The 57,671-nt window shown below is 46.3% G+C and carries 47 protein-coding genes; 19 read left to right on the plus strand and 28 right to left on the minus strand.

Going from position 1 to position 57,671, the window contains the following annotated elements; all coding sequences use genetic code 11:
- The first annotated feature begins 71 nt into the window (after positions 1-71).
- From hisB to K5Q99_RS06045, 9 genes are all read left to right on the plus strand, one after another.
- Entirely contained in the window at positions 72-1,163 is a 1,092-nt protein-coding gene (gene hisB / locus K5Q99_RS06005; RefSeq protein ID WP_220776337.1) for a bifunctional histidinol-phosphatase/imidazoleglycerol-phosphate dehydratase HisB, read from the plus strand.
- 31 nt (positions 1,164-1,194) lie between these two features.
- Positions 1,195-1,992, plus strand: coding sequence for an imidazole glycerol phosphate synthase subunit HisH (hisH, locus tag K5Q99_RS06010; RefSeq protein ID WP_220776338.1), 798 nt, complete (start codon positions 1,195-1,197; stop codon positions 1,990-1,992).
- A gap of 70 nt (positions 1,993-2,062) precedes the next feature.
- The gene (gene hisA, locus K5Q99_RS06015; RefSeq protein ID WP_220776339.1) at positions 2,063-2,800 is read left to right on the plus strand and encodes a 1-(5-phosphoribosyl)-5-[(5-phosphoribosylamino)methylideneamino]imidazole-4-carboxamide isomerase; all 738 of its coding nucleotides are present in this window, start codon (positions 2,063-2,065) and stop codon (positions 2,798-2,800) included.
- On the plus strand, positions 2,782-3,555 hold the full coding sequence (hisF, locus tag K5Q99_RS06020) for an imidazole glycerol phosphate synthase subunit HisF (protein WP_220776340.1): 774 nt from the start codon (positions 2,782-2,784) through the stop codon (positions 3,553-3,555). The genes hisA and hisF overlap by 19 nt, the downstream gene beginning before the upstream one ends.
- Before the next feature lie 103 nt (positions 3,556-3,658).
- On the plus strand, positions 3,659-4,315 hold the full coding sequence (gene hisIE / locus K5Q99_RS06025; protein ID WP_220776341.1) for a bifunctional phosphoribosyl-AMP cyclohydrolase/phosphoribosyl-ATP diphosphatase HisIE: 657 nt from the start codon (positions 3,659-3,661) through the stop codon (positions 4,313-4,315).
- Between the two features lie 801 nt (positions 4,316-5,116).
- Positions 5,117-6,304, plus strand: a complete 1,188-nt coding sequence (locus K5Q99_RS06030; protein WP_220776342.1) for an aromatic amino acid transport family protein — start codon at positions 5,117-5,119, stop codon at positions 6,302-6,304.
- A gap of 318 nt (positions 6,305-6,622) precedes the next feature.
- On the plus strand, positions 6,623-9,991 hold the full coding sequence (locus tag K5Q99_RS06035; RefSeq protein WP_220776343.1) for an intermembrane phospholipid transport YdbH family protein: 3,369 nt from the start codon (positions 6,623-6,625) through the stop codon (positions 9,989-9,991).
- Between the two features lie 13 nt (positions 9,992-10,004).
- Positions 10,005-10,223 (plus strand): YnbE family lipoprotein, encoded by a 219-nt coding sequence (locus tag K5Q99_RS06040; RefSeq protein WP_006081898.1) that lies wholly within the window; start codon positions 10,005-10,007, stop codon positions 10,221-10,223.
- A 24-nt stretch (positions 10,224-10,247) separates the two neighbouring features.
- On the plus strand, positions 10,248-10,583 hold the full coding sequence (locus K5Q99_RS06045) for a YdbL family probable chaperone protein (RefSeq protein WP_106650697.1): 336 nt from the start codon (positions 10,248-10,250) through the stop codon (positions 10,581-10,583).
- Between the two features lie 409 nt (positions 10,584-10,992).
- Here the strand turns inward: K5Q99_RS06045 and K5Q99_RS06050 are convergent, their stop codons facing one another.
- From K5Q99_RS06050 to K5Q99_RS06115, 14 genes are all read right to left on the minus strand, one after another.
- The gene (locus K5Q99_RS06050; RefSeq protein ID WP_220776344.1) at positions 10,993-11,439 is read right to left on the minus strand and encodes a GNAT family N-acetyltransferase; all 447 of its coding nucleotides are present in this window, start codon (positions 11,437-11,439) and stop codon (positions 10,993-10,995) included.
- An 862-nt stretch (positions 11,440-12,301) separates the two neighbouring features.
- On the minus strand, positions 12,302-12,835 hold the full coding sequence (locus K5Q99_RS06055) for a cell division protein ZapC (RefSeq protein ID WP_006081901.1): 534 nt from the start codon (positions 12,833-12,835) through the stop codon (positions 12,302-12,304).
- A gap of 200 nt (positions 12,836-13,035) precedes the next feature.
- Entirely contained in the window at positions 13,036-14,055 is a 1,020-nt protein-coding gene (pyrD, locus tag K5Q99_RS06060; RefSeq protein WP_220776345.1) for a quinone-dependent dihydroorotate dehydrogenase, read from the minus strand.
- 63 nt (positions 14,056-14,118) lie between these two features.
- Positions 14,119-18,963, minus strand: coding sequence for an NAD-glutamate dehydrogenase (locus tag K5Q99_RS06065; RefSeq protein WP_220776346.1), 4,845 nt, complete (start codon positions 18,961-18,963; stop codon positions 14,119-14,121).
- Between the two features lie 264 nt (positions 18,964-19,227).
- Positions 19,228-21,543 (minus strand): efflux RND transporter permease subunit, encoded by a 2,316-nt coding sequence (locus K5Q99_RS06070; protein ID WP_220776347.1) that lies wholly within the window; start codon positions 21,541-21,543, stop codon positions 19,228-19,230.
- 32 nt (positions 21,544-21,575) lie between these two features.
- Positions 21,576-22,592 carry a WD40/YVTN/BNR-like repeat-containing protein gene (locus K5Q99_RS06075; protein ID WP_106650705.1) on the minus strand — a complete coding sequence of 339 codons (1,017 nt, stop codon included), beginning with the start codon at positions 22,590-22,592 and terminating at the stop codon, positions 21,576-21,578.
- A gap of 54 nt (positions 22,593-22,646) precedes the next feature.
- Complete coding sequence (locus K5Q99_RS06080) at positions 22,647-24,011, minus strand: DUF1329 domain-containing protein (protein WP_220776348.1); 1,365 nt, start codon at positions 24,009-24,011, stop codon at positions 22,647-22,649.
- Positions 24,012-24,024: 13 nt separating this feature from the next.
- On the minus strand, positions 24,025-26,055 hold the full coding sequence (locus K5Q99_RS06085) for a DUF1302 domain-containing protein (RefSeq protein ID WP_220776349.1): 2,031 nt from the start codon (positions 26,053-26,055) through the stop codon (positions 24,025-24,027).
- Between the two features lie 338 nt (positions 26,056-26,393).
- Positions 26,394-26,609 (minus strand): DUF2835 domain-containing protein, encoded by a 216-nt coding sequence (locus K5Q99_RS06090; protein ID WP_106650707.1) that lies wholly within the window; start codon positions 26,607-26,609, stop codon positions 26,394-26,396.
- 43 nt (positions 26,610-26,652) lie between these two features.
- Positions 26,653-29,202 carry an aminopeptidase N gene (gene pepN, locus K5Q99_RS06095; protein WP_220776350.1) on the minus strand — a complete coding sequence of 850 codons (2,550 nt, stop codon included), beginning with the start codon at positions 29,200-29,202 and terminating at the stop codon, positions 26,653-26,655.
- Positions 29,203-29,286: 84 nt separating this feature from the next.
- Positions 29,287-31,332, minus strand: a complete 2,046-nt coding sequence (gene prc, locus K5Q99_RS06100; protein ID WP_198555472.1) for a carboxy terminal-processing peptidase — start codon at positions 31,330-31,332, stop codon at positions 29,287-29,289.
- Positions 31,333-31,360: 28 nt separating this feature from the next.
- On the minus strand, positions 31,361-31,990 hold the full coding sequence (proQ, locus tag K5Q99_RS06105; RefSeq protein WP_220776351.1) for an RNA chaperone ProQ: 630 nt from the start codon (positions 31,988-31,990) through the stop codon (positions 31,361-31,363).
- Between the two features lie 280 nt (positions 31,991-32,270).
- Entirely contained in the window at positions 32,271-32,729 is a 459-nt protein-coding gene (gene msrC, locus K5Q99_RS06110; protein WP_028759760.1) for a free L-methionine (R)-S-oxide reductase MsrC, read from the minus strand.
- Between the two features lie 17 nt (positions 32,730-32,746).
- Positions 32,747-33,046 (minus strand): YebG family protein, encoded by a 300-nt coding sequence (locus tag K5Q99_RS06115; RefSeq protein WP_106650710.1) that lies wholly within the window; start codon positions 33,044-33,046, stop codon positions 32,747-32,749.
- Positions 33,047-33,254: 208 nt separating this feature from the next.
- On the opposite strand from K5Q99_RS06115, the gene K5Q99_RS06120 reads away from it, so the two are divergent.
- The 3 genes from K5Q99_RS06120 to K5Q99_RS06130 are packed head-to-tail and all read left to right on the plus strand — an operon-like array spanning position 33,255 to position 37,132.
- Positions 33,255-33,887, plus strand: a complete 633-nt coding sequence (locus K5Q99_RS06120; RefSeq protein WP_220776352.1) for a paraquat-inducible protein A — start codon at positions 33,255-33,257, stop codon at positions 33,885-33,887.
- 1 nt (position 33,888) lies between these two features.
- Positions 33,889-34,506 carry a paraquat-inducible protein A gene (locus K5Q99_RS06125; RefSeq protein ID WP_220776353.1) on the plus strand — a complete coding sequence of 206 codons (618 nt, stop codon included), beginning with the start codon at positions 33,889-33,891 and terminating at the stop codon, positions 34,504-34,506.
- Positions 34,493-37,132 carry a PqiB family protein gene (locus K5Q99_RS06130; protein ID WP_220776354.1) on the plus strand — a complete coding sequence of 880 codons (2,640 nt, stop codon included), beginning with the start codon at positions 34,493-34,495 and terminating at the stop codon, positions 37,130-37,132. The genes K5Q99_RS06125 and K5Q99_RS06130 overlap by 14 nt, the downstream gene beginning before the upstream one ends.
- Positions 37,133-37,275: 143 nt before the next feature.
- Here the strand turns inward: K5Q99_RS06130 and K5Q99_RS06135 are convergent, their stop codons facing one another.
- Positions 37,276-38,502, minus strand: a complete 1,227-nt coding sequence (locus K5Q99_RS06135; RefSeq protein WP_220776355.1) for a spore maturation protein — start codon at positions 38,500-38,502, stop codon at positions 37,276-37,278.
- 224 nt (positions 38,503-38,726) lie between these two features.
- On the opposite strand from K5Q99_RS06135, the gene rsmF reads away from it, so the two are divergent.
- Complete coding sequence (gene rsmF, locus K5Q99_RS06140; protein ID WP_220776356.1) at positions 38,727-40,172, plus strand: 16S rRNA (cytosine(1407)-C(5))-methyltransferase RsmF; 1,446 nt, start codon at positions 38,727-38,729, stop codon at positions 40,170-40,172.
- Between the two features lie 283 nt (positions 40,173-40,455).
- Here the strand turns inward: rsmF and K5Q99_RS06145 are convergent, their stop codons facing one another.
- The 9 genes from K5Q99_RS06145 to apbC form a co-directional block, all read right to left on the minus strand.
- Positions 40,456-41,244, minus strand: coding sequence for a TatD family hydrolase (locus tag K5Q99_RS06145; RefSeq protein WP_006086270.1), 789 nt, complete (start codon positions 41,242-41,244; stop codon positions 40,456-40,458).
- A 196-nt stretch (positions 41,245-41,440) separates the two neighbouring features.
- The gene (locus K5Q99_RS06150; protein ID WP_006081920.1) at positions 41,441-41,767 is read right to left on the minus strand and encodes a PilZ domain-containing protein; all 327 of its coding nucleotides are present in this window, start codon (positions 41,765-41,767) and stop codon (positions 41,441-41,443) included.
- 6 nt (positions 41,768-41,773) lie between these two features.
- Positions 41,774-42,730, minus strand: coding sequence for a DNA polymerase III subunit delta' (holB, locus tag K5Q99_RS06155; RefSeq protein ID WP_220776357.1), 957 nt, complete (start codon positions 42,728-42,730; stop codon positions 41,774-41,776).
- Positions 42,724-43,350, minus strand: coding sequence for a dTMP kinase (tmk, locus tag K5Q99_RS06160; protein WP_106650716.1), 627 nt, complete (start codon positions 43,348-43,350; stop codon positions 42,724-42,726). The genes holB and tmk overlap by 7 nt, the downstream gene beginning before the upstream one ends.
- A 22-nt stretch (positions 43,351-43,372) precedes the next feature.
- Complete coding sequence (mltG, locus tag K5Q99_RS06165; protein WP_220776358.1) at positions 43,373-44,410, minus strand: endolytic transglycosylase MltG; 1,038 nt, start codon at positions 44,408-44,410, stop codon at positions 43,373-43,375.
- Positions 44,407-45,216 (minus strand): aminodeoxychorismate lyase, encoded by an 810-nt coding sequence (gene pabC / locus K5Q99_RS06170; protein WP_220776359.1) that lies wholly within the window; start codon positions 45,214-45,216, stop codon positions 44,407-44,409. Before pabC ends, mltG begins: the two co-directional genes overlap by 4 nt.
- A gap of 4 nt (positions 45,217-45,220) precedes the next feature.
- Positions 45,221-45,802: a dCTP deaminase gene (gene dcd / locus K5Q99_RS06175; RefSeq protein ID WP_006081925.1), complete on the minus strand. Its 582-nt coding sequence runs from the start codon at positions 45,800-45,802 to the stop codon at positions 45,221-45,223.
- Between the two features lie 31 nt (positions 45,803-45,833).
- Positions 45,834-46,472: a uridine kinase gene (gene udk / locus K5Q99_RS06180; protein ID WP_011846994.1), complete on the minus strand. Its 639-nt coding sequence runs from the start codon at positions 46,470-46,472 to the stop codon at positions 45,834-45,836.
- A gap of 11 nt (positions 46,473-46,483) precedes the next feature.
- A complete protein-coding gene (apbC, locus tag K5Q99_RS06185) occupies positions 46,484-47,599 on the minus strand; it encodes an iron-sulfur cluster carrier protein ApbC (protein WP_006081927.1) in 1,116 nt (371 codons plus the stop codon).
- Between the two features lie 160 nt (positions 47,600-47,759).
- Between apbC and metG the strand changes: the two genes are divergently transcribed.
- A complete protein-coding gene (gene metG, locus K5Q99_RS06190; protein WP_220776360.1) occupies positions 47,760-49,829 on the plus strand; it encodes a methionine--tRNA ligase in 2,070 nt (689 codons plus the stop codon).
- A 295-nt stretch (positions 49,830-50,124) separates the two neighbouring features.
- A complete protein-coding gene (locus K5Q99_RS06195; protein WP_220776361.1) occupies positions 50,125-51,081 on the plus strand; it encodes an AEC family transporter in 957 nt (318 codons plus the stop codon).
- A gap of 158 nt (positions 51,082-51,239) precedes the next feature.
- Here the strand turns inward: K5Q99_RS06195 and K5Q99_RS06200 are convergent, their stop codons facing one another.
- Together K5Q99_RS06200 and K5Q99_RS06205 are read right to left on the minus strand one after the other, a co-directional pair.
- Positions 51,240-51,992: a Nif3-like dinuclear metal center hexameric protein gene (locus tag K5Q99_RS06200; protein ID WP_220776362.1), complete on the minus strand. Its 753-nt coding sequence runs from the start codon at positions 51,990-51,992 to the stop codon at positions 51,240-51,242.
- A 70-nt stretch (positions 51,993-52,062) separates the two neighbouring features.
- Entirely contained in the window at positions 52,063-52,533 is a 471-nt protein-coding gene (locus tag K5Q99_RS06205) for an outer membrane lipoprotein (protein ID WP_220776363.1), read from the minus strand.
- Between the two features lie 54 nt (positions 52,534-52,587).
- On the opposite strand from K5Q99_RS06205, the gene aat reads away from it, so the two are divergent.
- The 3 genes from aat to infA all read left to right on the plus strand — a co-directional run bounded on the left by aat (position 52,588) and on the right by infA (position 54,299).
- Positions 52,588-53,301, plus strand: a complete 714-nt coding sequence (gene aat, locus K5Q99_RS06210; protein WP_220776364.1) for a leucyl/phenylalanyl-tRNA--protein transferase — start codon at positions 52,588-52,590, stop codon at positions 53,299-53,301.
- A complete protein-coding gene (locus K5Q99_RS06215; RefSeq protein WP_220776365.1) occupies positions 53,288-53,989 on the plus strand; it encodes an arginyltransferase in 702 nt (233 codons plus the stop codon). The genes aat and K5Q99_RS06215 overlap by 14 nt, the downstream gene beginning before the upstream one ends.
- Positions 53,990-54,080: 91 nt before the next feature.
- Positions 54,081-54,299, plus strand: a complete 219-nt coding sequence (infA, locus tag K5Q99_RS06220; protein ID WP_006081934.1) for a translation initiation factor IF-1 — start codon at positions 54,081-54,083, stop codon at positions 54,297-54,299.
- A 116-nt stretch (positions 54,300-54,415) separates the two neighbouring features.
- Here infA and clpA read toward each other — a convergent pair whose 3' ends face one another.
- Together clpA and clpS are read right to left on the minus strand one after the other, a co-directional pair.
- On the minus strand, positions 54,416-56,683 hold the full coding sequence (clpA, locus tag K5Q99_RS06225) for an ATP-dependent Clp protease ATP-binding subunit ClpA (protein ID WP_220776366.1): 2,268 nt from the start codon (positions 56,681-56,683) through the stop codon (positions 54,416-54,418).
- A gap of 43 nt (positions 56,684-56,726) precedes the next feature.
- Positions 56,727-57,035: an ATP-dependent Clp protease adapter ClpS gene (gene clpS / locus K5Q99_RS06230; RefSeq protein ID WP_006081936.1), complete on the minus strand. Its 309-nt coding sequence runs from the start codon at positions 57,033-57,035 to the stop codon at positions 56,727-56,729.
- 194 nt (positions 57,036-57,229) lie between these two features.
- Here clpS and cspD point away from each other — a divergent pair, with 194 nt between their 5' ends.
- Positions 57,230-57,436, plus strand: a complete 207-nt coding sequence (cspD, locus tag K5Q99_RS06235) for a cold shock domain-containing protein CspD (RefSeq protein ID WP_006081937.1) — start codon at positions 57,230-57,232, stop codon at positions 57,434-57,436.
- Positions 57,437-57,671: the final 235 nt, after the last annotated feature.

Genomic DNA, 57,671 nt, shown 5'->3' on the forward strand with positions numbered 1-57,671 from the left:
ATGCTAATGCTGCGCTGAAGGTAACATCAGCTTAAGCATTAGCTAAACGAATTGAATTTGAAGGTAGAGCCATGAACCCACAATTTATCCCGAACGTTGCACAAAAAATTCTGTTTATCGACCGCGATGGCACCTTGATTGAAGAACCCGTCACCGACAAACAGGTCGATAGTCTGGCGAAATTAGTGTTTGAGCCACAGGTGATCCCCGCTTTGCTACGTCTGCAAAAGGCGGGATTTCGTTTAGTCATGGTCAGCAATCAAGACGGCCTTGGCACACCGTCTTTCCCGCAGGAAGATTTCGACGCGCCCCACAATATGATGATGCAAATCCTCAAAAGCCAAGGGGTAAACTTCGAAGATGTGGTGATTTGCCCGCACTTTAATGATGAAAATTGCAGCTGCCGTAAACCTAAGCTTGGGCTAGTAAAAGACTATCTCACCCAAGGCTGCATCGATTTTACCCAATCGGCGGTGATTGGCGATCGCGAAACCGATGTGGAACTCGGCAATGCCATGGGCATTAAAAGCCTGAAATATCAACGCGACACCTTGGGCTGGAACGCCATCGCCGATGCACTGCTGAGTAAAGGCCGCACCGCTACTGTTGTGCGTACCACCAAAGAAACTGATATCCGCGTAACTGTTGATCTTGACAGTTCAGTCAAAGGCAAAATCGACACTGGCATTGGCTTTTTCGACCACATGCTCGATCAAATTGCCACCCACGGTAATTTTAGAATGGATGTGAAAGTCGATGGCGATTTAGAAATCGACGATCACCACAGCGTCGAAGACACGGCGCTAGCCATAGGTGATGCCCTGCGCCAAGCGCTCGGTGACAAACGCGGTATTGCCCGTTTCGGCTTTAGTCTGCCGATGGATGAAGCCAAGGGTGAATGTCTGCTGGATATCTCTGGTCGTCCTTTTATCAAGTTCTCGGCCGATTTTGAGCGCGAGCACGTCGGCGAAATGGCCACTGAAATGGTGCCGCACTTCTTCCGCTCCTTTGCCGATGGCCTGCGCTGTACGCTGCATGTGTCAACGCAGGGCGATAACGATCACCACAAAGTTGAAGCCCTGTTTAAAGTGCTCGGCCGTGCGCTACGCCAAGCGGTGAAAGTCGAAGGCGATATTCTGCCATCGAGCAAAGGCGTACTTTAAGGCAGCAGCATAAATCGTTTAAGAGGTTAAGATGCAACAAGACACTCTATTAATAGCTGGCCGGCAATTAACAACTAGCCCGCAATTAACAGCAAATGAATCACCAGATGCTGAAACCGTGATCATAGACACGGGCTGCGCCAATTTAAACTCAGTACGTTTCGCCTTCGAGCGTTTAGGCGCTAAGGTATTGGTCACAGACGATAAAGCCAAAATCAAAGCGGCAAAACGTGTGGTGCTGCCGGGTGTGGGCACAGCGGGTGCCGCCATGGCGTCCTTACATGAAAAAGGCTTGGTCGAACTCATTCAAGGCCTAACTCAACCTGTGCTGGGCGTGTGCCTTGGCATGCAAATGCTCGCGGCGATTTCTAAGGAGCGCGGCGGCAAAGGTCAAGATTGCGAATGCTTAGGCATAATCCCGACCGACATTTGCGAGCTGGATACGCAGTTACTCAAAGCTGAAGGCTTGCCTTTACCGCACATCGGCTGGAACCAACTTAAGCTCACGACCAAATCACAAGGCGCCAACAGCCCTAGCGTTCATCCGCTATTTGCGGGTATTGAAGATGGCAGTTATGTGTATTTCGTCCACAGTTACCGCGCGCCGCTGAGTGAATTTACCTTAGCCGAATGTTCCTATGGCGAAGGTTTTAGCGCCGCCATTGGCAAAGGCAACTTTATGGGCGTGCAGTTCCACCCCGAAAAAAGTGCCGCCGTGGGCGCGCAAATTCTGCGTAACTTTTTATTGATGGATGAAGCGCTGATGAACAACGCGCTGCAAAGCAACTCTGCTGATGGCCAATCTGGTGTAAAGAAGGCAGACCAATGAATAAATTACTCAATATAAAAGTTGTTATGAATAAATTGGTTATAGATAAATCAATCGAGGATGTGAGCTTATGATAATCCCTGCGATCGATTTAATTGATGGCAATGTCGTCCGCCTTTATCAAGGCGATTACGGCCAGCAGACCACCTTTGATTTAAGTCCTTTGGCGCAGCTGCAATCCTACGAAGCCCAAGGCGCGAAGTGGTTGCATATCGTTGATTTAACCGGCGCGAAAGATCCCGCTAAACGCCAAACTCGCCTTATCGGTGAACTCGTAGCGGGACTAAACGCTAATATTCAAGTGGGCGGCGGTATTCGTACAGAAGAGCAAGTCACTGAATTATTAGCTATCGGCGTAAAACGTGTGGTGATTGGCTCCCTCGCGGTAAAAGAACCTGAGTTAGTTAAAGAGTGGTTTATCAAATACGGTAGCGAAGCCATTTGCCTCGCGCTCGATGTCAATATCAACCAGAGCGGAGAGAAAATGGTCGCCGTATCCGGTTGGCAAAGTGGCGGCGGTAAGAGTTTAGAATCCCTTGTAGAAACCTTTAGCGCGGTCGGTTTAAAGCATGCGCTGGTCACTGACATTAGCCGGGACGGCACCTTAACGGGCGCGAATACAGCGCTTTATCAAGAAATTGCAGCCAGCTTCCCCGACATCGCTTGGCAAGCCTCCGGCGGTATTGCGACCCTTGAGGATGTTGCCGCCGTGCGTGACAGCGGCGCTGCGGGCATCATTATCGGTAAAGCCTTGCTTATCAATCAGTTTAACGTAGCGGAGGCAATCCAATGCTGGCCAAACGACTAATCCCCTGTTTAGATGTAAAAGACGGTAAAGTAGTGAAAGGCGTGCAGTTTCGTAACCACGAAATTGTCGGCGATATAGTGCCCTTAGCCGCGCGTTATGCCGAAGAAGGCGCCGATGAGCTAGTATTTTATGACATTACCGCCAGCGCCCACGAACGTGTGGTCGATAAATCTTGGGTGAGCCGCGTGGCGGAGCAGATTGATATTCCCTTCTGCGTGGCGGGAGGCATTAAAACCATTAGCCAAGCCCGTGAATTATTAGCCTTTGGGGCGGATAAGATTTCGATTAACTCGCCCGCCTTAACCGATCCGAGTTTGATCTCACGCCTGCAGGACGAGTTTGGCCGCCAGTGTATCGTGATTGGCATCGACTCCTTTTTCGATGCCACCAGCAACAGTTATAAGGTCAAGCAATTTACCGGCGATGAGGCGGCGACTAAAGATACGGCGTGGTTTACCCAAGACTGGGTTGAAGAAGTGCAAAAACGGGGTTGTGGTGAAATCGTGCTCAATGTGATGAACCAAGACGGCGTGCGCGGCGGCTATGATATCAAGCAGTTAAGTCTTGTTCGTGCTATCTGCGACGTGCCGTTAATTGCCTCGGGCGGTGCTGGCACTATGGCGCATTTTCGCGATGTATTTATGGAAGCCAAGGTCGATGCCGCGCTGGCAGCGAGCGTATTCCACAAGGCGATTATCAACATTGGTGAATTAAAAGCCTATTTAGCGGCCGAAGGGATCGCGATTAGACGCTAGAGCGGTTCTAGGTTCTAGGTTCTAGGTTCTAGGTTCTAGGTTCTAGGTTCTAGGTTCTAGGTTCTAGGTTCTAGGTTCTACAAACAGATTAAGAGTGAACACTATGTCAACGCAAACAAACACACAGTCGGATTTTAGCCCTGTTCAAGTTAATGAGCTGGATTGGGACAAACAGGATGGGCTTATTCCTGCCGTTATCCAAAATCACCTATCGGGCAAGGTATTAATGCTCGGTTACATGGATAAGGCCGCGTTGGAAAAAACCTTGAGCACAGGTGATGTGACCTTTTTTAGCCGCTCAAAACAGCGTTTATGGACTAAGGGTGAAACCTCGGGCAATACGCTAAGGTTGGTGGCTATCGATAAAGACTGCGATAACGACAGCCTGTTAGTTCAAGTGATCCCCAACGGCCCAACCTGCCACAAAGGCACCGAAAGTTGCTGGTTAGATGACAATGCACACCCTTTCTTGAACAATCTCGCCAGCTTAATCACCTCGCGTAAAGGGCAAAGTGCCGATTCAAGCTATACAGCGTCTTTATTTGCGCGCGGCACTAAACGTATCGCCCAAAAGGTCGGGGAAGAAGGTCTTGAAACCGCCCTTGCCGCGGCGACCCACGATAAGGAAGAGCTAGTTAATGAAGCCTCAGATCTTATCTATCACTTGCTGGTATTGCTTGAAGATCAAAACTTAAGCCTCAGTGACATTACAGCAAACTTGCTGGCAAGACATGAAAAGGCGCTGCAGAGCAAAGCATAAACAGCTTACTGTTTCTGATTTCAAGCTAGTCGCTTACATCAAGAAATGCCGCACACTTAAGCCAAGTCTGCGGCATTTTTTATCACGCGATAAACGTGGCGAACTCCTCTTTCTTCCCCCTCGTTAACCATAAACTCAGTGTGAGTTAGGTATGTCTTTCAGCTTAGTCACATGACAAAAAACAAACAAAATACTGTTGTAATGGTTGACAAGTACACCTCAACTCCCTATGGTAGCCTCCGTTGCCGTTAGGTTATTAAGGCAAGGCATAAAAACACTTATCCGTTTTTACTCAACACACGCTAAGGCAAGTTTTATGTGTTTCACAGCATTTTATACTCCCTATCTGTAGCCGCAATGGATATACCCAAGCTACCTGAAGATACGAGTTTCAGAGCGCCTAGGGGGCTTCAATTCAAGGCGCATCAATGACAGAATGTCGACCACCTTTTGAATTGATGCAACACGGGAGTGGAGTACCCTAGACGCTCCGTCCCGGCGGGTTTTAACGCACTTTATGCGGTGTTGGTTATTTTTAACTTAGCCCGCTAGGTCTGCAAATAACCGCCTTGCCTAAAGTGCGTTAAACTCCCGCTGAATCCTGCATCTTCAGGTTGTTTGGGTATAAAGGCACCTCGCCTGACCTTCCATTGTGGCCATATCCTTTCGGATCCGCTGAGCGCCACTGTCTCATTTGCTTAAATCATTTTGTGCTTGAAGCGCATCAAAATCCTTTAAGACAGTTGCTTTAGGATCAAATCTTTAGCTCATTTTCTTGCAACACGCTTTTGAGATCATGTTATGACACAGAATAAAATTTTCGGCAGTTTGCTGCTTATCGCAGGCACCACAATCGGCGCGGGTATGCTGGCTTTGCCTATCGCTTCGGCGGGACTTGGTTTTGGTACGTCCTCCGCCATCATGTTGATCCTATGGGCGCTAATGGCCTACACGGCACTGCTAATGGTGGAAATCCATCAATTCGCCCCCAGCGATGCCAGCCTTAATCACTTGGCGCAACGCTTATTGGGCCGTAAAGGCCAGTTGATCGCCAATAGCGCCTTGATGTTTTTACTGTACGCCCTTTGCGCCGCCTACATAGCCGGTGGCGGTGAGCAAGTGAACCAAAAGCTGAGCACTTGGCTAGGGCTAAGTTTGCCACCACAGGCGGGCGCGATCCTGTTTACCCTGCTGATTGGGGCGATTGTGGGCATGGGAACCCACTGTGTGGACCTTATCAACCGCGGTTTGTTTGCGCTTAAGCTATTGGCATTATTGCTTATGTTGGCCTTATTACTGCCGCAGGTAGAAAGCCCACATTTACTCGAACTCCCACTTAACCAAGGTTTAATTATCACGGCTATTCCGGTGATTTTTACCTCCTTTGGTTTCCACGGTTCGATTCCATCAGTGGTGCGCTACTTAGGCGTTGAGGTCAAATCCCTGCGCAGGATCATGCTACTCGGCTCCGCTTTACCACTGGTCATTTACCTTTTGTGGCAAATAGGTAGCCAAGGCGTACTGAGCCAAAGCCAATTGCTCGAAAACCAAAGTTTATCGAGCTTTATCAATCAACTGGCGAGCGTACTGCACAGCGAATACTTAAGCAGCGCGATCAGTTTGTTTGCCGATCTCGCCCTTGCGACTTCGTTTTTAGGGGTGAGTTTAGGCTTGTTTGATTTTATGGCCTCGACCTTAAGACGAGAGGATAACTTTTCTGGCCGTAGTCTGACCGCTGCCATCACCTTTTTGCCGCCCTTAGGTTTTGCGCTTTTCTACCCACAAGGTTTTATAACAGCCCTGGGCTACGCGGCGATTGCACTGGTGATCCTCGCCATCTTTTTACCCGTGGCCATGGTGTGGACACAGCGCAAGATGCGAGATGCTGCCAATCTGCCGACGGGATATCGGGTCGCGGGCGGTAAGTTTGCCCTACTGCTCGCCACACTTTGCGGAATCGTGGTGATTGCCGCGCAGATGTTTAGCTAACGCCAATTCACTCAACAAGAGTGAGTTAACTAAAAGTTAGCTAGCTCGAATAAAAGATTAGGTACAAGAGCCTGTAAAACTTCAACTATTGACAGCAGGCTCATGTCTATTCGATGATCCTTTCACATTAGTCAGCTAAGCCCTTGAGTGTTAAACTGCCTCTGATGCTCATGCGCACTGCGATAACTCGAAACGCGATAGCTCGAAACGATAGCTCCTAAGCTAAAGTGCCTATATAAATACTGCTTAGTGTATTTTTGCGCTGCTAAGGTACAAGTTTAATCAGGGCTCAGTGAATAAGGATAGAAGTCGAACCCAATGCCAATCCACAACAAGCCGAATCCCCGAAAATTTCCCCTAAAAAAGACCTTATTGGCGACCAGCTTAACGGGCATTTTGGCAGGCGTGGCGTTAACCGTGTGGATTGTGAATTCTCAGGCTGAAAAACTGATCATGCAGGCGGCAAATTTTGCTCTCGTAGGCATGGACAGCGAACTGATTGACATTGAGTTAGGGAAAAGTGAGTTAGAACATTGGCGCATTACCTCTGCCAATCTTAGGGTGCATGACAGCCATATTAGGCTGAATAACCTGAATATTCAGCTAAAACTTGATTGGCCGCAGAGCTTTGCCGAACTGAAACAGTTCAGCCAAATCGCTTACCTCACTCAAAAAATCACCCAAATCTCCACAGGTGATATTGAAGTCGAGTTAGGAGAATCGCTATTTTTACCCAATCGAAATGCCATCGATGAACAAGGCCCCGCCTTGGCCTTAGATATCAAATCATTACCCCTTATCGATATCGGCAAAACCAGCCTTATTCTCAACGCCCACCATTTCGACACCCAAAATGATTTACCCGCCTATCGTTTGGTGATGGATAAGTTGAGCCTTAACGGCGCGGGGGAAATCAACAGCGAGTTTAGCCACGAAGGTGAAAGCATCGCCAAACTCAAAGCCACACTCGCAGCCCAACAGTGGCAACTGGCAAGTCAAATTGCACTCGCGCCGCTGCTTGCGAGCTTGCATCAAATCAGCCTGAGGCAAGCGCAATACCGTGTACTGAGTCCGTTAACGGAACTTGATAAAGAGTGGCAGGCGTTAGCGATTGATCTACAAGGTCAATTAGTGTCCGACAGCCGTATCACATTGACCTCGGGCGAGCTTATCAGTCAGCACCAGCTAATTGATCCTAAGCTGACTTTTAATCGGTTGGCGGCGTTAGAACTTGCGCCAAAACCCGAGCTTGGGTCAAAACCTAAGTTAGCATTTAAGATTGCCGGACATTTAGCCGAACTTGACCTAAGCCTTGAGCCCTTTAGCTTAGCGCTGAGTCCAAATACAGAGCAGCAACAGCGATTGATGCAGCTACTTGATAAGACGCTGGCTAAACCTTTAACTCAGCCATTATCTCAATCTTTGTCCCAATCGGCAGCCAAGCCCGCTTCGGAGCAAGTGTCTAATCAAGTTGCAAGTCAAACAGCGAGTCAAATCGCTAAGCTGCTGTCAGGGCTCAAAAGCACAGATGCACCGGTAGGAATATCGCTGACATTGGCTGAAGCCCTGCATTATCCGCTGACTCAAATTCAGCAGGATACACAGAGCCAACCGCTTAAGAATGATCCACTTGAAAATAAGCCGCTTAGCTTCAAGCTTCCCAAAGTTCAGCTTAAAACCTTAGGCAGTAAACTCGATACCCAAGTCGAATTAGCCAATATTGAAGTGGAAAAATCCGCCGAAGCGCTCTCAATTAACACAGATTGGCACCTTAACGCTAAGCAAACCAGCTCACTACAGTTATCTGAATTGTGGGCGAATACTCCCCAAGATCTCAGCTGGAATAGTAGCCAGTTAACCACTGCGGGCAAATTGAGTTTTAATCAAACGCCTAGTTCAACCGACTGGCAATTCATTACCACGCCTATCGACGCTACAGCCCGAGCACAGCAAAATGCCGGCGACACACTGCAATTCACTGTGGGCGAGCTTAAACAACTCAGCGCTCAAGATAACAATGCGGCTAAACATACCGATATGAGCCTTGGCAGTATCACAATAAACGCCCTTGCGCCGCTTACCGTCAGATCGCAGCGCAACTCAAATACCAGCTCAGCACAAACTTCAGTACCCGCGTCCGATACTGCACACCAATTAACACTGGCCTTACCGCCTTTGAACTTGTCACTGGACCAGCTGCATTTTTCGCAAACCACACAGACGGTTGTTACTGAAACGGCTGCTGTTGATACAAAAAAGGCTGAAACAACTGCTGTTGAAACGAAAGTGACAGAAGCTAGCACTGACAAAAGTGCAGATAAAAATCCGAACACTAGCATCATAACTAAAACCGATATGAGCGCGGGCCGTTTCTCGATTGCATTACAAAAAGCCATGTCATTTGAGCTTAAACCCGATATCGAAGCGCTATTCGACTCGCTGCTCGCTACCACTTGGCGTAATCAACTCGCATGGCAAGCCAGCCAGCTAAATATCGAAAAACAGCTCAGCAGCAAAGGCCGCAGCCGTAAAGAAACCGTACTTAAGCTGGACAAGTTAACGCTGGCACAAAGCTTAAATTGGAAAAATAACACGCTCTTTGGTGATGAACACTGGCAAGTGGGCACTGTTGAGCTGCAAAGCCAACACAAGCTAAACCTTGCCACTGCGAACAAGCCTTTCGTGCTGACGGGTCAATGGGTTGTCGACACTAGCATGACCGAGGCGCTGTCCTTGCTCAATCAAACCCAGCCCTTGCCTGCTGAGCTTAATGTCACGGGCCATAACCAAATACAGGCGCAGTTTAACCTAACGCAAAGGCGCGATCAGATCCAATTTGCCATGCAAATAACCCAATCGATGACAGAACTCGAAGGTTTTTATAAGGACACCACCTTTGAGGGCGGAAAACTGCAGGCGCAATGTGAGTTTACTTGGGGCCAATCTTATAAAAGGCCGCAGGATAAAAGCTATTTTAGCAGTCTTAGTAAGCTCAATTGTCCGCAGACGCTGATGACCTTTAACCTGTTTGATCCTGGCTTTCCACTCACAGATATCGAAGTGGAAGCCGATATCGCCCTTGGTAAAGATGCCGAGAAACTACCCGACAATTGGATACAACAACTCACAGGCTTAAGTGACACCGATGTTTCCATGACCGCCAAAGGCAAAGTACTCAGCGGCCAGTTTCTGCTGCCAGAATTTAATCTGAAATTACAGGATAAATCGCATGCGTATTTGCTGCTGCAGGCCATGAGTCTGGAAGAGGTTCTGCGCATTCAACCGCAAATTGGCATCTATGCCGACGGCATATTCGATGGCGTATTACCCGTCGACTTAGTCAACGGCAAAGTCTCGATCACAGGCGGTCAACTCGCCGCCCGTGCGCCTGGTGGACTCATCGCTATCTCGGGTAATCCCGCGGTTGAGCAGATGCGCCAATCGCAGCCATACCTAGACTTTGTCTTTTCGACGCTAGAACACTTACAATACAGTCAATTATCGAGCAGCTTTGACATGGACCAAGCCGGTGATGCTAAGCTACTCGTCGAAGTGAAAGGCCGCAGCCAAGGGGTTGAACGCCCTATTCACTTGAATTACTCTCATGAAGAGAACATGCTGCAATTATTTAGAAGTCTGCAAATTGGTAATGACTTGCAGGACAGAATCGAAAAATCAGTGAAGTAACAAGGAAACCTCAGTGAAGATAATTCAATTACAGCAAGTTAGCCTAGGTGCCCGCAGCGCGCTTGTCGCATTGTTCGCACTCGCCGCATTACAGGGCTGTGCGCCCACAGTAAAAATAGAACCGCCGGATAAACCTATCGTTATCAATCTTAATGTGAAAATTGAACACGAGATACGGATCAAAGTGGATAAGGAATTAGATCAACTCCTGTCAGACGATAAGCTGTTCTAATTTATTAAGAATTGAGGAATCACCATGAAATCAATCCGACTAAAAACAAAGTTATTATTGCTATTAACCCTCAGCTTCTTAAGCCTAAGCGCCTTTGCCATGTCACTTCAAGAAGCTAAATCACAGGGCTATTTAGGCGAACAAGCCAACGGCTACTTAGGATTAGTGCAAGCCAATCCCGAAGCCAAAGCCGTGATGGACGACGTAAATAACAAACGTCGCGCCCACTACGAAACCATCGCCAAGAAGAACAAACTCTCCCCAGCCGACGTTGCTAAACTCGCAGGCGAAAAAGCCATAGCCGCCACAGATAAAGGCAACTATGTGCAAGATGCCAAAGGCAAATGGATTAAAAAATAATCCGCTTTTAAAGCGCTCTAGTGCATAAAAGCAAAACGAATAGACATAAACAAAACGCCTGCAATTGCAGGCGTTTTTGTTGGTGGTATGCACACTCATTCCAGTGATACGCCGTCCTGTTACCTAGTAGGCTCGACCATGACATCCCTGCCACGGACGGTCACTTCCATGACGGTGCTTAATCTCATCAACTCCTGCGTATACTGGTAACCAAATTTAACAATGGGTGTCTTATTAAATTATCCGTGACATCTACGTCAAAAACGATCACTTACGTGATTGTACTTAATCACATCGACAAATCCATCCTGCTCATCGGATCGGGTAACCTCATTCAAACACAACATCCAATTTGAACTGAAAACGCCACACGTTGACAGTCTCTCTCAAGCGTGTGTCATCTACGTAACTAAATCTGAATGTAAAGCCTTAACATGTCTTTATGCTGGATGCTATTTTCAAAAATAGGTTCAGGATAGTTGAGTAGAAAATAGTCCTTTACCACTGACTCAACGCGAAAGCCAAGACGTTGATAATATGTCAGTTGATAGCCAAATGTGCCTGTACCAAGCTCAACCCTTTTTATGCCTTTCATCGGTAAATTAGCTAGAGCGAATTTCAATAATTCAGAGCCTATACCACGGCCTTGATGCTCTGGATATACAGAAACATTGTAGATCTCAGCAAGAGTCGAATGTTGAGATTTAACGGCGCAAACACCAAGTATTTGGCCTTTATCTGACGCAGTAAAACACCAAGAGTCAGATAAATACGTTGTAATGCTAGCTTCTGAAGGATCAGCTTCGAGCAGTAAGTCTATCGGAATCTCGCTACTTTTGACTTCGTTATATTCCATCTTACCACCAAGCAGATAACAATTTATTACCCAGACTCCTCGTAAAAACCTAGCAAGAAATAGCTAGGTTTCGAACATTCCGAATAAATAATTTAAATAGGACAGCAACTTAGCATCTATTCCGATGATTTTTCAATCACTTTGTTATGTAGAAGAAACTGAGACTTTATATACGAGAAACTGATTAGCACGGTATGTAAATTAACGAATACCCAAAAATAGTATTATTAATACATTAACTTTGCCATAAACAACAAAGCGATATTCTTGCTCGATATTATCCATTGAAAAAACGAAAATTTAAAACCGTCGTCTAATACAAACTCTCGCCTTTTGAACCTCCAGACTACGCAAATGCCAAAAAGGTGCGCCATTGTGATTGGCGAGACGACCGTCCGCCCCATGGACGGGGCGGTCGAGCATCCAAGGATGGACTAGCTGCGAGTCGCCGAGTAAATGCCATGGCAAACCGATCTCTGTGGATCAAGTGAGCTTATAATCAGTAAGGAATCAGTTCACTTTATGATGCTGGCAACCCATGGCGGAATATTGTGCTCACCAAACTGCTCTGCGTACTTCTTGGCCTCGTCACTTTCCTTCTATTTGATAGAAAAATCTGAGCCGAGTTGAGAGTAGTAAGACCTCACGAATTATCATTGGGTAGCATTAAATAGAAAGGTGTCGAAGATTCACGTGACTAATTTTAGGAAAAGGCTTTCTTAGCAGAAAAGAGTACGGATAACGCACTAACGCCATGGGGATTTGAGCGAATTATCGGCAAGTGGTTAATATCAAAAGCAATCGTGATGAATGGCTAATGGTAGAGATTAAAAACCAATGATGACTATTGTCTACAACCACATTATGCCGCAACCACGTGGCGCTGCGCGCGCAGTGGGTGTAAGCGATTATGCATCACTTTGATGGTTTCAAACTGCACCATGGTTTTCGCACCCGACAAAACACATTCAGGTGACAATAACATCACTAGCGCGGACTGTAGGGTATTTTCAACCACGAGGGCGAGCACTCTTTGCTTTTGGCATTTAAGCTCAAAGACTTTACCTACATCGCTATACACACAGACATCACTGGTATCAAAAAACCATGATTTAGGCATTTGTGGTGTCAGCATAAAATGGGCTGCGGTGGCATTGAGCGCAATTTGAACAATAGCGGCATCGGACAAAGATAGGGTTTTAGGCAATCTATCGAGTAAGCTCATATAGAATTTGGCGTGCGCAATATTAAATTCCATGCTTGATAAGGCATCTGGAATGAGTAATTTTGCTTTATAAGACGTCAGAAATTCTATCTCGGAACCTAACGATACGCCTAATACACCATACGAATCGTTATATTTCCATTGCCAATCTTTTTGCGGCATTAATAACATAACGGTGACCCAATATTTGAACACTGGGACATAATAGTAGATATTTTATCCAATATCAAAATAAAAATAATAAAATACAAATTATTTAACAGTTACTTAGTCGATCTATTGTAAGATCTTAACAGCGATCTAAGGATCGTTTTAGATCGCTGTTAAAGAATAAGATCTTATTTTAGATCGTTATATTAATCCTAAGATCATTATTTCAAGCGGTATGCATTCACTATTTCTTTAATTAACTTCGGACCTTGATAAATAAAACCTGAATAAATCTGAACCATAGTCGCGCCCGCATCAAATTTGGCTAAGGCATCTTCAGCGCTATTAATACCGCCCACACCGATGATCGGGATCTGCCCTTTCAAGCACATAGCTAGCTGCTTGATCACTTTAGTAGACAGTTCTGTCAAAGGTTTACCGCTTAAGCCGCCACTTTCATTGGCATTAGCAAGACCGCTAACACCATCACGCGTTAAGGTAGTATTAGTCGCAATTGCGCCATCAAATTTGTTTTTAATCAGCGCCTCTGCGATATTTTCAATTTCTTCGATGGTTAAATCTGGGGCAATTTTAAGCGCGATGGGCACGTATTTTTTATGCTTTTCGGCCAGCTCAAGTTGCTTAGTTTTAATTGCGCTCAATAATTCATCTAATAGATCGCCATATTGTAGCGATCGCAATCCTGGGGTATTGGGTGATGAAATATTCACCGCAATATAAGCCGCATGGAGATAAACTTTATCCATACAGATCAAATAATCGTCTTTACCTTGTTCTACTGGGGTGTCTTTATTTTTACCAATATTGACACCAACCATAATGTCGGTCTTTTTAGCGATCAAATTTTTGACCAGATTATCGACACCTTTATTATTAAACCCCATGCGATTAATAATGCCTTTGGCAGGCTTTAATCTAAATAGACGGGGTAAATCGTTACCTGGTTGTGGTCTTGGGGTCACAGTGCCCACTTCAACATGACCAAATCCCATCGCATGAAAGGCATCAATCGATTCGCCGTCCTTGTCCATACCCGCAGCGAGTCCCACTGGGTTAGGAAAAGTCAGTCCCATAACGCTCACGGGAGCCGGTGCAATCGTTTGTCCGTATAGACACGTTAACGGGCTATTGGCGGTCATTTTTAGACTGCCTATAGCAAGATGGTGAGCTCGCTCAGGATCCATCTGAAACATGACTTTCTGTGCGATTTTATAAAACATGTACTTTCCTCGACCTAAAAAAAGCCCCGGCGATCGCCAGGGCTTCTGATTGTTATAATAAGTTTACTTTTGGCCTTCGCAATGAAGGATCAGAAGGTTAAGTTCACGTAGGGCGACAGAGAACTTAGCAAACTCATGGATTTGCGACGTTTTAAAGTCAGCTAGCATATGGAACCATCTTTCCAATAAGCCTTGATTGATCTCAATCCACTGAGAAATCACACTTTCGGCATCACAGGTTGCACTGCAGGTTCTTAGTACCACTGAACTTAATGCACGTTGTTGCCAATCCAACTCTTCCCTAAAGGCGGCGCGAGCTAGCGCTTGCCAATGGTTAGCCACAGGTTGAGCGCTGATCTGTTCTAAGAACCAGTGCAGCTCAACGCGGGCGCCGAGTTTGAAGTAAGTTTCAGCCACTAGCGCTACTGACTTATCTTCTGTTTGGGCAATTTGGGCAATGTCTAGGGCAGAGAACAAGGTGCTCATGTTAGCCACAACGGTTGCCACAGCTTGTGGTACGTTTTCTTTGACCAAAGCATTGATCTCAGATTGGATACCTTTAGCTTCTTCTTCGACCAGATATAAATGAACATTATCTTTAATTTGTTCAAATACTGGTTTGAAGAAAGCAACAGTTTGTTCAATGCTGCCATTACGGTTACGGTGACGCAGGAACCAGCGGCTAGCACGGCGCATATTACGGCGTAACTGATGCAGCATTTCACCTTGAACCACAGCCGGAACTATGCCGTTTAAGTCAGTGATCGATTTAGTTAATTCAGCTAAACCAAATACTTCGCGGGCCATAGTGTAACAAATTGCCGCGTCAGCAACTGAGGCACCAGTCTCATCTTGCATACGTTGAACAAAATTCAAGCCCATGTCGTTAACGAGTTCATTGGCGAGTGAGGTCGCAATGATTTCGCCGCGCAGTGGATGGGTTGCCATTTTGTCGCTGTATTTTTCCTGAAGTTTTTTCGGGAAATAGGCGATAAGCAATTGGCTTAACAGCGTATCTTCAGTGATTTCTGGCGTCACTAATTGCTCTTTCAGCACCATCTTCGCATAGGCAACCAGTACTGATAGCTCAGGACGCGTCAATGCACGACCACTGGCTAAACGCTCAGCTAGTTCATCGTCAGACGGTAAGAACTCTAAGGCTCTGTCTAACTTGCCTTCTTTTTCCAGATACTGGATAAAGCGGATCTGCTCTTTTAACTGCTCAGCACCACGTACTTGAGTTACAGAGATAGTACGGGTTTGATCTTTACAATCTTGCAGTACGATCTGGCCGACTTCTTCAGTCATTTCTTCCAGTAAACGGTTACGCTGCTTAAGCGTCAGTTCACCTTCAGTTACCATGGCGTTCAGCAAAATCTTGATGTTCACTTCGTTATCTGAACAGTCCACACCACCCACGTTATCCACGAAGTCAGTGTTGATACGGCCGCCGTTAGACGCATATTCAATACGACCTAACTGAGTACAACCTAAGTTACCGCCCTCGCCGACTATCTTAGCGCGCAGTTCGCCACCGTTGACACGCAATGCATCGTTGGCGCGATCGCCGACTTCAGCATGGGTTTCGCGTGCAGATTTCACATAGGTACCGATACCACCGTTCCAGATCAAATCCACTGGCATTTTCAACAGTTCTTTCATCAGCTCAGTTGGGGTCATAGAGGTTTTCTCTGTGGCCAACATTTGCTTAATTTCTGCCGATAATGGAATGGATTTAGATGAACGTAGGAAAATACCGCCACCTTTAGAAATCAACTTGCTGTTGTAATCTTCCCAGCTTGAACGTGGTAGAGCGAATAAACGCGCCCGTTCATCATAACTTAATGCCGTATCCGGATTTGGATCGATAAAGATATGCATGTGGTTAAAGGCTGCAACCAGTTTAGTGTGCTTAGACAACAACATACCGTTACCGAATACGTCGCCCGCCATGTCACCTATACCTAAACAGGTAAAGTCTGTGGTTTGGCAATCAATACCGACTTCGCGGAAATGACGCTTAACAGATTCCCAGCCGCCTTTAGCCGTGATACCCATTTTCTTATGGTCATAACCGTTACTGCCACCCGATGCGAATGCATCACCGAGCCAGAAGTTATATTCGAGAGAAATCGAGTTCGCGATATCAGAGAATGTCGCTGTACCTTTATCGGCTGCAACCACAAGATATGGGTCATCTTCATCGTGACGAACCACATCCACTGGGTGGACGATTTCACCGTTCAAAATGTTATCGGTAATATCGAGCAAGGCACGGATAAAGATGCGGTAGCATTCTTGACCTTCAGTGAAGAAAGCTTCACGGCCGCCTTCGGTTGGCAATTGTTTACAAACAAAGCCACCTTTAGCACCCACAGGCACGATCACAGTGTTTTTCACTTGCTGTGCTTTTACCAGACCTAATACTTCAGTACGGAAGTCTTCACGACGATCTGACCAACGCAGACCACCACGGGCCACTTTACCGTAACGTAAATGCACACCTTCAACCCGAGGCGAATAAACGAAGATTTCGAATTTCGGCAGTGGGCGTGGCATTTCAGGGATCAGTGAAGGCATGAATTTAAACGAGATATAACTCTTAGATTCGCCTTTAGCATCCTGTTGGTAGAAGTTGGTACGCAGAGTAGCGTTAATCAGGTCTAAATAACGACGAATAATACGGTCATCATCTAAGCTAGACACTTCGTCTAAACGTAAATTGATTTGTTCCATAAACTTGCCCAGCGTACGGGTCTTGAGTTTTGGATTGAACTTACGGATAAACATCTTCACCAACAAATCAGCAATTTGTGGGTAACGACCGAAGGTTTCTTCGATATAAGACTGACTGAACGTCGCATCGATTTGACGCATGTATTTAGCATACGCGCGCAATACCGAGACTTCACGGCCCGTTAAGCCAGACGCTAGAATAATGCGGTTGAAACCGTCATCTTCTAACTTCTTTTGCCACACTTGTGACAGTGCGGTTTGGAATCTGTCTTGGCTATCGGCGATGTTGTCTGTGTTAACCACTTTGACAGTCATCAAGAAGTCTAAGATCCAGAAAGTTGAACCGTCTGAGGTCGTGACCTCATAGGGGCGCTCGTTGATCACCCGCAGACCAAAGTTTTCCAGCATTGGCAGCACATCAGAAAGATGAATTGGCTCATCTTTATGGAATAGCTTTAAACGCACTTTATTGTCGTTCAGCGCCGCTTCCTGCGGTTGATAGAACAACATGCCGAGCTTGTGTTCGTCATCCAGCGCTTCGAGCTGTTGCATGTCAACGACGGCAGAGCTTGGCAATACGTCTTCTTTATAGCTTTGCTCAAACGCGTTGAAATAACGCTTAGTCAGATGAGTGCCGGCTTCTTCACCGAGTGCACTGTTAAGCGCAGTGCTTAACTTATCTTCCCACGAACGTGCCGCTTCTATTAAGTTGTTCTCTATGGCAGCCACATCTACATCCATATTATTGTTATCAACTTTGACTATGTAGTGAGTGCGGGCTAGCGTCGACTCGGAGAAATAAGTCGTAAACTCTACATCTTCTTTACTATTGAAATGCTGCGCCAGAATACGTTGAGTATCTTGGCGAAGTTTAGTGTTGTAACGATCCTTAGACACGTACACTAAACAGGATAAGAAACGGCCAAAGCCATCTTTGCGCACAAAGAGTTTTAGCTTGTCTCTGTCTTGCATTTCCAACACGCCATGTGCCGTGTGCGCTAAATCATCAACATTGGCTTGAATTAGCTCGTCACGAGGTAAATTCTCAAGAATGTTTAGCAGGGCTTTATAGTCGTGTGAACGTGGGGTTAAGCCTGAACGGTCTAACACACGCTGGACTTTTTCGTTCAGCAGTGGGATTTCACGTGGGCTGCGGTTATACACGTTTGACGCATACAAACCGATAAATCTATCTTCACCAACCACATTGCCTTTCTTATCGAAACGCTTGATACCGATATAATCGACATAAGCTGGGCGATGTACACGGCTCTTGGCACTGCTCTTAGTGAGGATCAACAAGCTGTGATCTAAGGCTTCTTTGCGGGCGCTATCGGAGAAGCTAGATAATAACAAACCTTGCTCAGGTTGCGCTTTAGTGTGCTTGTTCATCAAACCTAAACTAGAGGCGATATTAGGCACGAGTTCAACGTCACCTTCGACACGATTCAAATCGTATTGGCGGTAACCTAACAGCGTAAAGTGATGATTATTCAAGTAAGTTAGGAAGTTAATCGCTTCTTCTAACTCTTGCTTATCGCCCGGGAACGGACGTTTTGGCAATTCTTTAATCGTATCACTCAACTTGGCCGACATGGCTTCCCAGTCGTTAACTGATGATGCAACATCGGCAAGCACAGACTGAATTTCGCGCTCTAATGCTTTGATATCAACAGTGCTGCTTTGACGGTCAATTTCAATCAAGAATACGGCGACATGCTCAGTGCTTTCAGGGCTCTGATTCAGATAAGTCACATTGGTCACACCGCTATCTGAACGCTCAATGGCCAGCGGAGTGTGTAACATCATATGAGCAGTAATACCCATACGATTCAATGCCATACCAACTGAATCTACCAAGAATGGCATGTCAGGTTGGATAACTTCAATGATCGAGTGGGTAGATTGCCAGCCGTGTTTGGCCTGGCTAGGGTTGAACACTCGTAGGTGAGTGCTACCTTTTGGCGTCTTGTTCAGGGCGTTCCATAAACTGAGAACCGCACCGTATAAATCACTGTCATTACGCGCATTGAGATCGTCTTTCGACATGTGGGCATAAAGGCAGGTGGCGAACTGTTCAACTTGCTTGGCTTGTGAATTAGGGACTTTAGCGTGAATTAAACTGACTACATTTTCAAGTAGTACTGAAGGCATTGCATCTTTCAAGGCCATGTTGCTGTTTCCTTAAGCGTCTATGGCAGCGCTTTTTTCATTATTTGGATGCTTCGGCTTAACGATCTCAGGAAAATTAGTGTGATCTGGATCATCGCGCGAAGTTTATTACTAAAACCGCTGTATTTCGAGGAAAATTTTAGTGGTACATCCTCTTGAAATCCAGTATTGGCGTAAACAATGAATGACAAATGACCAAACAATCGATAAAGCAGACTAAGTATTCAAAAGCAAATGGGGAGCTAAGCTCCCCATTTGTAGACCCTACTTAGGTTGGCGCCAGAAAACGGCGGCCAATGCAGGAAGGATAATTATGGCGCCGAGCATATTTACCACAAACATGAATGTTAACAATATTCCCATGTCCATTTGGAATTTAAGTGCCGAGAAGAACCAAGTACTGACACCAATCGCCAAAGTCAGCCCTGTAAAAATCACCGCACTGCCCCGTTCGACCAACGCCTCATAGTAAGCCTGTTGCACTGGCATTCCGTTCGAGAGCTTAGACGACATAGTCGAAAGGATATAAATACCGTAATCCACACCGATACCGACCCCCAGCGCAATGACAGGTAAAGTACTAACCGCTAAACCAATATCCAGTTGCGTCATCAAGGCTTGTGCCAATGTTGACACCACATACAGCGGGATAATAACCGCCACTGTCGCTTTAAAGGATTTAAAACTGATTAAGCAGAGTACAAACACGGCACCATAGACATATAACATCATAGGTAATTGCGCTTCAGCCACCGCTTCGTTGGTCGCTGCCATTACACCCACAGGACCCGACGCCAGCTTAAATTGCAACTTATCGTTATCCATTTTCGCGGCGACGGCTTTCACCTTAGCGACCACAGTTTCTATGGTTTCTGCCTTGTGATCTTTCATAAACAGATACACAGGCATGACAGAACAATCGCCATTTAACAAACCCGAGGTAGTCGGAATTTGGCCAATGGCCTGCACTAAGCTCGCGGTCGTGCGCGGTAGTACTTCCCATCTTGGGTTGCCTTCGTTAAAGCCTGCGTTCACTTTTTTAGCCACCGACGCCAGACTCACAGTCGATTCAACCCCAGGCGTATTACGCACTAACCACTCGAACTCATCAATTTGAGTTAGCACATCGTGATAAGTACAAGCCTCGGGCGCCGCCTCAACAATCACAGTCATCACGTCGGTGGTGATGGAGAAATGATCTGTGATGAAGAAGGTATCGAGGTTATAACGCGAATCTTGGTGTAACGCGGGAGCCCCGCCCTGCAAGTCACCAATCTTCATCTGATTGGCTTGCTGCAGACCAGCAAAATACAGCACCACAGTTGCAATAATCACCACTACAGCGTATTTAGGCGTCGCGAAACGTGCCAAGAAGCGCCAAATCGCTTCGGTGCGGACTTCTTCAGCCGTTGGCTCTGCGTGTTTATCGACTTTGATTTCAGTAAAGGAAATCACCAAAGGCAACAGGATAAGGTTAGTGAAAATGATCACGCCCACACCGAGTGATGCCGAAATCGCTAGCTCACGAATAATCCCAATATCAATCGACAATAGAGTAATAAAGCCAACAGTATCAGACAGTAAAGCAACGCCACCTGGTACTAATAAACTGCGGAATGCCGAAGCCGCAGCCGCTTTAGTGGTCTGTCCGTCCATCACACGGCGTCTAACCGCGTTGATCATTTGCACCCCGTGACTCACACCGATGGCAAATACCAAAAAAGGCACCAGAATCGACATGGGATCGAGGCCAAAACCTATCACAGTCAATAAACCGAGCTGCCAGACCACAGCGGTTAAACTGCAGACGAGGGGTAAAACGGTCAGAATGATCGATTTTGAGAAAAGGTAAACCATGACGGCGGTGATAAAAATGGCGATCACAAAGAACAGTAATACGCCCTTAGCACCATCGGCCACATCTCCCGCCATCTTGGCAAAACCTATGATGTGAATTTTAACCTTATCGGTTTCAAACTTGCCCCTCAGCTCTTTTTCGAGCTGCGCCGCAAAGGCGATGGTATCTAAGGGTTTGCCAGTTTGTGGGTCAAAATCCATCAACTGCGCCGACACCATGGCCGCACTGTAATCATTGGCAATTAATCGACCGACAATGCCCGCTTTTTCAATATTATCGCGCACGGTTTCGAGCCCAGACACTGTGGTCGAAAAATCCGCCGGAATCACGGGCCCACCCGCAAAACCATCCTCAACGACTTCGGTAAACCGTGTGGAAGGCGAAAAAATCGATTTCACCTGTGCGCGGTCAACCCCTGGAATAAAAAACAGCTGATCGTGCACGTTTTTTAAGGTATCAAAATAGTTCGCATTAAATATATTGCCGCTGGTATCTTCCACCGCCACCATAATGCTATTAGCGCCACCAAAATCTTTTTGATGTTTCAGGTAGGTCTGCATATAGCTGTGATGCAGCGGAATGTTTTTGATGAAGGCCGCGTCCATTTTGAGTTGACTGGCTTGATAGCCTAAAAACAACGTCAAAAACACAAAAATGCCGACGACCCATACGCGATTGCGGAATAAAAATGACTCAAATCCGTTGACCAGTTTTTCTAACATCTTCTCGGCCCTGTTATTGTAGTTTTAAAATTTTATGGCTTAAGAATAAACAGCCCTTGGCTGCCGGATAACCACATATTCCCTTGATTATCCTTCGCAATAGAGACTAAGTTTTCCCCTTGGCGACGAGTAACAATACTGCTGGTGTCATCTTCATTCAGTTTAATCACAATCCCCGCATTACCCACGAGATAAACCGCATCGTCCGACACTGACATAGCCCCATTGATTGAAGATTGCACTGGCAGTTCGATTTCATTCCACTGACTTAAACTCACATCAGCTTTGAATATATGCCCGCGAAGGCCCATCACATACACGGCATCTTTCGTTTCAATGGCATTAAACATAGAGCCATCGTAATCAAAACTGGTACGCGCAAATGTGCTGCCTTTATCGCCTGAAACCGCCACTAGGCCTAACTCGCCGACCAGTAATAAACGTCCGTCAGTCAAGGTTAAAATACGATTAAAGTGCGGCAATAATGAAGCGCGCGCACTCACATAGGCTGATTGATCGCTGTCTTTTAACTCCGCTAAATAGGACACATCTTCTTCGGCTAACAGCTCCTCATGGAACTCATCACTCCAATGGGCGCCACCATCATTAGTGCGATAAAACAAACCGTAAGCACCAATGGCAATACCATTGTTTTCGTCTAAAAACACCACATCGAGGAATGGCTTTTCAATCTCGGGCGAATGCATCTGCTGCTGCCAAGTTTGGCCACCATCCTGAGTATGTAAAATGGTCGCATCATGGCCCACGGCCCAGCCTAGTTTGTCATTAAGGAAAAACACTTTTGTCAGCTGTGAACTTACGGGCGTCGCCACTTGATGCCAACTGCCGTCATACACCAGAGCATGACCGCGCTCACCCACAGCCACTAACCCTTTGCCCACGTTGGCAATATCTAAAATCAGAGATGAAGCAGCAAGCGGTTGAATTTGTGAAAAAATCGGATCAGAAGGAGTAGCAGATAAGGTAGAAGGGAAAAAAGCGCCACCGAAACTTAATGCAGCAACACACTGAAGGATGCGAAACGACATACAAACTTCCTTAAACTAATGAGGGGCGCAAAGCGCCCCTTTATTTACGGCGTATTAACGGATACCTTCACGACGCAACGCATCAGGGGTAAAGTTAGCTTCGGTCAGTTTGGCATCGAAGTTATACATGCCACTTTGGTTGTCTAAACCCATGGCGAGATAACGACGGGATTGCAAATCATGGAAGACTTCCAGCGTGTCCCATTGAGTTGGTACTTCGTAGTAGTTCAAGCCATGTGCAACGGCCACACGATACAGCTGATCACGGTTGTCGTAGAGATCAGCTATCGACACTTGCCATGAATCTTCGTCAAGGTACATATCGCGCACTTTGTAAATGTGGCGCATACCGTCTTTCAACGTCGCCTTCACTTGCCATACGCGGTGTTTTTCCCAACGAACATATTCTGGGTTCACATGACCAGGTTTCAATATTTGGTCATATTTCAGTTTGTCTGAGTGCAGCTTGTAATCGTTGTATGGGATATAAATTTCTTTTTTGCCAACCAGTTCCCAGTTGTAACGCACTGGAGAGCCGTTAAACATGTCGAAATCATCCGTCGTACGCAGACCATCAGACACTGTACCCGGTGTATCGAAAGCGACGTTTGGCGCTTTACGGACACGACGTTGTCCTGTGTTATAGGTCCAAGCTTGGCGTGGCAACGCCTCTTGATCCATGGTCTCTTTTACCAATAACGCAGTGCCTGCTAAACGGGCTGGCTGAGTTACCACTTGCTTAAAGTAGAACAGCGTATTGCTGGCTTTAAGCAGATCTAAAGTCATTTCAGGACGAGAATACTCGAAACGAATTTCCTCAGCCGTTTCTACCAAACTAAAGCTTCCATCGGCCGTTGGTGCTGCTTGGCTACGGGAAGTCTCGATGTCGATACCACGAAAACGCAAAATGTGGTTCCAAATCGCTTCTAAGCCATTTGCAGGGATCGGAAATGGAATACCAATAGAAGCGCCAGAAATACCATTGCCCTGTGCAATCAATTCTGCACGTGTCGCGTTAGCTTTAGTCGCATCGTAGACAAACTGCGGCACAGATGCGCTACGGCGAGTCTTATACACATTCATCTTGTAAGTATCAGGATAAAGTTCGAACAACTTCATCTGACCCGGTGTTAAAAAGTCTTTATATTGCGCTTTGTTAGCATTGGTAATGGTGAATTCAATCTTATCCTCAGGGAAAGGATCTGGGTGATGCATCCCTTTGGTATAACCCGCCACAGGCTTAGTGATACCACCATCCCACGCAGGAATAGAACCATCAGCGTTACCCGCCTTTTCAGCACCTAAAGGGGTGAGCTCATTGCCAAGTTTAGCCGCGTCAGCCTCTGATACCTTAGCCATAGCGACTGGCGCTACGAGTGCAAACATCACTGCACTCGCCAATATCGTCAGTTTCTTCATTGTTTGAGTCCTTTTAGATCGAATACTTGATATTGAATGAAACATAATCACGATCTGCCATCGCATTCGTCGTACCGACACCGCCAAAGAAATTGTTATAGGAGATATCTGCACCCCAACGGTTTTGATAATCGAAGTTAACGCCTAGCGCGACAGACTTACGTCCTTCCGTGAACAGGAACATAGGATCTGGAGTAATACCGTCAACGTCATGGGAGAAAATGACCCGTGGCGACATATTGACCCCAGCGAAAACGTTGTTGAAATCCGCTTTTGCCACTAAACGGTAGCCCCAAGCAAAGTCAGTAGGGAACGGGTTAGTTTCAGGACCATTGTGCAAGACTTGAATGATACCTGGCATTTCGGGATTGCCGCCAGAACGTGACGTACCTGGGCCATTGAGACGTAGCTCATCGAAACCTGGCATATCGTGGATCCACACACCACCCACTTCGGCCAACATAGTTAAGTTATCTAACCCTAAGGTTGGACCAAATAGATGGGTGAAAGTCACCTGCGCCTGTGTGGTATCAAGGCGGATAAAACCATCGACGGTTTCCCCCGGTTGAACGCCTTTAATCTGCGAAACACCATCGAGCTCGGGACTAATACCGGCATTGGCTAACTGTTGTGGCATACCGGCGAACAGCAATTCAACATCATCAATCTGCAGTGGTTCATCTTGACGATGGGCAATTTCACCCGCGACCGACGTATCACCAATTAAGGTATTAAAACTGACACCGTATAATTTAATATCTTCTGGATAGACGATTTGCGCCTTAGAGAAACTCTTCAGGCTGAGCAGTAGTTCACGGTTAATGTTGCCCGCGTTCTGGACTACGGTCGCCATATCTGACGAGATTGCACTTCTGCTAAAATCGGCGGCAGTACCACTGATCAGCGGACGACGGCTATGGTAATTCATGAAATAGAAACCAAATTCGGTTTCCCCCAATTCAGGCGCGTAATAACCCAGCTTGATACCGTATTGACCATCATTGCTTGGTTCTTCTTCATCCTGTACTAGGGTCACTTTCGTTTGGTAGGCAATTAATTGAGCAGATGTTAACGATTGTCCACTGGCGAGCATGCCCGCTAAACGCTCATATTCTTGAATCACAAAATCTAAGTTAATGTCAGGGTTAGCGTTAAACCCAAGCTGAGCGTTTTGCGCATAGCCACCAAAACCGGCAAAATCGTTAGTCGCAAAAATCGAGCCCGGAGTTGGGACCCAAATAGGTTGCCAATCATATTGATAGAATGCTTCAACCGTTAACGAATCTGTCAGGCCAAGGGATGCCCACACCATACCTTGCGGTCTGAACGCTTCTTTTAACTCAGCACCAGGTGCGTTAAGAATGTTCAAATCCACGGCGTTAATTTCACTGATCCCATGGGCAATCAGTGTACTTTCACCCCATGACACCACTTGATTACCAACACGAATGGATAATGGATTTGCACCCTCATTCAAATCGAAGTTGGCATAGACAAACGCATCTAATAAACGGATATCTTTACATTGCACTTCTGAAGCGCGGCTATCTTCGCAAGGGTCAAATTCTTTACCCGTGATCGGATCGTTATAGTCATAATTGCCATCGTTCAGTTTACGATCATAGAAATACATACCGCGGGCGAATAAACCGTAGTTTTTGTATTTCAACGATAATTCATGCAAACCTTTAACGATCTCAGACGTAGTATCGCCTTGAGAATAAAGTAAGTTACTTAAGTCATTGTTGCTGGAATACGACCCAGGCTGTGCCCAAATCTCAGCAGAAGTATATTTTTTATTGTCAAATGCGCTGTAATTAGACCAATCGAATTGGGGTTGATTCACCTTACCAATTTGACCTTCCCAATCGCGCGCACCAACACGCCAGCTCGCACCAGCAGTCCAAGTTGAGTCAAATGTACCCTCAACCTCTCCCCAATCAAAAGATATTGCATTAACGCTTGGGATCATTAACAAACTCAATGCCGACGCCACCCCCAAAGCAAGCGCCGATTTGTTAAAACTATTTTTAACAATTTTCATTTTAGCTCTCCGTACCCTGCTGGATTCTTTGTTTTAGGAATTACAACCAACATCTTGTTAGCTCACAGGTAACATCATTGTTACAGCAATTAATCCCCTTGGGCAAGGCGCAGTTAGAGAAAATTTTCTAAAGAATTAAGCATGTAGACACATTTGTGCCAGCTGTTGAAAAGGTGGGATTTAAATTAGAGAAAAGCGGGATAGAAATAAAGCGGGGAAAGACATCAAAAAATCATATAATTCATTAACATATTTAAAAACTAAATATCACAAACTGAGCCTGATAATCAGCCGACCGTTTAAAGTAATTACTCTAAGCGTTAATAAACAAATTTAGGCTAAACTCGATTTAATGAAACAAATTGTCCCTTATCATCTAAAACCAATTTGAAATAGCCGTGAATGCCATTTTCGGTTAAAAAACGTCTGAAATGACGACCATTAATCCACAAAATCCGCCCTTGAGTTTCACGAACCTCAACTTTATCAGCAAGCCCTTGATAATAAGGTAAGAAATCTCGATAGCTGATCGTTAGTTTGAAATACAATTCCATAATATCAGGGCGACATCTATTGCCGCCCTCCTCCTACAAATCGCTATTTTGCCAATGCCTTAGAGACTTTTTCGTACATATCCTTAGATAAGTCTGGTAAAGCCAAAAGTTGCCCTAAACAGGCTTTGATCATGGCTTGACGGCCTAAGTCGAATTTATGGAACTGGATCAATGGCGTCACCATGCGTGCCGCAACCTGCGGATTGAGCTTATTAAGGGTCATTAAGCATTCAGTTAAGAAGGCATAACCCTTACCGTCTTGACGGTGGAACTGGTAAATATTCCCCGCCGCAAAACTGCCCACTAAAGCACGCACTCGGTTTGGATTACTCATACTAAATCGCTTGTGCTGTTGTAATTGACGCAGACGTTCTATCACATCTTGTGCATTATGGGTTGCTTGCAACATGAACCATTTATCCATTACCAATGGCGTGTCCTGCCAACGCAGCTCAAATGTGGTCATCAGCTCATCGCGACAAGGCAAATCACCCACATTTGCCGCAGTCAGTGCGCCGAGGGAATCAGTCATATTGTTGGCTTTATCGAACTGAGAAATGACTAACGCTTCTGCCTCATCCGACACTCTTGCTAGCCAAGTTAAACACTGATTTTTAAGCGCTCTTGCCTGCGTGCTATCAACCGATACCAAAGAGCGATAAAGCGCAATTAATTCATCTTCAGAGTGTGAAGCTAGCTCTGTTAACACAAATTCACGGGCTAAGGCTAAGGCATCAAGATCAACGCTGTCTGTTTGCTCAATCAAAGCAGATGCCGTAGGTATGGCTAAGATTTCGGCAATCAATGCTGGGTCAAGTTCAGTGTCTAACAACACACCTTTAAAACTATCGCGCACGCGGGGATCGAGTGTCATGGCTTGTTGCTGCTGTAAACTCGCCACATTTTGCCAAATCGCTTGGCTCACTGAGGTCACTGAAGCTTCCCAGCGCGCTACTTCGCTGCTGGCAAAACGCATCAAGTGAACCAGTTGATCGACATTGAATCTGTATTGTAATTTGACTGGCGCGGAGAAGTTTTGCAACAGTGAAGCCACCGGTTTATGGCTTAATCCCTCAAAACTAAACACTTGTTCCACTTGAGTAAAGTCGAGAACTTCATTCACTAAAGAATGCCCCTTGGCATCTAACAGTTCGATGCAAAAAGGAATATGCAAAGGTGATGCACAGTTCGCTAAACTTTGCTTAAGGGTTAATTGGTAAACGCCAGTTAGCGCATCGAAACTGTCCATCGCAGTCACAATCGGCGTGCCTGCTTGGCTATACCATAAACGGAATTGGGTTAAATCTACGCCGCTGGCATCTTCCATTGCCGCCACAAAATCATCGCAAGTGACCGCTTGGCCATCATGGCGTTTAAAATACAGTTTCATCCCCGCTTGAAACTTTTCTTCGCCGAGCAAAGTGTGCATCATGCGGATCACTTCAGCGCCCTTGTTATACACAGTGACTGTGTAGAAATTATTCATCTCAATCACAGATTCTGGACGTATTGGATGGGACATAGGGCCTGAATCTTCGGCAAATTGTTGATTCTTGATCACTTTAATTGCGTGAATTCGATTCACAGCGCGTGAACCTAAATCAGAGCTAAATTCTTGATCACGAAAAACCGTTAAGCCTTCTTTTAAACTTAACTGGAACCAATCGCGGCACGTCACGCGGTTTCCGGTCCAGTTGTGGAAATACTCGTGGCCTACCACCGATTCAATACCGTGATAATCCTCGTCGGTAGCCGTTAAGGTATCTGCGAGCACATATTTAGTGTTGAAGATATTTAAGCCTTTGTTTTCCATCGCACCCATATTGAAAAAGTCGACGGCAACTATCATGTAAATATCTAAATCGTACTCGAGGTCAAAACGGCTCTCATCCCATGCCATGGATTTTTTAAGTGACGCCATCGCATGGTGCGCTTTATGTAAATTACCTTTATCGACGAACACTTGCAGGATCACTTTACGGCGACTGCGGGTAATGAACTCATCTTGCAACAGATCAAAATCGCCAGCGACTAAGGCAAACAAGTAAGCCGGTTTTGGAAACGGATCTTGCCAGCAAACATAATGGCGACCGCCCTCTAATTCGCCTTGATCAATCAAATTCCCGTTACTCAGTAAAAATGGGAATGCGGCGCTATCGGCTTCGATACGAACTGTGTATTTAGCTAATACATCGGGACGGTCGAGGAAATAAGTGATCCGTCTAAAGCCCTCAGCCTCGCATTGCGTGCAGTAGGCACCATCGGACGTGTACAGGCCTTCAAGGCTTGAATTGGCCTCGGGATCGAGCTTAGTGATAATATTCAGTTCAAACTCATCAAGCGCCGTTTCTAAGACTAATTGACCCGCGCTAACATGGTAAGGCACTGCCTCGCCGTCAACCGTCAACGAGACAACAGTTAAGTTTTCACCATCTAACACTAAGGCATGGGTATGTTTTGAAGTGCGTTTTATACGACTGATCGCCTGCACTTGAGTTTTATTGCCCGCCAGATTAAAGGCTAAGTCGATCGTGTCTATCGTGAAGAGTGGCGCTTGATAATCTTTTAAGTATTTTGCTTGAGCTTGTGTCATTTCGATCCCTTTAACGCTGATCTAAATAAGAAAAAACGCGCCATAAGCGCGTTTTGATATTGGATAAATCGACTCGACTAGCGCCTACTTAGCACTAGTTTTAGCCAGTTTTTGCGCATCAGCCATATCTAAAGTGATATAAGCGGTTTCGTCTAAAAATGCGTCTGGCAATTCGGCGTCGTCTTTAATGTCTTCCATTGATTTAACTGGTGCTAAACCATTAGCGACTCGACGCTCGTTTGTTCTGTCGAGGACTTTCTTCTCATCGGCTTCACGGGAGGCAATACGCTCACTTTCAACCAGAGAAACTGTCTTCTCTTTGTGATGTTTTTTAAAGTCGGCAATATCTTGATTGATATAGGCAAACTCTACACTGCTTTTGATGCGGTTAAGATGTTTAGCTTCAAGGCTAGTCACTAACTCAGGTGTCACATCGTTGAGCGTGCCATATTGCGCCATTGGCACTTTATCCCAAGGCAAGGCATTTTTCTCTTCAGCTTCGCCGTACTCACCTGGCTCTAACGCACTTGGGTAAGCAATATTGGGTGTCACACCTTTAAGCTGAGTGCTGCCGCCATTGATCCGATAGAACTTTTGAATCGTGTATTGCACATGACCAATTGGCTTTTCATACATGTCGTAGATACGGCCTAAGCTCTTATGCTGCTGCACTGTACCTTTACCAAAGCTAGATTCACCAACAATCAGCGCGCGGTCATAATCTTGCAATGCGGCAGCAAAAATTTCAGAGGCAGACGCACTGTAACGGTCAACCATCACAGTTAAAGGACCGGCATAACTGGTTTTGCCATCGTTATCACGGTGCGCAGACACACGGCCATCGGCATCACGAATTTGCACCACAGGGCCCATATCGATAAAGAGTCCCGTCAGCAACACGGCTTCCGTTAATGCACCACCACCGTTACCTCTAAGGTCGATAACTATGCCTTCAACTTTGGCTTCGTTTAACTTAACTAACTCTTTTTCAACGTCCTGTGACAAATTCATGTAGAAGCCAGGAATTTGGATCACACCGACTTTGCGATTTGCGTACTCGCCGTCTTTAGGTTCAATCACCTTAGAGGTTGCCGCTCTGTCTTCAAGACGAATTTTATCGCGTACTAAGGTAACGTCGAATGGCTTAGCATTCGAACCGCCTTTCTTCGGTAAAATCTGTAGGACAACTTTACTGCCCTTAGGCCCTTTGATCAGATCGACCACGTCGTCTAAACGCCAGCCGATCACATCAACAATTTCACCGCCTTCTTGACCTACGCCGACAATCTTGTCTTCTGGCGACAGTTTTTCGCTGCCAGCCGCAGGGCCACCAGCAATTAAGCTTTTAATAACAGTGTAGTCGTCTTCAAGTTGCAGTTGAGCACCAATCCCTTCAAGGCTTAAATTCATTTCCATTTGGAAACGTTCAGCATTGCGTGGTGACAGGTAACTCGTATGCGGCTCAATGCTGCGTGAGAAGGCATTCATCACGCCTTGGAACACGTCTTCACTGTTGGTTTGAGTCAAACGTTTGATGGCGTTGTTGTAACGCTTTTGCAGGATCTCAACAATCTCAGGCCATTTTTTACCTGTGAGCTTCAGATTTAACGCATCGTATTTAACACGTTGACGCCATAACTCATTGATCTCGGCTTGATCTTTTGGCCATGCTGCATCGTCACGGTCATACTCATAGGCATCGCCGGGGGCGGAGAAGTCCATCTCTTTATCCAATAGGGATAAAGCATAGACAAAACCTTCATAACGACGCTTTTGGACGATATCAAACATTTTATAGGCAGGCTCAAGTTCACCAGAACTGAGCATGTCATCGAATTGGGTAGCATAAGGTTTAAAACTATCGACATCCGCTTGGGTTAACACATTGCGGCGATAGTCCAACTGCTGCAGATAACGGTCAAATATTTGCGCAGAAAAGGCATCATCGAGATTAAATCTATGATAGTGCGAACGAGTGTATAAGTCCGTTATCCTTTTACTCGCAACCTTATGTTGCGCTTCCTGCTTGAGAGTGGGTAACTCGCTGATTTGAATCGTGGGTGGTACGGCCCAAGCCGAGAATCCGACAAAAACAGTGGCGATCGAGGTAGCCAAAGTGAGTTTTCGCATCAACAAGTTACTCCGTTTTAAAAAATGATTACAGCAGGATATGTTCTGCTCTAACTTTAATCGTTAGGCCACTATCAAGCTGAACATGAATATCTTCCTTGTTAATATCAGTAATTACACCGGCTACGGGTGTCATACCTAACTTAACATTGACGCGTTGTTTTTTCGTTAAATCAGTCAATTGTGCTTGGACATAATTTACGACTGGCGCTGCAACTTTAGGTGCAGGCTTAGCTGGACGCTCAGTTTTAGGACGTTGAGGAACAGCCACTTTTTTAGGGGCTTTCTTCGCCGCAGGCTTAGGTGCGAGTGCTGCACGTTTCGCTTTCGCTTTATCCTGACTTTCTTTCAACATGGCTTGAGCATGGTCAATGTGCTCTTGCTCTAACTCGCCGCAAGGTTCGCCATCCAGATTAACGCGTTGTGCGCCCGCTTTAACGCACTTTAAATAGCGCCAGCTGCTGGTGTAACGTCTTAAGGCAACTCTGAGCTGAGTTTTACTGACTTTAGAATCATCAGCCAACCTTTCAGCCAAATCTTGAAACAATCCGATTTTTAATGGCTTAGTTTCACCTTCAGCAATAAAGCACAAAGGAAATGTTTCATACAAATACGCCAAAATTGCATTGGTGTCGGTCAACTTTTCTGTTGATTCCATCATTACTTCCACAGTCAAAAAGGGACATCGATTCGAGGTGATATATATCAGCTTCTTACGTGTCGTTTATCTTCGTTAAACTCAATATTGAGTCAACGTACAAATTAGCATCCTAGCCGCGTTTACTAAAGTTAAAAAATATACCTTAACAAATTTTTACAGCTCAAAACACTAAGCTTATTCATTGCATGCCAATCAAACCAGCTTAATGCGTGCAGGCGCATATTATAAGGCGCACGCCACCGATTGCGACTATGAATTATGCGTTATTGTACGCAAATTAATCAAATAGGCAGTTTTCAAAACTTTTAACCAGTAATTCCAGCCCCTTTTGGTCTTCTTCATCGAAACGATCGAAGATTGGGCTGTCAATATCGAGCACGGCAACCACGTTACCTTGGGCACGAACTGGCACAACGATTTCAGAATTACTGGCAGAATCACAGGCAATATGGCCATCAAATTGATGAACATCGGCCACTCGCTGGGTTTGATTGGTGAATGCCGCCGTACCACACACGCCTTTTCCTAGCGGAATGCGTGTACAAGCCACTTTACCTTGAAACGGGCCTAGTACCAGTTGTTCGCCACGCATAACGTAGAATCCCACCCAGTTCAGCTCAGTCAAATTATCATTGAGTAAGGCTGAAAAATTCGCCATTGCCGCAACAAGGTCGTCTTCCCCTTCCAACAAGGCCAAGGCTTGACGGTTAAGTGACTCATAAAATTTCGATTTCATTACATTTCCTAACAATTTTATTCTGCTACTTCGGTCTTTTTAGCCGCTTTTTTCGCAGCAGGTGAATTCGTTGGCGTACTATTAACCTGAACGACACCTTTAAGCAAGTTCGTCAGCTCATCTTTATTGTTAGCAAAATAGAATGCGAGCTTTTCGGCCACGCTTTCATCTATACCTAAATCAGCTTTTTGAATGAAGGGGATAAGGTTATCGGCGATATCGAGCATCTTATCGTAGGCATCAGCCTCCTTCTTAGATGTGAATGTCATCTTTTCAACCCCTTCTCTGACCACGACAAACTGTGTTATTACTGCCATGACTGCCCTCGCACTGTTTTTATATACAGTAGCTAGAGTGACATAGATTGAACTTGTGATGCAAGTGTTCTGATTAATCTGATATTATTAGCGTACTTTCGTTGCCAAGATTATAAAGCGCTAGACTGTGCAGAACGACTGATTAGCACTACACTTTGCACCGAACTCGCTGTTATTACTCCTATTTAGGCTAATATAATATTTTTATATGCATGAAAACGCAGCAGAAAATTCAGTAATCCTTTGCCGTTCCTGCGATTTAGCAGTCCGCAAACGTGCCTTGCCAAGCGGCGTTAGAGCCCTCTGTCCCCGTTGTGGCACAGCACTCTATGACACTCCCTACTGTTCTGTAAATGGCATGCTCGCCCTATGTATTTCGGCATTAGTGTTTTATTTTCCTGCCAATTTTTTACCCGTACTCGAAATTCACTTTTTCGGCAGCATTCGCACCACCACGGTTTTTCAGGGCGCGTTTGCGGTATTTGACCAAGGTTATTGGGTTGTAGGTTTAGCCGTGCTTGCCGCCGCTGTCATTGGTCCAGGCTTATTACTGTTATCGATATTGACGCAGATTTTGATTGTGAAATGGGGACTGAGTCGCCTTTTTTGGCGTAACTCATTAAAACAATTACTGAAGTTTCATGGCGTATTATCACAACTCACTATGCTGGAAATTTATGTGATCAGCTTTTTGGTTTCATCGTTCCAGCTTTCTGATTTTTCGGATATTTATTTTGGCATGGGCACATTTTGCTTCACTATGTTGTTTCTCGTGACCTTGTTTCTGCAAAGAGAATACGACTTAGAGCACATGTGGACGTTATTGGAAGGTCATCGCTGATATGAAGCAACAAGGTAAAGATATCGGCCTGTGTCTGTGTAAGGTGTGCCGCCAGCTCAATAGTAGTGACCTCACCCACTGCCAACGCTGTGAAGCCGAACTTCATGTCAGAGACTATTCCAGCCTACAAAAAAGTTGGGCTTTGTTGATTACCGCTGCCATCTTGCTGGTGCCTGCCAACATTTACCCAATCACTATGCTGACCAATCAAGGGCAAGTACGGCACGACACCATTTTTTCGGGTATTTTGCATTTAGTGCATTCAGATATGCTGCCTATTGCCATCATAGTCTTTACCGCCAGTATTTTAGTGCCATGGATTAAAATCATCGGCTTATCCATTTATCTGTGTGCGATCAGCTTTGATATTCCGATTTCAAAAAAGAAATTGATGGTGGGTTTTCACATCATCGAATGGATTGGTCGTTGGTCTATGCTCGATTTATTTGTCATCTCAATCACAGTGGCATTAGTGAATATGGGACAACTACTCGATGCTAAACCCGCGCCTGCAGCGACCGCATTTGCCTTGGTTATTCTGTTAACTCAGTTAGCCGCAAAAGTGTTAGACACTCGTTTACTCTGGGATCGATTGGAACCTCAAGATGACACAAATTGAATCGCCGAAAGTTGTAAAGAAAAAACTCTTTTCGCCCATTTGGCTACTGCCTATTGTCGCGTTGGCATTGGGTGCGTGGCTGGGCATTAAGAGCATTAAAGAATCGGGCGTTGAAATTCAAATTCACTTTCCGAGCGCCACTGGGATTGACGTAGGTAAAACCTTAGTCAAATACCAAGGCTTGACTGTCGGTAAAGTAAAAGACATTGGCATAGATGAAGATCTCAAAGGCGTAAACGTTAAGGTCATGATGGACTACCGCGCTAAGCCTTTCTTAAATAAAGAAACCCTCTTCTGGCTTGTCACCCCTAAGGCCAGTATCACAGGTGTTGAAGGCTTAGATGCACTGTTTTCGGGTAACTACATCGCGATTCAACCGGGCAAAGGTAATGCGTCAACCTTCTTCGAGGCTGAACGCCAACCGCCGCCGATGCAAATCGGCTCAGAAGGTGTGATGGTCGAACTGACCTCAGACAAACTCGGTTCGCTCGATGTTGGCTCGCCAATATTTTTCCGCCAAATCCCTGTGGGCAGTGTGGTCAGCTATCGTCTAGATGGCAATCAAAGAGTCATCATCAGCGCTTTTATTCAAGAGCAATACGCGCGATTAGTGAAGAAAAACTCTCACTTTTGGAATGTCTCCGGCGTTAAAATTGATGCATCACTGACTGGGGTTAAAGTCAGCTCTGAGAGTTTGGCATCCATTCTGGCTGGCGGCGTGAGTTTCAGCTCTGACGATAACGCGGATATTGCCAAAAACGGCGACGTTTTTTCGCTTTATGATTCAGAAACCACAGCCCTTGGCGGCATAGAAATAAACCTAACCATGGCTGATGCTAACGGCGTCGACAAAGGCACTCGCATTGTTTATCGCGGCATCAATATCGGCAGTATTTTAAGCAAGCAACTCACGTCCAATGGTGTTACAGCTGTGGCTAAGTTTGAACCTCAATACGGTGCACTGTTAACTAACGACGGCGTGTTTTGGCTTGAAGGTGCCGATATTTCCCTCTCAGGCATTAAAAATCCAGAGCGTTTACTGACGGGTAGCGTGATCAACTTCCTGCCAGGCATTAATACTAAAACGGCGGTACCAAGCAGTTTTGCCTTGCAATCAAAGGCACCTGACTTACTGCAATCAAAGAAGCGTTTCTTGACCTTAACCTCAGCCGAAAACATGGGCATTTCAGCGGGCGCCGAAGTTCGCTTTAAGCAAATCCCCATTGGCTCTGTGCTTGCGGTTAAGTTAACCAAAGATTTATCGGCGGTAGAATATCAACTCGAGCTACAACCTGAGTTTGCAGGCCTTATTCGCAGTGACAGCTATTTTGTGCCTGAGTCAGCATTAACGGTAAACGCATCGTTAGATGGTGTCTCAGTCAAAGCAAGGGATTTTACAACGCTCACTCAAGGTGCAGTTAGCTTGATCCAAGGCCATAGCGGCACACCTTTAGCTGCTAACAGCGCTCTAACCCTCTTTAGCTCTGTGGATACCGCGACAACTTTTTATGATCGTCAGCAGCAAGTGCATTTAACGTTAATCAGTCAAGATGGCGCCGATGTCAGCCAAGGCTCACCGATTTACTATAAAAAAATGCAAATTGGCACAGTTGACTCAGTGAACTGGCAAAGCAAAACCGAAGACTTTGCTATCAAGCTCGCTATCGACAAACAGTTCCAGCCCTTGCTGAAAAAGCCTCATGTGTTCTGGCGTAACAGCGCTGTCGATATCAGCGCCAGTCTTGCCGGTATTGATGTTACGGTCGCGCCGCTTCAAGGAGCATTAAAGGGCAGCATTAGTTTGGGATTGCTTGATAGCAGTGATAAAGCCAGCAATGCCGCTAACTTAAAACTCTATGAAAGCAAGCAACTGGCATTAACTCAGGCGCAGGCAATTCGCCTCACCTTACCCGCTTCAAGCAAGCTTACCGCCAAGGCAGCGATTCGTTATCAAGGTCATCAAGTAGGTGAAGTGTCGCAGGTGAAACTCAATGCTGATCTCAATACACTCACTGCAACTGCCTATCTCTACGGCGAATACGCCGAGCATTTCAGCCGCAGCGACTGTGAATATCATTTAGTGGATGCGCAAATTTCTCTGGCGGGAATTAAAGCGCCTGATACCTTGTTAACTGGCCCTTATATCGGTGTACTGCCGGGTATAAGCAGTCAAACAGCGACCCAGTTTATCGCCAACCTCGCTGCCAGCAGCTATGCCAATGTTGCCGAAGATGCGCTTAAATTCACCTTAGAAGATAACAACTTAGGCTCGATGAAAGTCGGCACACCTATCTTCTTCCGAGGGATTAAAGTCGGTCAAATCGACGGTTATAGCCTATCGACACAGGGTAATAGTGTATTGATGCAGGCCCATATCGAGCCGCAGTACAGTCACTTAGTGAATCAGAGCAGTCAGTTCTGGGATGCTTCAGGGATTAAAGTCGATGTTGGCCTCTTTTCAGGTGCGCAAATCGAAGCGGGCTCGCTGGAAACCTTACTCGCTGGCGGCATCAATGTCGCGACTAAGGACACGACTCAAGAAGGTAATCGTTTAGCAGCAGGAACAGTATTAAGATTGCAGCATAAAGCTGAAAACGAATGGCAGGAATGGGCACCCGCCCAGTAATCCTTTTCAGCAAAATACTTACACCAACTCCCTAATATTAAAGCTCTTACAAATCAATCAGGCGCATAATGCGCCTGATTGATTTTTAGCTTCTCACAATGTTATTGGCACATTCCTGGGCACTTAAAACCCTTACCATACTGTTAACCATAGAACCAATAGCAAACGGCGATCGCGGCGCTGATCCCCGCGAAATCTGCGGTTAACCCACAGGCTAAGGCGTGGCGGCCATGGCGAATACCCACAGAACCAAAATACACGGCGAGAACATAAAAAGTAGTTTCAGTGCTGCCCTGAAAAATCGCCGCTAATCGGCCCGCAAAAGAATCTACTCCGTGGTGATCCATTGTCTCAAGCATCATAGCTCTGGCGCCTGAGCCACTAAAAGGTTTCATCAGCGCGGTCGGCATAGCATCGACAAAACGCGTATCAAAACCCAATATCCGCACGCCACTGGCAATCAAGTGCAACAGATAATCCAAGGCGCCGGATGCGCGCAGTAAACCTATAGCTAATAACATGGCGAGTAAATAAGGGATCAGTTGGATAGATTGAGCAAAACCCGCCTTCGCCCCTTCAATAAACTCATCATAAACCGCCACCTTGCGAATGCCCGCAACGATCACAAAGGTAAAAACCAGTAACAGTAAGATACCATTGCCCATGGCCGTCGACACTGTACCAATGGCTTCCGCACTTAAGGTCATCAGATAAAAACCACTCGCCACTAAGCCAGAGAGCATCAAGGCGCCATAACCGAGCACCACTGAGTTTAATAACGAAATCCGCTGCACTAACGCCACAACCAGTAAGCCTGCCAATGTCGAGGCCGAGGTTGCGAGTAAAATCGGCAGGAAAATATCCGCAGGCGCAGCTGCACCTTGCTGGGCACGGTAAAGGAATACCGTCACAGGCACTAAGGTCACAGAGGAAGTATTGAGTACTAAGAATAAGATTTGCGCATTGGTCGCCACGGTTTTTAACGGATTAAGACTCTGCAAATCATGCATGGCCTTTAAACCAAGTGGTGTGGCGGCATTATCTAAACCGAAGATATTCGCCGTTAAATTCATTGTGATACTGCCAAAGGCGGGATGGCCCTTGGGCACTTCTGGCATCAAGCGGCGCAGTAAGGGTTCAAACACAAAGGCGATGGCGCCGACTACTCCGGCCTTCTCGCCCACCTGCATCAATCCCATCCATAGGGAAAGTACGCCAATCAGCCCAAGGGAAATTTCGGCGGCAAGCTTAGCACTCGCAAATAATGCCGCGACCGAAGCCGATAGGACTTCTATGTGCCCATTGAACAGTTGCACCGCTATTGCCAACAATGCCGTGATAAAAAAAGCCAACCACACGCGATTCAGCACGCTAATCCCCTTATTTTTATTTGTTTTTATTCTATTAGCTCATGGCTACTGAGTGCTAGCTTTATGGCGACTCATTCCAATATCGCTCAAATCGTCAAAGCATAAACATTAAATCACAATAGCAACCTTAGCGGCTCGGGATAAAATCTCAGACCCAATAAGGGATTATGATATACTCACGCCAGTTGATACACAGTCTATTTTCCTATGGTTCAATGAAATCAATGGTTCAATTAAATCAAAATTTTATCGATACAATCACCCAAGAACTCCCCGCCCATTTATCCATGGACGAGTTTATTGCCGCTTGCGACAGGCCGCTTAGACGTTCAATTCGGGTCAATACCTTAAAAATCAGCAGCGACGACTTTAAGACCTTGATGCAACCTAAGGGCTGGACATTTGATCCTATTCCTTGGTGTGAAGACGGATTTTGGATCAGCTACGATGAAGAAGAACAGCTCGGCAATGCCTTAGAGCACATTCAGGGCTTATTCTACATTCAAGAAGCCAGCTCTATGTTGCCGCCGACCGCACTTTTTACACCGAATGCACATTGGCAGTGCGTTCTCGATCTCGCCTCTGCGCCGGGTTCAAAAACCACGCAAATGGCCGCATTAATGCAAAACCAAGGTTTATTGGTGGCGAATGAGTATTCGGCGAGCCGCGTAAAAGTATTGCACGCCAATGTGCTACGCATGGGCGCGAGTCACTGCGCCCTCACCCATTTCGATGGCCGTGTGTTTGGCGAATATCTATACGAAAGCTTCGATGCAGTGCTTATCGATGCCCCCTGTGGCGGTGAAGGTACAGTGCGTAAAGACGCCGATGCGCTAAAACATTGGAGTCTTGACGATGTGTTGGCCATTAGTGAAACCCAAAAAGCCTTAATCGAATCGGCGTTTCTCGCCCTGAAACCCGGCGGCAGTTTAGTTTACTCGACCTGCACCTTAAACCGTCTCGAAAACCAAGGCGTGTGCGAGTATTTAAAACAAGTCTACGGCGATGCCGTGCAATTTGAATCCTTAAGTGATTTATTTGATGGCGCTGAGCGAGCCACGACTGCCGAAGGCTTCTTGCATGTCTGGCCGCAGATTTACGATAGTGAAGGTTTCTTTGTCGCTAAATTAACCAAAACGACCTCTGTGCCGCGGTTACAGCCAGAGCCTAAACTGCAGAAAAACTTCCCCTTCACGCCCGCATCAGCGAAACAAGCCCAAGGGATCAAAGATTATTTTCAGCAGGATTTAGGCATCAGCTTACCAGACGAACTCATCATGGTTCGCGATGATGAATTTTGGTTGTTTCCGAAAGAATTTAACGCGTTTATCGGCCGTATGCGCTTTCAGCGTATTGGCATTAAACTCGCCGATAACAGTAAGCACGGGTTTAAAGTCCGCCATGAAGCGATTATTGCTTTAGCGGGAAAACAACTTAGCCCAACGGCAAAAACGGTCGATGTGAGTGATGCTGAAGCCAAAGAGTATTTGATGGGGCGAGATATTCCTTTAGCTACCGCAGGAAAAGCCCAAGGTGAAGTGATCGTCTGTTATGGCGGCGCACCATTAGGCATGGCGAAACATTTAGGCAATAAGTTAAAAAACAACCTGCCCAGAGACTTAGTGAAAGATAAAGTGTTATTGCTACCAGAACAGACAAAATCGTTATAGTTCTGCTGTTTTTTAGCGATAAATAACCTAAAAAAGGGGAAGGTGAACGCGACTCTAGGGCAAAAGCTCGACTACACTGAGTCTATTGTAAAGCGCACGGCTCTTCAACGAGCCATTCCCCTAGGCCCAAACAGCTTTCATCGTTTTGGGCCTTTTTTTATGCCAGTGTCTTTATGCCAATGTCTTTATCCCAGTGCCTTTATGCCTGAGCTTTTTGCCTGATCCTTTATGTCTCAGTATTGGCAATCACGCAATCGCATAACGTGGGTCAAAGCACTTAAAACTAACGGCCGACTAAACGCGCCGCATCTTTGAATAAATTAAAGAAGTTATTACTGGTGTACTCAGCAAGATCTTCGTAGCGCTCACCTCTAAGCTCGGCCACAAACTCAGCAACATCCCGCACATAGGCGGGCTGGTTTTCTTGTCCACGGTGTGGAATAGGCGCCAAATAGGGCGAGTCAGTTTCAACCAACAGGCGGTCCTGCGGCACTTTACGGATAACAGTGCGAAGTTCACCGGCATTTTTAAAAGTGACTATGCCTGATACTGAAATGTAAAAACCAAGATCAATCGCCGCTTTCGCCATTTCCCAGTTCTCGGTAAAGCAATGCAGTACGCCGCCGACTTTATCCGCGTTGCCCTGCTTAAGCATAGTGATAGTATCTTCACGCGCATCGCGGGTATGGACAATCAAAGGTTTATTCACTTCGACCGCAAGGGCAATCTGCTGCTCAAAACATTGTTGTTGCAGCAGTTTAGTTTCGTCGGCATAAAAATAATCTAGGCCAGTTTCACCAATCGCGACCACTTTAGGATCGGTGGCAAAGCGACGGATTTGCTCAACATCAAGCCCTTCTTTAACGTCTAATGGATGCACGCCCGATGACAAAAATACCTGATCGAAGGCTGCAACTTTATCTCGCATCGATTCAAATCCCTGCTGGCGCACATTGACGCATAGCATATAGTCCACACCACGGGCTTTCGCGCTGGCCAGAATATGTTCTAGGGTTTGTTGATCAGGCGCCGCTTTCAGGCGATCGAGATGGCAGTGTGAATCAATAAGCACAGGGATTTCCAAGCTGAATAACAAAAGGACGACAAGGATACCCAGCCAAGGGATCGAGGTCAAATTCCGCGAAGGTGAAGTATCAGTTTAGAGAGTGAGTAAATATAAAAATTTGAAAATTCAAACCAGCAAGATATTGAAATAGGAACGTTTAAGACAGTGCAAGGTTCAAATTAGAGCAAGAATGCGGGCCAAGCTACATAGTGCAGGTTAGATCGCCGGAGGCCAGTTCGCGGGACAGTAACTTTTCGATGTGGTGTTTATGGCTATCGGGCTCAGAAACAATTTTAATGCCAATGCCTACAGGACGGCCGCCCGAAGCACCTAAGGGATTGATCCATACCACAACACCGCGAAATTCATTCGTTATGGTCGCGCCCGGTAAGCGATACGCAATCGTCAGTGGCTGGCCAAGGTAATGCCCTTCACTAGTCGCAATGAATAATCCTGCCGGCTTAATAAAAGGCATATAGGCACGATATAGCTGATGTAAGGTATCAAAATTAACGACGAGATCTACCATGGCATATTACTTATTTGTTATCTCTCTATATTCTAAGACATAACTTTGACACAAAGCCAGATAATTGACGCTCGGCATTGTAGTTAAGCTATGACACATTCCCATGATCTTGGCCGCCAAGTTCCCGAGCTGCGCATGGATAAACGCATCTTGGTGGCTATTTTTCAGTAACACCTGTCGTATAAGCAGGTATAAAACCTTAAGAACATCAATTATTTGTTGTTCACTTATAGTTAACAAACTAGCACACAGATGACCAGACGACAAACTTTGGGCCCAATCTTTGCGAAACTGTAGCAAGGATTGATAACGGCTCTGTTGACCACCTTCAGACTGCAAGCTCTCTGCCAACTTTAGCGGTCCACCCACCACACTCAAGCACCAAGTAACATCCTCTTGGATATCACATTGTTGCGCTAACCAGTTTTTGATGATTTCTCGACTTGGCACAACGAAGGGAATGCGCTGACAACGGCTGCTGACCGTCGCCATTAAACGTGCAGGCGTATCCGACTGCAATATCAGTAAAGTGTCTTTACCCGGCTCCTCAAGGGTTTTAAGGAGTGCGTTGGCGGCTGCGGAGTTAAGTCGCTCGCTATGGTGAATAATCGCCACTCGCATACCGCTTTGCTGGGCTGTCGCCGTCAGACGCGTGCAAAGCTCACGAATTTGATCGACTTTAATTTGATTGCCATCGGCAGCAATATGGTAAAAATCGGGATGATTGCCCGCATCAAAGAGCTGACAAGACTTACAAAAACCGCAGGCCCCCACCGGTGTTGGCTGCAAACACATGGCCGCACGCGCCATAAACACACTCAGCAGCTCACCACCATAAGCAGAATCAATGCCGACAAGCTGCGCATGGGGCATTTTTTGCCGCGTGAGTTGCGCTAAAAATGCCTGCCTTGGCCCTTCGAGCCAAGGCAATTGCGCAGCCGTAAACCCAGACTCAACTACCATGCCATCGCCTGTAACACGGCTAAGATATCTTTATGCACTTCAGCCATGGTTTGACTCGCATCGATAACCACTATGCTGTCATCTTCGCTGGCAAGTTTGAGATATGTAGCGCGAGCCCGTTCAAAGAAATCAATCGCTTGTTGCTCAATTCTATCAAGCTCACCGCGTTTAGCCGCGCGGGTTAGTCCAAGCTTAGGATCTAAATCTAAGTACAAAGTGAGATCGGGTTTAAAGCCTTTTAGGGTGGCAGTGCTCACCGCTTCCACTAACGGCATTAAGCCCCTGCCACCACCTTGATAGGCCAGTGACGATAAATTGTGTCTGTCACCCAATACCCATTGACCCTTTGCAAGCGCGGGCTTAATGACATTGGCAACCAACTGGGCTCTGGCGGCATAGATGAGTAAACACTCGGCCTCGTCGCACAAGGGATCGGTCGCATCGGCAATTTTGACTAAGTCACGGATACGTTCTGCCAGTGGCGTGCCACCCGGCTCGCGGGTGCAGATCGGCGCTTTACCCGTGTGTTTCTCAATAAAGTCGCGAATAAGGTTAATCGCACTCGACTTACCCGCGCCTTCTAAACCTTCAATAACGATAAATTTTGCAAAAACTGACATTAGATTTTCTTTCTCTGCATTTTTACTTTGGTGATTTTTCTGGCGTCGCCGGTTTTTTCTTACGCTGATACACATCTACAGCTTGGTTGTGGGCTTCAAGTGTGCTTGAAAACACATGGGTACCATCGTTGCGTGACACGAAATAGAGATAACTCACGCTGGCGGGCTTAGATACGGCCATCAGCGAGGCTTTGCTCGGTGCTGCAATCGGCGTCGGCGGTAATCCAAAAATACGGTAAGTGTTAAAAGGCGTCTCTTCGACTAAATCTTTACGGGTGATATTGCCCTTATAGCGTTCGCCCATGCCATAAATAACCGTCGGATCGGTTTGCAGACGCATGCCTTGGTTGAGACGATTGACAAATACGCCAGCGATTTGCTCACGCTCATGGGCTTGGCCAGTTTCCTTTTCGACTATCGATGCCAAAATCAGCATTTCATAGGGGGATTTTAACGGCAAGTTTGGTGCCCGTTCCGCCCACGCTTTGGCAAGCTCTTGCTCCATCATCTTATAGCTTTGAGTCAGCAGGACTTTAACATCCGCCTCGGCAGTATAATGATAGGTGTCGGGGAAGAATTTACCCTCTGGCAAACCTGAGTCATCACCCTGAGCCATCAAGACAGCGGCAAACACCTCTGGTGACATCTGTAAATGCGGCGCACTGGCAAGTTGTTGTTCCCATTCAACGATGGTTTTTCCTTCAACTAAGGTCAAACTGAAGGTTTTCACTTTTCCGGCAATCAAATCATTCAGCAAATCGGTAATGGTTTGTGAAGGTGAAATTTCGTAAAGACCCGAGCGGATCTTAGCAAGCTCAGGGCGGAACTTAAGTAACCACTTGAGTTTCCACTTGTCTTGAATCACGCCATCGTCGGCAAGTTGCTGCGCAAGTTGGTTGACACTGGTACCGCGTTCAACGGTCAGCTCTTTAGGCTCGCTGAGACTCAGCGGCGTTTGACTGTATTCAATGACGGTTTGATAGCCCCAAAAGGCGCCCAAACAGACTAATGTCAGCAAGGTCAACAGGGTTGAACTGCCGATAAGAATGAGTTTTTTCATAGGGTAAGTGAAAGTGTCTGTCTAAGTTGCGCGGTAATCGGAGCACGGCTGAACTTGAGCGAGTCTATCGCCAGTACATCCACAATTCCTAAAACGCTGTTAGTGATAAACGCCGAGTCAAATTCAATTAAACGCTCGGCGCCAACGGGCAAACATTCGATATTCATGTTCTGTTCAAGCAAGGCTAACATAACCTGTTCGCGCATCACACCCGCCACGCCGCACTGGGTTAGTGAAGGGGTTATAACGCGATTGCCTTTGATAAAAAACACATTCGCCATCGAAGATTCAATCACATTGTCTTCGATATCGTTAACTAACCAGTCATCAAACCCCTGAGATAAAGGGTGGGATTTAATCAACACTTGTTCGAGTCGATTTAAATGCTTTATCCCAGCCAACAAGGGCTGCAAACCTAAGCGTACCGACGAGGTTTTAAGGCAAATGCCCGCGTGCTGCCACTTTGCATAATGGCTTGGGATAGCATGAACTGAGACAATTTCGGTCGGATTAACTGTTTCTGGTGGTGTGTAACCACGGCCACCGACACCACGGGTAACGATTAACTTAATACAATGATGAGGATATTCAATGGCTAAGGCATAAAGCTGCTGTTGCAGTGCTTCACTCATTTGCCATTGAAACCCAAGCCTTGCGGCGCCTGCGGTTAAACGAGTTTGATGGGCCTCTAAAAATAAAATCCCCTCAGCGCCTGTCCGCATAGTCGCGAACAGGCCATCACCGTAGGCAAGCCCTCGATCGGAAGGGTCGATACTCGCCTGCGATGCGCCATTCACCCAAAACACGTGTTTAGTCCTGACTGATACGGCTAGCCACCGCTTCTTGCTGATCTTTGTACTTGGCACTCTTACGGGTGTTATAAGGACGTGCAACCGCATGATTTAAGCGTTCAAAGTTAAGCGCGCCTATGGTCATACGAGGACGCAGGGCCAAAGGTAACTTGCCGCTGTTATAGAACTCGAGCACGATTTTACCCTGCCAACCCGGATCGATACGGTGCGCCGTCACGTGCACCATCAGGCCTAAACGCGCCAATGATGAACGACCATCGAGCCAACCGACGATATCGGCGGGTAAAGTTACGCTCTCGTAAGTCACAGCCAAAGCCAATTCGCCAGGATGCAAGAAAAACGCTTCGCCATCAGGGATTTCGATAATTTCACTCATCACCCGATCGAGTGCGGCTTGCATCTCGACGCTTGGACCACTCAAGTCGATATAAGGCGCAGTATGATCTTTAAAGACGCGAAACTGTCCACCTAAGCGCACATCAACACTGACGCCTGAAATAGCTTCTATACCTGGGCGAGGTTCTATTACGATAGTGCCGTTATCAAGGGCCTGTTCAATTTCGATATCGGTTAAGCGCATCTTGCCTATTACTCCTTGAGTTTTTATGTCGTTATTTTGCCAGTAAATGTTGGATACGAGTCTTTAAAATATCGGTCGCAATACGATTCTTACCGCCACGGGGAACGATAATATCGGCATATTGTTTCGACGGTTCGATAAACTGTAAGAACATAGGACGCACGGTTTTCTTGTACTGAGAAATCACAGATTCCATCGTACGGCCGCGTTCTGCCACATCACGGGTTAAGCGACGTAGGAAACAAATGTCCAGCGGCGTGTCCATAAACACACTCGCGTCCATCAACGCACGTAACTTAGGATCGGTCAGCAGTAAGATACCTTCTAAAATGATCACCTTTTTCGGTGTCATCGTCAGAGTTTCTGCTGTACGAGTGTGCTCTGTGTAGCTATAACAAGGGATATCAACAGCTTCGCCAGACTTAAGCAACTGTAAATGGGTGCACAACAGTTGATGGTCCAACGCTTTAGGATGATCGTAATTCGTTAATACCCGTTCATCCATGGATAAATGACTCTGATCGCGATAGTACGCGTCTTCATTAATTACCCCAATTTGATCTGTGCCTAAATCGCGGCGTAATTCGTCAAAAATCGTTTTGGCAATTAAACTTTTGCCCGATGCTGACGCGCCAGCAATTGCAATAATGACACACTGCTGAGAATTCATACCCTTAAACCTTACTCGTCATCTGAAACACTAATAGAAACTGTTTTCTGGCTTTGCTTTAAAGCCAATTCTGCGCCCACTTTACGGGCAATTTCCCGATAAAGTGCGGCTACTTCACTGTCTGGTTCGGCAACGACCGTCGGTGCACCGTTATCCATGGCTTCACGGATATTGATGTGCAGCGGCAAGGCGCCTAACAGTGGAACTTGATAACGCTCGGCGATTTTACTGCCACCGTGTGTTCCAAATGGATGTTCTTTATGTCCACACTCGGGACATAAATGGAAACTCATGTTTTCGACGATCCCCAGCACAGGAATGTTCACTTTCTGGAACATATTGATGCCCTTCTTGGCATCTGCCAGCGCGATATCCTGCGGCGTGGTGACGATAACAGCGCCACTCACCGGCACTTTTTGCGACAGGGTTAATTGAATATCACCCGTACCCGGCGGCATATCGACGACTAAATAATCCAGCTCTGGCCATTGGGTTTCATTGAGTAGTTGCGCTAACGCGCCCGCAGCCATTGGGCCGCGCCACACAGCGGCTTCATCACCGCTGAGCATAAACCCAATCGATTGCGCAGCAATACCATGGGCACTGGCGGCGGTCATGTGTTTGCCATCGGGGGAAAGCGGTCTGAAATTAGGAATACCTAGCATCATAGGCACTGACGGGCCGTAAATATCCGCATCGAGAATACCCACCTGCGCGCCTTCAGCCGCGAGGGCCAAAGCTAAGTTCACAGCTGTGGTTGACTTACCCACTCCACCCTTACCTGAGGCAACGGCAATCACTTGCTTCACATTGGCAATCGGTGCGATAGAAGATAACGCTGAATAGGCTTTTGGTTGAAAATCGATTTCACATTCGACTTCATCGATAGCATCGAGCACTGCTAGCTTATTCGTCAACGCCATGACTGTGTCGCGATACTGGGTCATGCAAGGGTATGGATAGACTAAGCCAAGCTGCAAACGCTTACCTTCCAACGCCAGTTTATTTACGCATCCTGCGCTCACTAACCCTTTCGCGAGATACGGGTCAACAAATGAATCGAGAATAGCCAGAACTGGCCCGAGAAGATCGTCATTTAGACGATAATCAGTTTGAGTTGAAGACAAAAGAATTACCCCCACCAATAAATTTGCCCAAGTGTACCAGATAATGCAGAAAACATTAGCGCAGATTTAGCTCAATCGGCTCAGCTTTTGATGAAAATCATCCTGTAATCGGTTAGTATCTCTACCAATATTTTTGGCCCACCACGATATTTGAGACAAGATGGCAACTTCACAACGTAAAATTCTCGTGACCAGCGCACTTCCCTACGCAAACGGACCGATACATTTAGGTCACATGTTGGAATACATCCAGACAGATATCTGGTCGCGTTATCAAAAGCTTCGTGGACATGAGTGCCACTATATTTGTGCCGATGATGCCCATGGCACGCCGATCATGCTTAAAGCCCAGCAATTAGGCATAGCGCCTGAAGATATGATCGCCCAAGTGAATAAAGAACATCAGCAGGATTTCGCCGATTTTAATATCGCCTTCGATAATTATCACAGCACCCACAGTGAAGAAAACCGCGTGCTGGCGAGTGATATTTACTTAAAACTGCGGGCGAATGGCTATATCAAAAGCAAGAGCATTTCTCAGCTGTTCGATCCTGAGAAATCCATGTTCCTACCTGACCGCTTCGTAAAAGGTACTTGTCCTAAGTGTAAATCGCCCGATCAATACGGTGACAACTGTGATGCCTGCGGCGCGACTTACAGCCCAACTGAACTGATCAATCCAAAATCAGCGGTATCGGGTGCAACGCCAGTGATGAAAGACACTGAACACTTCTTCTTCGACCTGCCTGCCTTTGAAGGCATGCTAAAAGAGTGGACTCGCTCGGGTGCACTGCAAACAGAAATGGCCAATAAACTCGACGAATGGTTCGAGCAAGGTCTGCAGCAATGGGATATTACCCGTGATGCACCTTACTTTGGTTTCGAAATCCCCGATGCACCGGGCAAATATTTCTACGTGTGGTTAGATGCGCCTATCGGCTATATGGGTTCATTCAAAAATCTGTGCGACAAACGCCCAGAACTGAGCTTTGATGAATTCTGGAGTAAAGATTCAACCGCTGAGGTTTATCACTTCATCGGTAAAGACATAGTCTACTTCCACAGCCTGTTCTGGCCAGCCATGCTGCACGGCTCAGGTTATCGTCAGCCAAACAGCGTCTATGCCCACGGCTATGTGACGGTCAATGGCGCGAAAATGTCAAAATCAAAAGGCACCTTTATCAAGGCGCGCACCTATTTAGATCATTTAGATCCTGAATATTTACGTTACTACTACGCCGCCAAACTCAGCAGTCGTATCGACGATTTAGATTTAAATCTGGAAGATTTCGCCCAGCGCGTGAACTCAGACTTAGTCGGTAAGCTAGTGAACTTAGCCTCGCGCACCGCAGGTTTTATCACTAAACGCTTCGATGGCAAGCTCGCGAAAATTAACGACACCACCCTGACCGAAGCGTTTTTAGCCAAGCAAGACGTGATTGCCGATTTTTACGAGTCGCGCGAATACGGCAAAGCGATGCGCGAAATCATGGCGCTGGCGGATATTGCCAACGGGTTTGTGGCCGATGCTGCACCTTGGCAAATGGTGAAACATGACGATCAACAGGAAGCGGCACATCAAGTGTGTTCAAACGCCTTGAATCTGTTCCGTATTTTAGTGACTTATCTAAAACCTGTATTGCCACGTTTAGCCCAAGATGTAGAAGCCTTCTTCCAATTGCCACTCACTTGGGATGCATTGAGCCAAGATTTAGCGGGCCATGAAATCGCCCCATTCAAGGCCATGATGCAACGTGTTGAGCTGGATAAAGTCAATGCCATGGTTGCTGATTCCAAGGATAACCTGCAAGTCACGGCCGATGCGCCAAAGACGGCTGCGCCTGAAAAAACCGCTAAAGCTTCATCGGTGAGTAGTGAGCCGCTGGTTAACGATCCTATCAGTGAGACCATCAACTTTGATGATTTTGCTAAAATCGACCTGCGTATCGCTCGCATCGTTAAAGCTGAACATGTTGCTGACGCTGACAAATTACTCAAATTACAACTCGACATCGGTGGTGAAACGCGCCAAGTGTTTGCCGGGATCAAATCGGCTTATTCGCCAGAAGATCTCGAAGGCAAGTTAACTGTAATGGTGGCGAACTTAGCGCCACGTAAGATGCGTTTTGGCATGTCTGAAGGCATGGTGTTAGCAGCAGGCCCTGGTGGCAGCGACCTGTGGATTTTAGAACCCCATGAAGGCGCACAGCCTGGCATGCGGGTTAAGTAATCTGCGCTAGCTAACGCTTGAAAATCAATAAGGCCGCATTTTATGTGGCCTTATTTGTTGATATCGATTGTTTGAACCTTTTCGTGGCGCCGAGTGTCAATTCGTCTTTTAAAAGACTGAGTTTACGCCACTAGGTTTAGCTGACAGGTTTAAGCGACTGCTTTAAGTGACAGGTTTCAGAAAACGAGTTAATGCTCGTATTTCTATCGACAAGGCATTCGCTGCAGTGTGATATCCATATCTGTGACAGGTCTAAAATCGACGCAATGTTCAGTGAATCATTCGAGGAGTAGTTATGGTAAATATCGTTGAGCAGTTGCTGTTTTCTGCCTCGATTACGGGTCCAATCTGTTTGATGTTAGCGCTCGGAGTGATCCTAAAACGCACCCAAATCATCAATGAAAACTTTATTGATGTCGCATCAAAATTAGTCTTTAACGTGACGCTGCCAGCCTTACTGTTCCTTAGCATTATTAGCTCCAATCACGATCTCGCCTCCAGTGCGCCCTTAATTGGCTATGGTTTAGCGGCCAATCTGCTGTTTTTTATATTATCCACCTATGCAACTGGACGACTATTTCCCAAGCACAAAGACCAAGGCGTGATCATTCAAGGGGGATTCAGGGCCAATACCGCGATTATTGGCTTAGCTTATGTTTCCAACGCCTACGGCAGTTCTGGTGTTGCTTTAGCTGCGGTTTATGTCGCCTCGATGACGCTGCTCTACAATATTCAAGCGGTTATTTGCCTCAGCCCTAAAGGCGAAGAATCCAGCCAACGCGCATTTGGCGTGATTATTAAAACCATCACCAAAAACCCACTGATCATTGCCATTATGGTCGGCATGTTGTTCTATTTACTTGCTATTCCAGTACCGAAAATGGTGCTTGATGCGGGCCAATACTTTGCCAATATGACCCTGCCACTAGCGCTACTGTGCACTGGCGGTTCGCTCGATATTGGTTCACTCAAACATGAAAAGCATTCGACTTGGTTCTCGACCGCATTAAAACTGATCTTTGCCCCGCTTTTTATCACGCTTGGGGCCTTGCTGTTGGGCTATCGTGGGATTGAGTTAGCGCTGGTCTTTTTAATGAGTTCTGCGCCCACCGCAGCCGCCAGCTATGTGATGGCACGCGCCATGGGTGGCAATGCATCCCTTGCAGCCAATATTATCGCGCTGACCACAGTCTGCTCGTTGATCACGTGCACCTTAGGCATCTTTGTATTGTCAACTTTGGAGCTGATCTAGCTGCTGCTAAAGGCTAAGAGCTAATTGCTAAATCAGCTAGAGGAACAAGTTTGAGTGCTGATAAGTCACCATAACTCACAGCAAAAAGGCGAGCCATGCTCGCCTTTCGTTTAGGGATAAACGGTTAGATAGTCATCATAAGCCGCTTTATTAATGGATTAGACCGGATTGGTGATATCTACAAAATGGTGCACTAAATCAAACTCGCGGGCGAGATGACGGCCTAAGGCTTGAATCCCAAAACGCTCGGTCGCATGGTGCCCCGCCGCAAAATAATGTACGCCCTGCTCTACCGCACTGTGGAAAGTGCGTTCGGACACTTCACCACTGATAAACGCATCCACACCTAAACTCGCCGCAACATCGATATAATCCTGCGCGCCGCCAGTACACCAAGCTAAATGTTGGATCTTGGCATCGCCATCACCTATGTGCAGTGGAGCTCTGCCTAACGCATCCTCAAGGGTGTGAGAAAATTCGCTAGCACTAACCGCAAGATCAAGTTTTCCACGCCACAGCAGCCCCTGAGCCACCTCTTCGATGGCTTCTGCGTCGACGATCCCAAGTTGCCTGCCTAAGGTCGCGTTATTACCGAGCATTGGGTGGGCATCTAAGGGCAAATGATAGCCAAACAAACTAATATCATGCTTGAGTAGCGCCTTAATCCTGCGTTGTTTCATGCCAGTGATCACTTCAGGCTCATTCTTCCAAAAAAAGCCGTGATGGACCAAAATCGCATCGGCGTTTAATCGAATCGCTTCATCGATCAAGGCCTGACACGCAGTCACGCCCGTCACTATGGTGCGGATCTCATCCTTGCCTTCTATTTGAAGCCCATTGGGCGCGTAATCTTTAAACGCCGAGATATGTAAAAAATCGGCTAAATATTGGGTTAATTCTGTCCGTGTCATTGCATTACCGTCCTTTACTCAAGATGTTCATTTACTAAAAATGGCGACTTAATCAAAATAAGACAGTCGCTTACATCGCGATATCAACACGCACACCACCTTGCAGGTAGACCACTCGCACTCTGTCACCCGCATTGAATACCATGCCAGCATCATAGTCTTGGATCACCATAACTTGGGTGCCATCTTCTTGATTGATCATCAATTCAACCAGCTTCAATGACTGCACGCTCGTGCCACTGCCATAACGATTACCAATACTGCCACCAATCAAAGCGCCTAAAATGGTTGCTACATCACGGCCAGAACCGCCACCAAACTGATTACCAATCACCCCACCCGCTAAGGCGCCACCAAAGGTTTTCCAGCCTTGATTACGGTCTTCAATCAGCTGGGTTTCAGTGATATTACGTACTGAGGTAATATCGCCATAGAGCACTTTCTCGACAGGCACAGCTTGATTACGGTCATAACCTGCACTCGCGGGGCTGATGATAAACGCAAAAATAAACATAAAGCTTGCTAGAGTAGGTTTCCACATATCTGAATTTCCGCTAACTTAATAATAAGGTCTATAACTAAATCATACTCAATTGTGAAGTCACTGTCTTTTCTGAATCACGAATTTGAAGCTTTTCCTTCACCCGAACTCGCCTTAACCGATCCTAATGGGTTATTGGCTATCGGCGGCGACTTACGCCCTGAACGCTTACTCTCGGCTTACTACAACGGTATTTTTCCTTGGTTTAACTCAGATGATCCTATTTTGTGGTGGTCGCCCGATCCCCGCGCCGTGTTTATTCCAGGTGAAGTCCACATCAGCACAAGTTTGCGGAAATACTTAAAAAAACAACCTTGGCGGATCACAATCAATCACGCTTTCACCGATGTAATGGCGGGATGCGCGCAGCCAAGAGAAAAACAGAGCGGCACTTGGATCACCCAAGAAATTCAAATCGCCTATCGCGAACTGCATCACACAGGTCACGCCCATTCCATTGAAGTCTGGGAAGGCGAACGTTTAATCGGTGGGCTTTACGGCTTAGCGATCGGCCAAGTGTTTTGCGGCGAATCCATGTTTCACCGTAAAACTAATGCGTCCAAGGCCGCCGTTGCAGCGCTGCAACAGCATTTACTCAAAATGGGATTCAAACTCATCGATGCACAAGTGATGAATCCTCACCTAGAAAGTTTGGGAGCCAAAGCCATTAAACGCATTGATTTTATAACGTTACTTAGCGAACTGAGAAACAATCCCGTGGACCCAACGACTTGGACCACTAAAGAGGTCATCCTTGAACTCGAGTAAAGCATCGATCGCTATCGGTATCAGTCAAATATTTCCCTGCAGCTACCTCGATGGCCAGCAGGAGCAGCTACTTGTCATCCAAGAAGATACGCTCGATCCCATTTTATTTGAGCGTTTACTCGCGGTGGGTTTTCGCCGCAGTGGCGGCTCCATCTATAAACCCCGTTGCCCAAGGTGCAGCGCGTGCCAGCCTATTCGTGTGCCAGCGCATGAATTTGTGCCATCGAAACGTCAAAAACGGACCTTAGCAAAAAACCAAGATCTGACCTGGCGAATTACTTCGGAGCAAACCGCTGAACAATATGCCCTGTATGAGCATTACATTCGTAAGCGGCATTTTGATGGCCCTATGTTTCCCCCGAGTGAAGATCAATATCATCACTTTCTTTTTTGCCATTGGTTGCCACCGACGTTTATCGAAGTCTATAACGGCGATAAATTATTAGCGGTTGCGGTTACAGATACCTTACCCAATAGTCTTTCGGCAATTTACAGCTATTTTGACCCCGACGAAGAACAGCGTTCCCTCGGCGCCCTGTTAATTTTAATTCAGTGCCGATTGGCAAAACTCATGGACAAAGAATTTGTTTATCTCGGATATCAAATAGATGAAAACCGTAAAATGTCCTACAAGCGTTTATATCGCCCATATCAAATTCTCACACCGACGGGCTGGGAGTATTCCTAAGTTTGCTAAGTACTTCCCCTTTACAGCAGGGTGAATTTGGGGCATGATACGCCCGTTTTTTATATTCGAAGGCTAATGGGATAATTAATTAATGGCGAAAGAAGACAACATTGAAATGCAAGGCACTATCCTTGAAACCTTGCCAAACACAATGTTTCGTGTAGAGCTTGAAAATGGTCATGTGGTGATAGCCCACATTTCAGGCAAAATGCGCAAAAACTACATCCGGATCCTTACTGGCGATAAAGTTACCGTCCAGCTGACTCCTTATGATCTGACCAAAGGTCGCATTGTCTTCCGCGCACGCTGATATAGCCTCTTAGATTTAAAAACCCGGCAAGGCCGGGTTTTTTTGTTTGCGAAAGATGAAAAAAATGGCTGCAATTGCAGCCATTTTTATGTCTAAAACTAATGGAGAATCAAGCGTTAAGCTTTTGTTGTCGCTTTTTCGTGACGTTCGGTACGAATGACAATCTCGCCCTCCTTCACATCCACATGCGCCACACCGCCTGACTCTAAGACACCAAATAAGATCTCGTCTGCCAATGGACGTTTGATCAATTCGGTCACGACCCGAGCCATTGGACGCGCGCCCATGTTCTTGTCGTAACCTTTCTCGGCCAACAAGGTTCTGGCTTCGTCGCTGACATCCAAAGTAACGTGTTTTGCATCCAATTGAGCCTGCAATTCCACCAAGAATTTATCGACCACTTTGGCGATAATCGTCATATCCAAATGGTTGAACCAAATGATGGAATCGAGACGATTTCGAAATTCTGGTGAAAATACCCGATTAATTTCAGATAACGCATCTTGGGTGTGATCTTGTTGGGTAAAGCCAATCGACTTACGAATAGTCTCCTGAACACCCGCGTTGGTCGTCATCACCAAAGTCACGTGTCTGAAGTCCGCCTTACGACCATTATTATCGGTCAAAGTACCGTGATCCATCACCTGCAACAGCAAGTTATACACATCGCGGTGGGCCTTCTCTATTTCATCCAATAGCACCACACAGTGTGGGTTTTTAATCACAGCATCGGTGAGCAAGCCACCTTGGTCATAACCCACATATCCAGGAGGCGCACCAATCAAGCGAGAAACTGTGTGGCTTTCCATGTACTCTGACATGTCAAAGCGCACCAGTTTCATCCCTAAACAGTTGGCCAATTGGTTAGTGACTTCGGTTTTACCCACACCGGTGGGGCCCGCGAATAAGAAGCTACCCACAGGTTTCCTGTCTGTGCCTAAGCCACTGCGCGATAAGCGAATGGCTGAACTTAGGCTCTCAATGGCCTTGTCTTGGCCAAAGACCACCATCTTAAGGTTACGCTCAAGATTACGCAGCAAGTCCTTATCAGTGGCGGATACCGACTTCTCAGGGATACGTGCCATTTTCGCCACTATCGACTCAATCTCAGCTTGGCCTATGGTTTTTTTACGTTTGCTAATAGGCAACATCACCATACGCGCACCCGCTTCATCGATCACATCGATGGCTTTATCGGGTAAATGTCTGTCGTTGATGTGCTTGGCCGACAATACTGCAGCGCTGCTGATCGCAGCCTGTGTATAACGAACCCCATGATATTCTTCGTATTTAGACTTAAGCCCCATCAAAATCTTAGTGGTTTCTTCCACTGAAGGCTCATTGATATCCACCTTTTGGAAACGACGTGCAAGTGCGCGGTCTTTCTCAAAAATACTTTGATATTCTTGAAAAGTGGTCGAGCCCATGCAACGCAAGTTGCCGCTAGATAGCAAAGGTTTCAGTAGATTAGAGGCATCCATTACGCCGCCAGAGGCCGCGCCCGCACCGATAATGGTGTGGATCTCATCGATGAATAGGATGGCATGCTTATCCGCCGCCAGTTCTTTTAACAAGTTCTTGAAGCGTTTTTCAAAGTCGCCGCGATACTTAGTTCCCGCCAGCAGTGAACCTAAATCCAAGGAATACACTGTCGCTTCAAGCATCACATCGGGCACTTGTTTATTGACGATGCGATACGCCAACCCTTCGGCAATCGCCGTTTTACCTACACCCGCCTCACCCACTAACAGTGGATTATTTTTACGGCGACGGCACAGGGTTTGAATCGCGCGCTCGATTTCTTGATCGCGACCAATCAGTGGGTCAATGATCCCTTGCTTAGCAAGTTGGTTTAAGTTGGACGCAAATTGCGACAACATGCTGCGCTCTTCGTTGCCCTCGCTCTGATCTTCGATACGTTCTTGATCTTGATGTGACTCAGCATCATCATTTTTGGCGAAACCATGGGAAATAAAATTCACAACGTCTAAGCGACTAATATCGCAGCGACGCAGTAAATACACGGCTTGGGATTCTTGCTCACTGAAAATGGCGACTAACACGTTAGCGCCGTTCACTTCATTGCGACCCGATGACTGCACATGGAATACAGCACGTTGCAGCACTCGCTGAAACCCGAGCGTTGGCTGAGTTTCTTTGTCATCATCAATATCGGCAATGATTGGGGTTGTTTGTTGGATAAAGCTTGCCACTTCATCTCTGAGTTTATCTAGATTCGCTCCACAGGCGATTAACGCTTCTTGAGCCGCAGGATTGTCGATCAGAGCTAATAACAGATGTTCCACTGTCATATACTCATGACGCGCGTCTCTGGCTTGCTGAAACGCCAGATTTAAGGTGACTTCCAGGTCTTTGTTCAGCATAAGCACCCCCAAAATTAACAACAGACTACAGAGTAAAGCGGTTTTACGCTTTCTCTAACGAACACAGTAACGGATGTTGGTTTTGTCTTGCAAATTGATTTACTTGTATCACCTTAGTTTCTGCAATCCCAAACGGGAAAATACCGCAAATTCCTTTTCCTTGGTGATGGATAGTCAACATGATATCGGTCGCTTCCTGCTCGTTCTTGCGAAAGAAAACCTGCAAAACTTCAATCACAAAATCCATTGGGGTGTAATCATCATTATTGAGTACCACCTTATACATCGAAGGCGGCATTAACTCTGATTCGACACGTTCTTCAACGTGTTCAATATTTCCTATCTTTGCCATTTTTTAATACTAGCCTCTCGTGTTGGCCTCTTCCAATTGATCCGTTCAAATTAATCAGTTGTTACCCCTTTGTTAATTTTAGCTTGACTTCCGCTTTTACTCCTTACATTCTGTTGTGCAGACGGTGAACGAATACCCGTCTATACAGGTTTTACTATCTTACTGGTAAGTAGACAACAGAAGGAAGTGGAAGTATGGCAAGCGGAACTGTTAAATGGTTCAACAACGCCAAAGGATTCGGGTTTATTTGCCCTGATCAAGGTGGTGAGGACGTTTTTGCACACTATTCTACCATTGAAATGGAAGGCTATCGAACTCTAAAAGCAGGCCAACCCGTTCAATTTGAAGTAGAAGCCGGTCCAAAAGGGATGCACGCTTCAGCCATTTCACCAACAAAATAACGTTTGGTGAGGCCAATGATCTAAAAGGCAGGGACAAGTCCCTGCCTTTTTATTGCTGCGTGTTTCATCAATTTTCACCACTTAATGCTGCATCGCTCATCATCATTTCGCATGAATTTAATTCAAGATCAATCTCTGCACATCACCCATTGCATCCCCACAAAAAGATTTCATCACCAGTCTCGACAGTAAATTTAGGGCATAAAAAAGGGATCTGCTATGCAGATCCCTTTTT

The organism is Shewanella hafniensis, from assembly GCF_019655335.1.
Classification (GTDB): domain Bacteria; phylum Pseudomonadota; class Gammaproteobacteria; order Enterobacterales; family Shewanellaceae; genus Shewanella; species Shewanella hafniensis.

Coding starts and splice junctions, on each gene's coding strand:
- hisB (WP_220776337.1), top strand. CDS start 72: ATGAACCCACAATTTATCCCGAACGTTGCACAAAAAATTCTGTTTATC.
- hisH (WP_220776338.1), top strand. CDS start 1,195: ATGCAACAAGACACTCTATTAATAGCTGGCCGGCAATTAACAACTAGC.
- hisA (WP_220776339.1), top strand. CDS start 2,063: ATGATAATCCCTGCGATCGATTTAATTGATGGCAATGTCGTCCGCCTT.
- hisF (WP_220776340.1), top strand. CDS start 2,782: ATGCTGGCCAAACGACTAATCCCCTGTTTAGATGTAAAAGACGGTAAA.
- hisIE (WP_220776341.1), top strand. CDS start 3,659: ATGTCAACGCAAACAAACACACAGTCGGATTTTAGCCCTGTTCAAGTT.
- K5Q99_RS06030 (WP_220776342.1), top strand. CDS start 5,117: ATGACACAGAATAAAATTTTCGGCAGTTTGCTGCTTATCGCAGGCACC.
- K5Q99_RS06035 (WP_220776343.1), top strand. CDS start 6,623: ATGCCAATCCACAACAAGCCGAATCCCCGAAAATTTCCCCTAAAAAAG.
- K5Q99_RS06045 (WP_106650697.1), top strand. CDS start 10,248: ATGAAATCAATCCGACTAAAAACAAAGTTATTATTGCTATTAACCCTC.
- K5Q99_RS06050 (WP_220776344.1), bottom strand. CDS start 11,439: ATGGAATATAACGAAGTCAAAAGTAGCGAGATTCCGATAGACTTACTG.
- K5Q99_RS06055 (WP_006081901.1), bottom strand. CDS start 12,835: ATGTTATTAATGCCGCAAAAAGATTGGCAATGGAAATATAACGATTCG.
- pyrD (WP_220776345.1), bottom strand. CDS start 14,055: ATGTTTTATAAAATCGCACAGAAAGTCATGTTTCAGATGGATCCTGAG.
- K5Q99_RS06065 (WP_220776346.1), bottom strand. CDS start 18,963: ATGGCCTTGAAAGATGCAATGCCTTCAGTACTACTTGAAAATGTAGTC.
- K5Q99_RS06070 (WP_220776347.1), bottom strand. CDS start 21,543: ATGTTAGAAAAACTGGTCAACGGATTTGAGTCATTTTTATTCCGCAAT.
- K5Q99_RS06075 (WP_106650705.1), bottom strand. CDS start 22,592: ATGTCGTTTCGCATCCTTCAGTGTGTTGCTGCATTAAGTTTCGGTGGC.
- K5Q99_RS06080 (WP_220776348.1), bottom strand. CDS start 24,011: ATGAAGAAACTGACGATATTGGCGAGTGCAGTGATGTTTGCACTCGTA.
- K5Q99_RS06085 (WP_220776349.1), bottom strand. CDS start 26,055: ATGAAAATTGTTAAAAATAGTTTTAACAAATCGGCGCTTGCTTTGGGG.
- K5Q99_RS06090 (WP_106650707.1), bottom strand. CDS start 26,609: ATGGAATTGTATTTCAAACTAACGATCAGCTATCGAGATTTCTTACCT.
- pepN (WP_220776350.1), bottom strand. CDS start 29,202: ATGACACAAGCTCAAGCAAAATACTTAAAAGATTATCAAGCGCCACTC.
- prc (WP_198555472.1), bottom strand. CDS start 31,332: ATGCGAAAACTCACTTTGGCTACCTCGATCGCCACTGTTTTTGTCGGA.
- proQ (WP_220776351.1), bottom strand. CDS start 31,990: ATGGAATCAACAGAAAAGTTGACCGACACCAATGCAATTTTGGCGTAT.
- msrC (WP_028759760.1), bottom strand. CDS start 32,729: ATGAAATCGAAATTTTATGAGTCACTTAACCGTCAAGCCTTGGCCTTG.
- K5Q99_RS06115 (WP_106650710.1), bottom strand. CDS start 33,046: ATGGCAGTAATAACACAGTTTGTCGTGGTCAGAGAAGGGGTTGAAAAG.
- K5Q99_RS06120 (WP_220776352.1), top strand. CDS start 33,255: ATGCATGAAAACGCAGCAGAAAATTCAGTAATCCTTTGCCGTTCCTGC.
- K5Q99_RS06125 (WP_220776353.1), top strand. CDS start 33,889: ATGAAGCAACAAGGTAAAGATATCGGCCTGTGTCTGTGTAAGGTGTGC.
- K5Q99_RS06130 (WP_220776354.1), top strand. CDS start 34,493: ATGACACAAATTGAATCGCCGAAAGTTGTAAAGAAAAAACTCTTTTCG.
- rsmF (WP_220776356.1), top strand. CDS start 38,727: ATGGTTCAATTAAATCAAAATTTTATCGATACAATCACCCAAGAACTC.
- K5Q99_RS06150 (WP_006081920.1), bottom strand. CDS start 41,767: ATGGTAGATCTCGTCGTTAATTTTGATACCTTACATCAGCTATATCGT.
- holB (WP_220776357.1), bottom strand. CDS start 42,730: ATGGTAGTTGAGTCTGGGTTTACGGCTGCGCAATTGCCTTGGCTCGAA.
- tmk (WP_106650716.1), bottom strand. CDS start 43,350: ATGTCAGTTTTTGCAAAATTTATCGTTATTGAAGGTTTAGAAGGCGCG.
- mltG (WP_220776358.1), bottom strand. CDS start 44,410: ATGAAAAAACTCATTCTTATCGGCAGTTCAACCCTGTTGACCTTGCTG.
- dcd (WP_006081925.1), bottom strand. CDS start 45,802: ATGCGCTTAACCGATATCGAAATTGAACAGGCCCTTGATAACGGCACT.
- udk (WP_011846994.1), bottom strand. CDS start 46,472: ATGAATTCTCAGCAGTGTGTCATTATTGCAATTGCTGGCGCGTCAGCA.
- metG (WP_220776360.1), top strand. CDS start 47,760: ATGGCAACTTCACAACGTAAAATTCTCGTGACCAGCGCACTTCCCTAC.
- K5Q99_RS06195 (WP_220776361.1), top strand. CDS start 50,125: ATGGTAAATATCGTTGAGCAGTTGCTGTTTTCTGCCTCGATTACGGGT.
- K5Q99_RS06200 (WP_220776362.1), bottom strand. CDS start 51,992: ATGACACGGACAGAATTAACCCAATATTTAGCCGATTTTTTACATATC.
- K5Q99_RS06205 (WP_220776363.1), bottom strand. CDS start 52,533: ATGTGGAAACCTACTCTAGCAAGCTTTATGTTTATTTTTGCGTTTATC.
- infA (WP_006081934.1), top strand. CDS start 54,081: ATGGCGAAAGAAGACAACATTGAAATGCAAGGCACTATCCTTGAAACC.
- clpA (WP_220776366.1), bottom strand. CDS start 56,683: ATGCTGAACAAAGACCTGGAAGTCACCTTAAATCTGGCGTTTCAGCAA.
- clpS (WP_006081936.1), bottom strand. CDS start 57,035: ATGGCAAAGATAGGAAATATTGAACACGTTGAAGAACGTGTCGAATCA.
- cspD (WP_006081937.1), top strand. CDS start 57,230: ATGGCAAGCGGAACTGTTAAATGGTTCAACAACGCCAAAGGATTCGGG.